Source organism: Pectobacterium sp. PL64 (assembly GCF_022477975.1).
Lineage (GTDB): Bacteria > Pseudomonadota > Gammaproteobacteria > Enterobacterales > Enterobacteriaceae > Pectobacterium > Pectobacterium jejuense.
Genome location: NZ_CP092070.1, coordinates 403700 through 461370, shown reverse-complemented (window position 1 = coordinate 461370; position 57671 = coordinate 403700). Strand labels below are relative to the sequence as shown.

Below are 57671 nucleotides of genomic sequence, written 5' to 3'. Positions count from 1 at the left end.
TGCTCGCCTTCGTCATCGAGAATCAGCCATTCACTGCCCGCAGGCAGCACATCTAACTCTTTATCTTCATCAGGCTCTTCGACAAACGCCGGAATACTAAAACCGGTGTGCTGCAATATCGACAGAATACCGCTACGGGCTTCTTCAATAGAAACCACGACCGCCGCCACATCAGTGAAGTCGGTCTGACTCAACGCGACAATCTCGCGCGTTGTGATTAAACGGGTGGCAACCGCTGCATTCGCCGCAATTTTTAACTGTTTCATGTAACCAAACCCAAACGGTTAAAGGTAAGTGTACGTGCCTGGAAGACACCGTTCAGGGATAACAATCCCGACCAATCACAATGCCAATCAATAACGACAAGCGTATGATCCCTACAGGTAAACTGTAGGCTAAGAATGGAAAAACTGGAGCCAGCACCATCCGATAGACATCAGTAAAAGCAGAGACGGACTCTATTTTTACTCATGCCTAACAGCGAGCGAACGAACGCCTCACCGCATGGTGAAGGAGGATAATCGACGGGGAGAAAAGTAAACCGCGCAGTGGTGATAAGAAGAAACGCGCAGCGACGTCATCAACGAACTGGCGCGAGCGTGCAGCACCATGAGCAATGAATCTGACATATCGGCGATCCTCTTTAGCTAACGCTAACTACGCTTAAAGGGGCGTTCAGGTGAACGAGACGTTAAAAACCGCGCAATAGTGGCATTATTCTTCATCAAATTCAACAATCCAGCCTGCACTCAAGGCGGTAAAAAGTGCAACGAAACATGCCGCACGAATCAGAGAAAGAAACGTTACCACGCTAAGCGTGCTGAAAGGATCGCCAGGAATCGGCTAGCAAATAATACAATTGCCTGAAAATAGCGCAGGCGCTCCGCTTTGTGACAGAAACCCATTGACGCCACGTGGCCAATACGGTTTAATGCGCCCCGTTGCCCGGATAGCTCAGTCGGTAGAGCAGAGGATTGAAAATCCTCGTGTCCTTGGTTCGATTCCGAGTCCGGGCACCACTAATTCTTAACCCTCGCCTTTGGCGGGGGTTTTTCGTTTCTGGCCTGTGGACTCTCCATCGAACTCCGTTCGATTATTCGCCGCAAGCGGCTCACCCTTTCAGGGCCAGCGCGAAAAGCGCGCTGTTCAACGCCTCCGGCGTTTGTCCGAGTCCGGGCACCACTAATTTAAAGAAACCAGCCTAACGGCTGGTTTTTTGCTTTTGGGGAATGGGGTTTTGAACTCTGTTCGGTTCTCTACGAGAGAACTATCCTGCCTCCCCTTCCCCATGATTCGTACTCATACTTTGATAGCGTGACGGCCAGATCTCCTCCGGCTGCTTTCCTAATGCACAAGCAATTAATCTCTCACCTTTCGGCCAGTGTCTCGTTAAAGCATTAGCGAGTGTTGAAGACGCTAATCCAGACGCTCTTGATACCGCCGCCAGCGTTGTTCCTTTCTTTCTTAAGCCAGCAATAATGTCTGCCGGATGCCAATCGTGCTTATCCATTTCTCTCACCTCTCCCTATGATGAATTGGCTCAATTATCCCATTTTGGGATAAAAAGAGAAATGATTGATATTCGATTTTGGGATATCAATCAAGGTCACCAAAATGGCATCGATTTATTCAGATGAATATCAATCAGTTATAAAAATACTGCGAGAGGCCAGAATCGAAAAAGGCATGACCCAAGAAAATTTAGCCAACGCTTTAGGTCGACCTCAGTCTTTTGTAGCCAAAATCGAGAATGGGGAACGTAGGCTGGATGTTGTTGAATTTGTCCACATCGCTCACTTGCTATCTGTAGACGCCTCCACGGTTTTAGAAAAAATAGCGCATAAAATACAAACAGATAGCATTAAGTAATCAACACAAAAAAACCATTTATCCCGTTTTGGGATAAAGCAGTGAGCGACTGATATTTGATCCCAAATTTTATGGGGTTGAATCGATGGCTTCTGTTTACTCTGATGAATATCAAATCGTTATCAAGGCATTACGTGAAGCACGCATTGCCAAAGGGATCACGCAGGGAAATCTGGCGCTAGCACTGGATCGCCCTCAATCGTTTATCGCCAAAGTTGAGAACGGGGAAAGAAGATTAGACATAGTAGAATTTATCCATATCGCCCGTTTACTTTCTCTAGACCCCGCCAGCATTATTGCTAAGATTCCTGCAAAATATAAAGCGCTTGGTTAAAGAGGAGCACGGCCATGGAACACCGGATTATCATCGCCGTGGACAGCCGAGAAAAGAAACGAATCGAAGAACTGTGGGCCAGACGCAGTGAAGGTCGATGCCTCTTTGTCTGGGTTGAAAATAAAGACTGGTCAATAATTCGTAAGGCCGTATCTCATGTAGTCTCCTGATACGGGAATCTGGTAAACCTGCCTTCCAGCAGAAAGACAGGTTTACCACACTGATTATCCAGCCTATTCCTCACAGACCCATACCGCTACAGCAAACTGTCAGATATTCCACTGTTCAGGTACTGAAACCGCATACTCGATGCCAATTTCCCTGAAGTGTGCCTCAGCAGACTTGATTTTGGCATTTTCGGAAGGTCTCCTTTTTTGTTCATCCATAGTGCTCTTGGTTTCGCGAACCATATAGATGCGGTCTTCTCCGTCTTCGGATTTAATGATGGCCCAATCGGGGTTATAAGGGCCAACTGGTGTGTCGATCTGGAATCTTGGCGGTAGCTTCATAAACAGCCTGATATCCTCGCGGTGATCGAGAAACTCGGCGAACTTTCGCTCTGGGCTGTCCGGCCCGCCATCGAACACGACATAATCAAAATCGGTTTTCTCAGGGTGTTCAACACGGTACAGATGTTCTTTGAAGAAATCCTTTTCGGCAAGGCCATCGGCTTGTAACTCGCGGAGTTCATAGATGGAGCCGCCGACCTTTTCATACTGAACGCCTTCAACAATGACGCGCTGTAGTTCACCCTCTACGCAACGACGTACCATCGCCATGAAGTCGTTCGGATTGGCAATGAACTCATCCAATCTGCCGCTACCGATGAGAATGTCCACCAGCGTCTTGCGCGTAAGAGACGTACCTTGCTGCAACTCACCGATAATGTCCGGCAGGTCATAGCTGCCTTTGAGATCGACAGTTCGTGCCCCCAGTTCTAGCCCTTGCGTACCGCCACGCAGCACCCTGACACCCGCACGAGTGACATCAATACGTAACGGCTGGATTTTGGGTTCAGCCTTGATCGCCTTTATGCACGTCTCAACCAGCATAGGATGTTTAACTGTCACCCGATAAGTGGTTTTCTGGCTGATAGCGCTCCAAAGCCTCTCAAAATCCGGCGAGGCGTAGAGCTCTTTGTTGAATTTCCGTTTGGCCCGCGCACTTACAGGCTTCACATATTTCTCAATACCCGCATTAAGAATGCAGTGGATAATATCTGTTTCGTAGGGTCTAAACTCCGTCGGCAAATGTAGTGAGAATCCTTCTGCATCCGGCAGAAACATGGAAGTTGTCTTACCATCCTTGATGAATCCTGCTTTTTCCAGATGCTTGAATATGGCAGAAGACATCCTGAACCCCAGCATGTCATCGGTCATCGCACCATCAGGATCCCGCTTCATCAATTTGGCAAATTCATTGGGTCGCACCTGTCCGATGGCAACGCCCGCATCTTTGTATTCGGCTTGCAGATTCTGAGCGAACGTAGCATAGGATTCGTTAGCAACCACGGTGAGCAGAGCAATGCTACGGTCAGTAACACGCTCATAGCCTTTTACTGTTTTCGCTACCGGCAGGCGCAGACCACGCCCCAGCGTCTGCCGACGTTCCGTTTCCGCGCCCATTTCACGCAACGTACAAATCTGAAACACATTGGGGTTGTCCCAGCCTTCGCGTAATGCGGAATGGCTAAAGATGAAACGTACGGGTTCTGCGTCGTCCAGCAGACGCTGCTTGTCCTGCATAATGAGTTTGTAGGCGTCGTCATCTTTGGCAGTTGTGCCGGACGAATCCACAAAGGTCGTTCCACCACGCGTTTTCAGTTGGGAAAAATACGCTCGCCGTAATTCGCAAGGATCCTGCGGCAGCAATTTTTGGTAGACGTCAGACTTGCGACGCTCTTCTCTAAACACCTCATCGAACCACTTGGTGAACTCACCATTTGCGTCTTCGTTGTTCACCCCGTCACCGAGAAAACTCGCCACTTTGTCTACGAAAAACAGGCTCAGCACCTTGATCCCTTTCGGGCGCAACATGGCCTCTTTGCGCAAATGCTCACGCACGGTTTCCCGAATCATTTCCTTGTAAATCGTGCCCGTTGCGCCTCCCAAGGATTCACCTTCATACAGCAGGCTTCCATTTGGCGTCAGTTCAATACTGGCTGACTCACCGAAAGCGGCGATACTCAACGCATTAATACGCCAGCCAGCGTAAGCCGGATTTCCCGTGACATCGGACAATTCCTGATGCGGCTTGACCTTTTTGCTACGACGTACAATAGAACCATCGGCCTTGCGGCAAGCCAGCTCAAGTTTCGCGGCTTTCGTGTCGTTCACTTCCAGTAGTTTGACGTAAGGCGCAACGTCCGCACCGTGCTGTGCGACTTCAGCTACGACAATCTGTTTCACCAGACCGAGCTCGTGTGCATCAACCGGATCGAGCCGATAAACCAAATTTCGCAACTGCTTGTGCGTGGCCGAATAACGCAGCGTAAATACGGGATCGAGTTCGCCCACTGCGGACTGCGACAGTAACGACTCCATATTTTGTGGTTCATCCATGATCACCACGGGATGCGTACCTTTGAGGTAATCCAATGGACGCAAGCCATTGAGCTTGTCGCGTGGTTTATGAATGATGCGCGTATTCTTATCACCGCGTATCGCGTCAATCGTCATCACCAGTATTTGCACGTTAGTCGCGGTGGCAAAAGCTTGCACTTCCTCAGCTCTGTCGCCACTGTAGACATTGGCATCGAAAGGCAGCGCCGGATAGAGGCTGCGGAAGTGCTCGCGCATCAGGCGAATACTGGTGTTCACGCCTTCGCGGATGGCAACACTGGGAACCAGAACGATAAACTTGGTGAAACCGTACTTATTTGCCAGTTCGAAAACAGTCCGCAGATAAACGTAAGTTTTACCCGTACCGGTCTCCATTTCGATGTCGAAATCCAGTTTGTCATCAACCAGTTTTTCGCTGACCTCCAGCCCGTTGCGATCCTGTACCGTTTGTAAGTTAGCAAGGATAGTGCCTTCATCCAGTACCAGATTATTGCCGATAGCGCCAATCTCCTGGTCGATGCCTAAATCCAGCTCACCTTCCCGGCTGGCAACATTGCCACGCAAGGCAATCGAGATCTTGTCGGCATCCTTTGGCTGACCATCGAACAAATCCACCACGGCATTGATGGCATCAAGCTGATACTGCTGCTGCGAATCAAATTGAAAGCCCGTATTTTGAGAATGATGGTTCATCACGCCGTCCTCAGCTCAATACCTTTACTCCTGGCATATTGAGCAATATTGGTTTTCAGTTCGTCGTCGCCTTGGAAGGCATCCTCCAGAACGATCAGGCGCATAGGCTCAGCATTCACTAGTTCCCGCAATTGTTCCAGTGTGGGTTTGGTTCGCTCGTTTAAGTAGGCCAGCAGACGCGGCTTGTCGGCATCGCCAGCGATGGCATGGATGTCCAGCCCGGCGATAACTTGTGTACTGAGATGTTCGCTCAATGAATAACCAAGCTTTATCAACAGCTCGGTGAGCAGGTCGTCAGGACTTGCATCATCAGTGCTGCTGTCGCGCAGGTCGAGCAAATGTTGGGTTAACTTGTCAGGTTCGATATCACTGGTGACGCGCCATTTGGTGAAATTGGTGTCCGTCAGTTTGTAGGCGCGAAAGCCGGTGTCCACCTGGCTTTCTGCAAAATCAGATTTTATTTTCTCACCTGCTAGTTTGATGCGCTTACGCGAGATATCAGCGATGGTGGCAAAGTCTGCCTTTCGCGCTTCTGAAGCTTCAGGAGTAGGTTCGGGTAGTTGCACCATGATAAAGCGACGCTTGCCGTTGTCTTCAGCATTAAGCTGCATTACGGCGTGGGCGGTGGTGGCACTGCCGGCGAAGAAATCGAGAACGATGCAATCGGGATCATAGCGGCTTGCAGCAAGGAATAGTTTTGCCAATAGCTTTGTTGGCTTCGGAAAACTCATTACATTTTGAAGCCCAAAGATAGCATGCAGCTCATCAAAGGCATCTTCATTCGTCCCCCAACCATCAGAAAATAAATCGTCCGAAATTGAAAAATTTGCTCCAGAGGAAGAATTCCCCCTCATTGGAAGTAGATCTTTCAGCTTTTTCTCTCTAGGTTCACTGACAATACGACGAAAATAAAGATCTTGCGTAACATACAAGCTCTTCTCATCAGCATAGCTATCCAAGAGTTTTTGGGAATAAATCCAATTACTATCAACTTTGACGTCCTCAGCCAAAAAACCGTCTTTGATAACAAGGTCTGATAGTAAAATCATCTCCATATTGCCGGAGCTAATCCGGCTTCCGCTTGGAACAATATGATTTTTTGATTTGAATCTACTCGGTATCCCTTTTTTGATAAGGCGTACACCACGAGAATTCGTAGTTTTAATTACAGGATATGTTTCTACATTTCTTGCAATTTCACCAATAAGTCCATTGAAATTAGAAACGCTCCTAGAATATACAAAAATATACTCCTTTATATTTGTTGAACTTTCAGATAAAAAGGCTCCTTTCTTTTTCTTTTCCCATACAAGTTGGGCAATGAAATTCCTTTCTCCGAATATTTCATTACATAGTTTCTTCAGGTTGTCCTGTTCATGGTCATCAATCGAAATAAAAATCACACCATCATCAGTAAGCAGATTGCGTGCTAACTTCAGGCGTGGATACATCATGTTCAGCCAGTTGGAGTGATAACGCCCCTCGGTCTCGCTATTGGTGGAAACCTTCTTACCTTCCTCGTTCACCTGCCGCGTCCACTCAAGGTAAGTATCCAGCCCCTCTCTGTAGTTGTCAGGGTAAACAAAATCGTTGCCAGTGTTGTAAGGGGGATCTATATAAATCAGCTTGACCTTGTTGTGATAGTGTCGTTGCAGGATCTTCAGTACTTCAAGGTTGTCTCCCTCAATAAACACATTCTGCGTCGCGTCCCAGTCTTTTGAGTTAGCAAAGTCTGGTTTCAGTGTTGCAGTTGTCGGGGCTTGTGCGGCACGCAGAGCTCGTTTTTTCCCCGGCCAAAACAGGCCAAAGCGCTCGTTACTGTCAGCCGCATCATCGGCCAGCAACTCACGGAGTTTTTCAACATCCAGCTTGCCATCAGCAACAACCTCAGGAATCAGTTCGGCAAGCTGACCAGCCAGTTCGGTGCGAAAATTCGGGGTAGCGCTCGGGATCTCAAAGAGGTCGTTGCTGATATCGGAAAGTGATGAACAAGACTCATCCTGTCGGCCCTCAGCCAAAGCATCAATACTGCAACTCAATTCAGCATTTTCTTTCTGTTTAGCGCTATATTCAGTAATACGTTCATTTGCCATACTGATAATCCGGTGTGTTTTAGTGATTGTTGTACATAACATATGGATGTTACGGGTCATTGGGTCGATAGCAATAATTAATTTAGCACCTCAGAAAGATGATGCCTGCTGATTTTGCCTGATGCCGCACCGGATTATCAGTGTGATATGTAAAACACGTCGTCTGGATAGACAGTCTGGTTAGTCGAGATTCCCGACATAAAAAATGACGATATTTAGCTCAACATCGTCATATAAAAGTTACCTACATTGCTAAAGTGGGCTGATAAGAACCCTATCAACCGAATTCACTGAGATAGCACCGGGTGGCGGAAGCCTCTTACCATTTTTCGCCGCTATAGCCTGAAATCTAAGTAATTCCACAGAGGCAATTTTCAGGGCATCATCATGCGTTGAAGCCGTCACAGATAGGTTATCAAGATCGGAGAATTTCAGCGTAACCGTTGTATCATCGACATCAATATCCGCTGGGTAAGGAACAAAGATGGATGCGAGCTTTTTAGCCTGTTTCTTATGTGCATCCAGTTTGCTCACGAGGTGGGTTGCACGAAGGTGGGTATAGCGTTTCAACATATTCATTGATTTATGGCCTGATATCGCCGCCACTTCCATAACATTTAACGTTCCCAGTTCAAAGAATCGGCTGATTGCCTCATGTCTGAGATCGTGAAAATGTAGATCGTCGATAGCAAGAGCCTTCAAAGCCACACGCCATGCGCTTTTAAACCCACTCGACGTGTAGCTAAAAATATAGCCATTCTCATGATGTGGCCGTTCACCCAAGCCACACAGAATTTGCCGTGCTTTTGATGATAATGGAACGTCTCGCGATGTCCCATTTTTCGTCAAAGGCAAATGGGCAACGCCGAGGCGAAGATCGGTATATTCCCATCGCAACGACAAAATTTCGCCTTGCCGCATTCCCGTTTCCAATGCGATCTGAAAAATAGCCAATAATTCAGGATTTTTATCTTTGAAGTATCTGGTTAGCTGTCCTTCTTCCTGAGTGGTTAACCTTCGGGTACGGCCTGACGATACGGTAGGCTTGCGAACATTTTCAACAGGGTTTATAGAGCATGTGCCCCACTCAACTTTTGCCAGATTATAAAGCGCCGATAACAATGCTAATTCCAGTCGCACAGTATTCGCACTTATCGGCTTTTGCGTTCTGGCGTTAAATTCCGATAATCTATTATCTCTATATTCTGCAATGTCTATGGATGAAATTTCATCCATATTTCTGTTAGCCAAACGCGAACGCTTGATAACATTGATTCGATAGAACTCCTGCAATTGTCCTCGTTTATGTCGCGAAACCGTGGAAAAATACTTATCCAGCGCTTTACTTAACAGTATCTTTTTTATACGTTTTTTCACTACTATTGTCTTCCCTATTGGTCAAAGGGAAAGACAATACAACAAATTAGATAGCGCATTTAGGTCTCTGCTCGCATGAACCTTCCAATACAGCGTGGGGTGGCTCAGGGGCTGAGATCATTTTTCCTGTTCCCACGGTGCGAGTGTTTGCATGGTTTTACACAGCGCGGAATTCAGCGAAGGAGCCTGATCCAAACGGGCAAAGAATTCCTGATAAGCATCGGGATCTGCCATGATGATGCGCTGCTCAATCAACACTTCCTCTGCGGCAGCACGGGCAGCATCAAGAACAAAATCAGTGCGATTCTTTCCTCTGGCTTTCGCCGCACGATCGATAAGATCGCGTTCGGCAGGCTTGATACGTAAATTTAATGTCACACGTTTAGCAGAAACATCTTTTACTGCTAGCATGATGCCCCTCCTTTATTCCCTCTGGAGAATAATTATACAGTTTGCGTAAAGCTTATCTCATTACGTTTTTGTCGGCACGATGGGGAGCAACTTTCCTATCGAACGGCGTGAAGAAGCTTTTGGTACCGCAGCCAGCGACGATCGATACAGCTGCCGCATTCACTTCCAATATGATCTCTAACTCAGCTCCCCATCAAACCTCCTCAGAAGCCTGACCGATTTCCCGCAGCGCTCCCGGTGCGTGGCCCACGATGCGTTTAAATGCCCGGCTGAATGCCGCCAGCGATCCGTAACCCAGACGCAGCGCTACCGTTTCAATCGCCTGATGCTCATGCCGGATGTACTGGACGGCCAGACGCATGCGCAACTCGCTAAGGTATTTCGCGGGGGTGGTGCCAGTTGCAGAGAGAAAACGTTCGGCAAAAACGGAACGGGAGGTGCCCGCCTCTTTTGCCAACTCCGCGACGCTCCAGTTGACGCCCGGCTGCTGATGCATCGCGTAAATCGCCCGGCTCAGTCGCGGGTCGCGCAGTACCTGTACCCAGCCCGTCGCTTTACCGCAGCCGGCTTCAACCCATCCACGCACAATGAGCGCCGCGACCACATCAGCCAGTCGCGCCAGAATGCCGGCAAATCCTACCTGACGCGTCATCGACTCACGTTCCATGGCCGCAAGAATCGGATGGATTTCCGGCCAGGTCGACATCAGGCGGCTCACCATCATGACTTCCGGCATCGCTTTGATCAGCGGCTGCATTCCACCCAGCTCAAAATCCATACATCCGCTGAAAATCACCGTGTTTTCGGTATCGGGGCACGGTTCGCAGCCGATCGCACACACCGAATTGCAAATCGCTTCGCTGGGAAATGCCGACACCGGCGTGACATCAGCCTTTTCATCAGAGAGCAACGCATGCGAATTCCCATTGGGGATAAACAGCGCGTCCCCGCTTTTGAGCACAAACGTCGCGCCACTCTCCATGCGCAGCAGCGCCGTACCCTGGCTGACAAAATGAAACTGCGCTCTGCCGGGCTCATAGTGGAACGACACACCAAAGGGGGCATGGGTTTCAATTCGGCGATATGTCACCCCGGAAAGACGCATCCCACGCAGAAGCTCGCTGATCAAATCGGGTGACTGAACGGTCATGACGGCAACTCCGGACGAATAATCAATAAGTGAAGATTATATGTCATAGATCGTCCGTGTGGAACGCTCTATGCTTCGTGACGGTTGTCACATTTTTCTAACGAGAGAGCAACAGATGAATTCATGTATAGCGGCAAGTGAGGCCATCGCGCCCGCAAAACCCGCCTGGCGAGCCGTTTATTCACTGGGACTGGGGGTATTTGGCCTGATTACGGCTGAGTTTCTACCGGCCAGTTTATTAACGCCGATGGCGACAAGTTTAGGCGTCACAGAGGGAATGGCAGGCCAGGCGGTGACCGCAACGGCACTGGTCGCGCTGGTGACCGGCTTGCTCATCACATCGGCAACCAAAAGTATCGACCGCCGTTGGGTGTTGATGTTTTTCTCGGTGCTGCAAATCATCTCCAGCCTGCTGGTGGCGTTTGCCCCCAATCTGCATGTGTTGCTATTCGGACGTTTACTGCTAGGCGTTGCCATTGGTGGATTCTGGGCCATGTCCACCGCCACGGCGATGCGCCTTGTGCCCAAGGATAAAGTGCCCAAAGCGCTAGCGGTGATCTTCTCCAGCGTCTCTATTGCCACCGTTGTTGCCGCGCCGCTTGGCAGCTATCTGGGGAGTTTGATTGGCTGGCGAAACGTCTTTATCCTCTGCATTCTGCCGAGCGTTGTGGCGCTGTTTTGGCAATTGTGGGTGTTGCCATCGATGAAGCCGGAAAGCAGCGGTAGCCTGGGAACACTGCTTCGCGTGCTGCGCCGTCCGGGCATGATCGGCGGACTGCTGGCAACCGTGCTGATCTTCAGCGGACATTTTGCCTTCTTCACCTACCTGCGCCCGTTCCTGGAAACCGTCGGGCAGGCAAGCGTCGAGAATATTTCCCTGATTTTACTCGGCTTTGGCCTCGCCAATTTTGTCGGTACTTCGATTGCCGGTTATCTACTGGCGCGAAACTTGCGCCTGACGCTGGCACTGGTGCCATTTGTGATGGGCGTTCTGGCACTGACCATGGCGGCCTTTGGACATCTGGCGATACTGGATGGTCTGCTGGTGGCGATGTGGGGATTTGCGTTTGGTCTGGTTCCCGTGGGCTGGTCAACCTGGCTTGCGACAACCGTACCGGACGAAGCCGAAAGCGCGGGCGGTTTACTGGTAGCATCGATCCAATTTGCGATCGGGGCTGGAGCTGCGGGTGGCGGGGTGATATTTGACCTCAACGGAGCCAGCGGTGTGTTTGCTGGCAGCGGATTATTGCTGGTATCAGCAATGGTGATTGTTTTTGCGGGCGTGCGAGTTCGCGCACAATAACACGCAATGCCACACCTGAGAGTCGGTGTGGCATCTGCCGCTTACCATCCCTTTTGATCCGTTCTCATCGCCAGATCGACCCGATGGTTCGAAAATCCTCGATAGGAAATCGAGCTTCCCTCACCCAGCTATAAATCTTCCAGCAGATTTTTGGAAAGCTGTCGCAGCATATTCAGATCCTCATCTTTCATACGCATAGAGCAACGCATCTGATTTGGCAGGTCGACGATCCGTTCTTTCAACGCAAGCGCCTTGTCAGTCAGCACCACTTTTTTCATCCGCTCATCACCCGCAACCGCAACCCGGTTTAAAAATTCCTTGGCTTCCAGCTTCTGGACAAGCGGCGTCAACGTGCCGGAATCAAACAGCGTTTTTTCACTCAGTTCCTTGAGCAGGATATTGTCCTGATCGTACAGGGACAGAAGGACGACAAACTGCGGGTAAGTCAGATCGAATTCTTTCAGCAGCGGCCGATACTGACGGATCAGTGCATTGGCGACCGAATACAGAGAGAAGCACAGCAGTTCACCCAGGGTACTGTTTTCTTTCATTTTAAATACTCCGTTACTCACAAGCTTAAAAAAAATTATAAATAACGTTTGACCAAAAGTAACTTGTACGCAAGTATTATCTATACGATTTAATCGTGCAGCTATGAAAGGCAACCCGATTGAACCTATCAACCACACAATTTTAAAAAGGGCCAACATCATGAAAACCGTCTCCACCATCCTGACTTCTGCCGTGTTCGCATCTATGACATCCATCGCTTCTGCGCAGCCGATCAATGCCCCTGCACCGACCGCTGGTGTACAGGCGTTTCTTGATGTCCTGAATTCCGGTAAGGGCAAGCCGATAGAGCAGATGACTCCACAGGAAGCACGTCAGGTTCTGATCGGTGCGCAACAGGGCGTGAAACTGCCAGCCGCACAGGTGTCTGAAAAAACCATCCAGGTGAACGGTCAGGCTATTAAGCTGAAAATTGTGAAGCCGGAAAATGTATCCGGTACGCTGCCGGTGTTCATGTTTTTCCATGGCGGCGGCTGGGTGCTCGGTGATTTCCCAACTCACGAGCGTTTAATCCGCGATCTGGTCAGGGCGTCTGGTGCCGCAGCGGTTTACGTGGATTACACTCCGTCCCCTGAAGCACGCTTCCCTGTAGCCATCAATCAGGCTTATGAAGCGACACAGTGGGTAGCCGAGCACGGTCAGGAAATTGGTGTGGACGGCAATCGTCTGGCGTTGGTCGGCAACAGCGTCGGCGGCAACATGGTCGCGTCTGTTGCCCTACAGGCTAAACAGTTCGGCGGGCCGAAAATTCGTTATAACGTCATGCTGTGGCCTGTAACGGATGCAAACTTCGATAACGCGTCCTACAACCAGTACGAAAAGGGCTATTTCCTGACGAAAAATATGATGAAGTGGTTCTGGGATAACTACACGACCCGTGCGGCAGACCGTAACAATATTCTAGCCTCCCCGCTGCGTGCCAGTACTGAACAGTTGAAGGGCTTCCCGCAGACATTGATTCAGACGGCAGAACTGGATGTACTGCGCGATGAAGGCGAAGCGTTCGGACGTAAGCTGGATGCAGCAGGCGTACCCGTGACCGTGACTCGCTACAACGGCATGATCCATGATTACGGTCTGCTGAATCCGCTGAGCGAGGAGCCGACAGTCATCACCGCGCTGGAGCAGGCGGGCGCAGAGTTGCAAAAACACCTGAAATAACGGCTTGATATAGCAATGGTTCCAAATGATAAAAGCCCTGACTATATTAGCCAGGGCTTTTAAGGTACTACAGATTTAAGATTTAACATTCATTGACTTAATAACATTTACTACTATTGGTACTGCTTCAAATGTACACGTTTATAACAGATAATATTGGGTACTAAAATGAGCTAAACCTCCCTATATTTACTGATTTAAACAGTCTGCCAACCTTATCACCATTCAAAGATATGGCAGGTTAACAAGTACATCCCCCATCGCGATATAGACTCTTTGATGCGTGGCCTTACTCCCGTTGCGATATCTTTCACATCACTAAACCAACACCTAATCGCAACCAATAAAAACAAAATCATGGCCTTACATCATCGCGCTTTCACCCCATTTTTGCGATTGTCGGTACTGACTACGTGGCCTTAGAGCATCATCGAGTGAGAATATGAAGTTTTCTCAACATCGATTTCCCATACAAAAATATTTCGTGACCTGTATCGCAAAATACGTGTTAAAGAACATATTCGATGTCTTCAACATCACAGCAGGCTGAAAATTCACTGCTGTTAGTAACCAATCTACGGATTTTAAAAACAGTGTCAATACTGTTTTTAATAACATGGCTTTAATAACAGTAGTCATTAGAAACGCATGAGGAAAATACAGAAAAATAGAGCACTTGCCATATTTATCTCTTCAGCGCCGCGTTTAATTTAATCTCAACGACCGTATGGCCAGTGGTTATTTTCTTTGTGCCAACGACGGTTAATCCACTTAACGTCAGAATATCTTCCATATCTTTCAACGTTCTGTATCGCGTGCCATCCTGGCAGATGACAGATTGAAAAAGCGCATTCATCAATAATCTTGGTGAAGTTTCCTCATGCGCTAGCAAGGGTTCGATAATTAATAGCGTTGAATTCCCAATTGATTGCACGATGGCTTTTAATATTTTCAGGCAGAATTCGTCGTTCCAGTTATGCAATATATTTTTAAGCAGATAGATATTATAACCAGAAGGAATTGTCTCAAAGAAGCTGCCGGGAGTGAAAACCATTCTTTCTTTCAATTCAGGATAGTGCTGTGCGACACGCTTTTCGCTTCGGGTACAGACACCGGTCATATCGAAAAGACAACCCGTTAAATGATGATACTGCTTTATAAGCTCAGTCAGAATAACGCCGCTACCGCCGCCAATATCAACAACGCTGCCAGCCGCTTTAAAAAGAGACGCATATTCTTTCGCCAGCACATATCCAACCGGGCGAGATAAATCCCGCATGGCAAGATCGTAAATTTCTGCTCGTGATGCGGAGTGCGCCAGATGCTCATATAATGTCAGCCCAAAGACCTGCTTAAAGCCTGATTCCCCCGTACGGCTCGTGTGCAATAGCCCATCAAACCCTTGGTAGTATTCATTGCCGAACAGCATACAGAAATGCTTCATTGAGCTGATGTTATCCGACATCAGCAGCGAAGAACGTGCGTTATTTTTAATAATACTTTCATCTTTCACTTCAAAAAAGCCAAAGACCTCAAGCACCTTGATAATATCAAAAATGTTCTTTTCACTCGCCTGAAATTCCTTTGCCAATTCAGCGATGGCTATCCCCTTCTCCCCTATTTTATCGGCTATCCCTATTTCCGCTGCAACGCATAATGCTTTTGCGGCCAAAGGCATCATCATGATTTCTGAAATACTTCTAATATGCTCAGCGGAATTCATATATTTCCCTTTATTCTCTGATTTCATAGCGAGGATGAGTTTACGATCTAGCACGTCATTGATGACGATGCGGAAATGAGGCTAAAAACATATCATCCGTTTGGCCGAACGGTAATCAGCCATCTACCATCCGGCCAGAAGAAATAAGGGACTAAAACATCATGATTTAAAGACGCTATTATTTTAAAAATAGGATTTGTTATCGATGGTTTAAAATAACGATTACTGGAAAATGCGGCCACCAATATGGCGCGCGGCATCGATACACGCCTCAGGCGTTCCCAACTCCGGCATCAGTAGCATTTCAGACGTCAATACTGAAGCACCGCAGTAGTCAAAAATCCCGTGATCGATCTGTGCATGAAAGGCATCCGCATAGCCACGCTTTTCAAATGTTCTCTGGTTAGCTGCACCCAGCGCCACAAGATGCACCGGTAAATGTCCCAGTTTCTTTATCACATTCCCATCGGCGGTTTCTTCATAGGACCAGCCATTTGAAAACACGCGGTCGATCCATCCTTTCAACAGCCCCGGCATGGACCACCAGTAAATCGGGAACACCAGCACCAGCGCATCTGCGTTATCAATACGGGACTGCTCAGCAATGACGTCAGGCGGTATTGCGCCTGTACACTGGAAAGCCGCCATATCTGACACAGAAAACACTGGGTTGAAGCCTTCCTGGGTAAGATCTGCGATTTCAAACGTATTTTCTGGGTTTGCCCCAGCGATCCCTTCCGCAATCGCGGTAGCGACACTGTGCGTTAGTGAGGTATGAACAGGATGAGAAACGACAAGTAATGCATGCATTCCGGGTACTCCTATTGCTATAGAACGATGTCAGCGATAATCTAATATACTAACAGTAACCTACTATTGGTAAGTTACTTTTGGTACATAAGAATGTCAACAGGATAATATCGCCAATGTCCAAACCACAGGCACGACAGCGTTTATCAAGAGAAGATCGCCATAGACAACTGATCAAAGCCGCCTGGCAGATTATTAGAGAGGAAGGTACGGAAGCGCTGACGCTTGGGCATTTGGCGGAACAGGCTGGTGTAACGAAGCCAGTAGTTTACGATCACTTTACTAACCGTTCGGGGCTGTTAGCTGCACTTTATAAGGAATACGATGCCCGCCAGACGACGATTATGGATGACATTATCCGTAAAACTGAGCCCGTGCTCGATAAGCTGGCTGCGGTGATTGCCACTTCGTATATTGATTGCGTACTGCTTCAGGGCCGTGAAATGCCTAATGTCATGGCGGCGCTCACCGGAACCCCCGAGCTTGAACAAATCAGGCAAGAGTACGATGCCACCTTCACGGAAAAATGCCGCGATCTCTTTGCCCCATTCTGCGCAGGTAAGCCACTTCATGATGCCGCATTACGCGCGATGCTCGGTTCAGCCGAAGGATTATCTTATGCCGCCGTTAAAGGGATTATTACGGAGCAGCAGGCTAAAGATGAACTGTTCCAGGTGATTGTCGCGATGGTGCAAAGGTGCAGCGCACAGCACCTATAAAACATAACCCAACCCACATCAATAATGGCGCTGATATCACCGCCATTCACCCTGATTTAAAATTGACCAAAATCAATAAAAAATCAGTAAATACATTAATTTACCTTTCTATACTCCCCACCTTTTGACCTTCCCGTAGGGGGAAGGTGTAACGTCATAAGTTGTGATTCCAGGCTAATGACTCTAATTGAGGGAAAATGATGATGAAGATAAAGATGATGGCGGCGCTGCTTGCTCTGACACTGAGCGGGCCGGGTTTCGCTGCGGCGACGGACGCCAACGCGTTTCTGGCTAAACAAGGGCTGGCGGGGAAAAGCGTCGAGCAGATCGTCGATACGATCGATCAATCGCCGCAGGCAAGACCGTTGCCCTACAGCGCGTCGATTACCAGCAAAGAACTGAAATTATCCGATGGGCAGCAGCAGTATAGCTATCCGCTGGGCAATAAATTCTATCTCTCATTCGCCCCTTATATTCAGCAAACGCATCCCTGCTTCAACCACAGTTTATCCGGGTGTCAGGGTGAGCTCACCAATACCACGTTTGACGTAAAAATCACGGATAAAGCCGGTAACGTTATCGTGCAAAAAACACTGAGCAGCCACCAAAACGGTTTTGTCGGCGTATGGTTACCACGCAATATTGAAGGAACGATTAATGTTACCTATCAGGGACGCGTGGCAAGCTCACCGTTTGCGACCTATGACGACAGTCAGACCTGCATGACGACACTGCCATTGAAAGAGGCGTAGCAGAAAGCCGTCTCGAACACAGAATAAGAAACCCAGCGGCATCGCTGGGTTTTTTGTTCAGCGGGGAAGCTGGCGTATTACTTATTTCATCGCCCCCACGATTTACTCACACCACGCCCGTATCCACGCGCTTACCGATATCTTTTAGCTGCGAGTATTTTTCTAACAGGCCAGGCGCGTCGTCCAGACTCATGGCAAACATCCACATGTAAGTCATCACCGAATAGATATGCCCCGCATTGGTTCCGCCGTTAAGCGTCATATACACAATCGTCAGTGAAAACAGGACGGCAGCGGCGGCCCCGATAGCCAGATAGCCCAGCGCTTCACGATCCGACAGGCGAATGCGCAGCCCGGCTAGCACGTGATAATGCTTGGTCAATGATGCCGCCGTCGCGCTGCTGACAAAGCCAACCTCTTTTTCCAGACGGTTATTTAATTTGCCAAACAGGGCTTCATTCTTGCGTGTATAGCTTGGCAGGAACAACGCGAAAAACAGCAGAATGACGATACAGGCCACGCCCGCCCAGGATTCAATCACCAGTAACATCACGGCCGCACCGATGATCGACGCCAGCGACGTGATCAGCACCGGAAGGTGGATTTCAAAAAAATCCACGAATTCGCGTGAGAGTGCCACGCGCGCCGCGATGGTTGAGTGGTTATGGTTTTCTTTTCTCTGCGCCAGAATCACCGGTACGGCCAGTGCAGCATAAATACGGGCGAACGTGCGAGTATCCACGCTGCGCCGTGCCGCGCCAATCGCCCACATAATGAACACCATCAGCGCATACAGCACCGCGTGCCAAGGCTGAGCGTTCAGAATAGCGTTAATGGCGAAACCCGCCATCAGGGGATAAAGAAGGTAAGTCACATTCTCCGCCACGACTAACAGCAGAGTGAGAATCAGTTTTTTGCCATGCAGCTTTCCGAGTTTTTTAAGGGTGACAGCGGCACTATGCGAAACCTTGACCGGTTCGCTGATATTATGGGTTTGCATGAGAATCGTATTTAACAGAGTTATACTTGAGCGGTTGCTCAAGAGAAAAAATTGTATTTGAGCACTTGCTCAAAGTCAACGCGGGGACGGTAATGAAAGAGACGACGAAAGCGCTAAAAGACAAAATCCTTGATGGCGCAATCGAGCTGTTTATTGAGAAAGGTATTGAGAAAGTCACCACGCGCGAACTGGCGGAACACGTTGGTATTTCGCGCAGCCATCTTTATCACTACTTTCCTGACTGGCAAACACTGTCGATTGAGGCGCTAACGGCGTTCATGCAGGCGGATTTGGAAGAGGTTGCAGCAGGAATCGCCACATTACCGCCGAAAGAGAAACTGCATGCGCTGGTGAAGAATTACCTGCCGGATACCACCGATGTCATCTGGAATCTGTATGGCTCGCTATGGCAGTTGGCCGTTCACAATACCGCTTACGCAGAACTCGCCCATGTAATGACAGAGAAATGGTTTGCCTTACTGGAAGAGATCATCGCATCAGGCGTCGCGTCCGGTGCTTTCCAAAATACCGATACTCAGCGCGTTTCCCGCCAGCTAGGCGCGCTGTTAAACGGCTACTCTGACCATCTCATTATTAACCCTACGCCTGCTGATTTTCAGCAAGCAACGGAAGATATTGATGACTTCATACAGCGCGTGTTGTGAAGCGCATGAGCAGCACGCCCAGAATTGCGATTAATGTGTACACGCCGTTTCAACACGCATTAATCACGGATATTACAGGCCATTTTTGATTGGACGGTGCTAATCAGATAAGCATACTTCGTCAACATTTCGAACTGGATGACATCATTTTCAGCCAGGATGGGGATCGCTTCATCGGGTGCATTATCATTGATATTCTTATTAATCACGATATTGTTCACCACCAGACGGTTCCCTTCCCACACTGAATCAAAGCTGAACGTGCGCCGAATCGTTAGCGGTACGCCGTCTTCACCGAGGTAAAAGCCGTTGACTAACACCAGCGCCCTGTTTTGTTTATTGAGATAAAAATAGACGTCATATTCCTTTCTGATTTGTTGATCTTCTACGTAGTGCTTTACCTCAGCCTGACAGACCAGCGGATTTCGGTATAAATTACTTTTTAAATAAAAAAGGATTCCCAGCGTAAATGAAATAAAAAGCACTAATACAGTGCAAAAAATCTTCTTTCTGACTTTAATTATTAACATAAGTTACACATCCCTTCCCATCTTTCTTGCAGGAAATAACGATTTCACTTTTCTTATCCAGCATTCCAGATATAACGATTTTTTTCGACAGGAAGAACAACGTGTTGTCGGTACACAGATTTTCATAGTCGGTCGGAAGGGGATAACCTACGCTGTCATATAAATAGAAAAGATCGCATTTCCCACTCATCTTAACGTCAACAAGGTGTCGATACGGGAAGCGATTTGCGCTTACCAGCGCGATCAGAAAAACCCCCACTATCGTTATCCAGATGAGAAGAAACCGGATGTATTGCTGTTTTTTTACTGGCTCAGAGATGGCGCGGTGTTTTATAGAAAATGGCTTTTTTTCTTCGTAAACCTCCTCTTCAACGTTCTTCTCACCTCCCTGATTTAGCGTTTCTTTCTCTTCTTTCCCCCCATTCTCTGTTGGATAGAAAACAATGCTTTTCGCGTTAAAAACAATACCCAGCTTGGGGATGGTTACAATCGAATCCGCAAGGTCGAATTCGCGTAATACCTTCCTTAGCAGAGATAAATAGTTGTTTAAATTATTAAGAGAAGGGCAAAGTGCGTGCTTTTCCAATGCCTCTTTCAACAAAAATTCGCGGCTTAGCGTTACCCCTGGATTCTCAATGAACAAGCAGAGCAATCGAGAAATAGGAAGGCTCAGAGAGATGGCTTCATTTTCACGTTCTATCCATGCTAGTGTTCCTTCTCCCTCATTAAAAATGATTAAATCATTAATCAAATAAACCATACGTACTTTTTCCATCAAGATTAAGAAGCGCTATTCATTTGTTATAATCAGCCTGATAGATACATCACTTATGATAATAAAACCTATGGAATAGTCTTAAATTTACTACGCCATGACAAAAAACACGTTATCTATAAAAAATAAATTATATATGCAATCTCACAGGCTCTATCTCAGGCAAGGATAAAAACTTACCTATTTATTGTCAAAGATTATTTACCCTTCATTTAAGATCTATATAAATAAAAAGACATTTCATTATTTTTATAAAGCAGAAAACATTTCACCCCATATCAACCCAGAAGATAGAAAATAACAAATAAGACATTGAATTAAAATAAATTATCTCGACAATTATATTTATAGCCCATTATGTCTTGTTAGGACATCAAAACCAAAAAACAGAACAAAAACCTAAATAAATATAAACTTTAAAGATTTAAACTAAATAAAACTAATTAAAACAATATATTTGACCACAAAGTCACTCAGCACTACCATCTCCCCTGTTCCAGAGCCACTGATTAGGCAAGCGGGAAATATATTCCCTACGTGAAAATACGATAAACCGCTACCCCGTCAGTAAAGGCATTACAAAAGAGAAGGTATTAGTCGTTATGAATGAACGTATGAGTATTCATGAGAGTAGCGCTAACGTTTAAACATTCGCTTCTAAACACATTCACTTCTAAACACATTCACTTCTAAACAAAGTAACCAACAGAGAGAGCATAATATGAAATTATCAAAAATCACCCTGGCATCCCTTATCTCCGTCATATTGTCTGCCGGCGCATATGCTGCAGATTCACATAATGGATCGGTGACGTTCAAAGGAAAAATTATTGATACGCCTTGCTCAGTATCTCAGGATGATTTGCACCAAACGGTCGAATTTGGCGAAATCAGTAAAACCGTGCTGGAAAACGGTGGCACCTCCGAAATTAAGCCGTTTGATATCACATTAAAAGATTGCAGTCTGGATACCGCGACCAGCGCCAAAATTGTTTTCTCCGGCGGCGTGGCATCTGGCACCAATAATGAACTGCTGGCATTAAACGGCAGCGCAACTGGTGCAGGTATTGCTGTAGAGCGTGTCGGCGAAAAAATTAAATTCGACGGAACCACACCAGCCGTTCCAGCAACACCATTGGCAAATGGAGATAATATCTTCTCCTTCACGTCTTATGTCGCAAAACTGCCAACCCCACAGGAAGGGGAATCACCAGTAATCACGACCGGTTCCTTCGCCAGCACGGCTAATTTTGTTGTGTCCTATCAATAACATTCTGTTGCGCTAACCATCTATTGCGCTAACAACAGGGATAGGCAATCAAATGGGGGAGGCCTCCTCCCCTAATACCTTATTTATTCCACATATCGATTGATATGAATGGATAACCACAATGCGGCATCTATTCAAGTATCTATTCCTATGGCAATGAAGAATATTACATTCAAAGAAAAAATAAAATTCGCGTTATTTCGCTGCGGTATTTTTATTTTTTCTTTGAATACAACATCGCTCAGTGCAACGGAATTTAACGTTAACGTACTGGATGTCGACGATCGTACTGAAATTGATCTTAGCCATTTTTCCGATCCCGAATACGTCACGCCCGGCACCTATCTTTTATCAATTAAAGTCAACGCGCGTGAAATACAACAGCAGATAATTGATTACCTGCCGGAAGGCAATCATCACGCTCGGCCAACAGCCTGCCTCTCGCCCGAACTCGTCGATAAACTAGCGCTGAAAAAAGAGGCGCGTGACAAAGCCGAATTATGGAATAACGGTGCGTGTGTCGATCTGACGCCTATCGCTGGCGTCACCGTCTCTAACCAGATAGGCATGGGAACGCTAAATATTACGATCCCGCAGGCCTGGCTAGCGTACAGCGATCGCAACTGGATTCCGCCTGAACAATGGGACCACGGCATCAACGGTGCGCTGCTGGACTACAACCTCGTCGGGAACGTGCGCCGTGATACCAACGGCAAAGGCACATCACACTATCTCAGCAGCTACGGCACCACCGGATTTAATCAGGGAGCCTGGCGCTATCGTGCTGATTACCGCTATTTTCTGCAAAAATCGCGCAACGCGAATCGCGATCGTTTCTCGTGGGATCAGTTTTACGCCTATCGTCCGCTGCCAACGCTTTCGGCCGATCTCAAGCTGGGGGAAATGTATTTCAGCAGCAACCTGTTCGATAGCTATCGCTTTACCGGCGTGTCATTAGCCAATAACGAGAACATGCTTCCCCCTTCGCTGCGCGGCTATGCGCCCGAAATCCGCGGCGTCGCCAAGTCAAACGCGACGGTGACCGTCACGCAAAATGGCAGGCTGATCTATGAAACCACCGTGCCTGCTGGTCCCTTTGCCATTCAGGATATGAAGAACGGCGTCAGCGGCACGCTGGATGTGCGCGTGACGGAAGAAGACGGTACGGTGACGACATTCCAGACCGAATCGGCCAACCTGCCTTACCTGACGCGGCCGGGGCACGTGCAGTACAAACTCGCTGCCGGTAAACCCTCAAATACCAACCACCGTCTGCAAGGTCCGGCCTTTTCTTCTGCCGAAGCCTCATGGGGATTATCCAACGCGTGGTCGGTGTACGGCGGCGGCATGTTGTCCGATGGCTACCAGTCCTGGTCGGCAGGCATCGGGAAGAACCTCTATCTGCTGGGCGCGCTGTCGGCGGATATCACACAGTCACGCGCGACGCTCCCGGCAACATCCGCGTCTCAGATGGGGCATGCTTTCTCACTCAACTGGTCTAAATACTTCAACTCGATCGATAGCCAGATCAGTTTTGCGGGCTACCGCTTTTCAGAAAAGACCTACATGAGCATGGCGCAATATCTCTATGCGCTGAATCTCGATAGTCGCTATCGCAATGAAAAAGAGCGCTACACCATTACGCTCTCCAAAAATTTCGCGACGCGGGAATCCTCCCCCGTGCTGAGCGGGCTATCGACCTACGTTACCTATACGCGCCAAACCTACTGGAATGAAGCCGAGCAGGATCGCTACGGGGTTTCACTGAACAAATATTTCGATATCGGCGCATTGAAAGGCATTGCCGCGAATCTCTCGGTCTATCGCACCGAATTCAACCGCCGTAACGATGACAGCCTGTATCTGAGCTTTTCTATCCCGCTCGGAGAGAAGGATCGCCTGAGCTACAGCATGGGGCGCTACAACGACGGCAGCAATCAGGCGCTGACCTATTCCAATAACGCCGATCCGCGCCGTACCTGGAATCTGAGCACCCGGCACGACAGCAAAGAGAATACTTACCTGAGCGGCAACTATACCCATCTGGCACCGATGACGGATGCCACCGTGGGCGTCGCCTGGCAGCAGGATCGCTATACCTACCTGAACGGTTCATTGCGCGGCGGGATTACCGCCACCCGCCACGGCGTCGCAGCACACCCGAAAGGCAATCAGGGCGGCACACGCATCATGGTCGATGCAGGCCAAGCGGGCGTGCCGTTCACCGGTAGTCAGGTCGAGACCAATCGCTATGGTCTGGCCGTGATTGCCGGCACCAGCAGCTACTACGACGTGTCGACCCGCATTGATGTTCAGAAATTACCGCAACACATTGAAGCGGTAACGACGGTGGTTCAAGGCACGCTGACCGAAGGCGCCATCGGCTACCGCAAGTTCGACGTAGTGAGCGGGGCAAAAATCCTGGCGCACGTCGCGCTGGCCGATGGCAAAAATCCCCCGTTCGCCGCCCAGATCAAAAACAAGAAAGGCCGCGATATCGCCATGATCGCCAACGGCGGTCAGGCCTACATCACGGGCGTGTCGCCTGACGAAACGCTGTCCGTCATCTGGGAGGGGAGAACACAGTGTGCCATCACCCTGCCCGCCACCTTAAATCACCTTGATGCCCTGCTGCTTCCCTGTAAATAAGCGGCGCGAAGAAAGAGAAAAATCTGGAGAGTACGTTATGAAACACACATTTTATCAGCGAGCAGCAGGATTCATTATCGGCTGCCTGTTTTTGATGCCCACAGCCTACAGCGCACTGAGCCTAGATCGCACCCGCGTTATTTTTAACGATGAGGAGCAATCCGCGACGGTCATGCTGATGAACCAAAATGCGGAGAATCCATTTCTGGCGCAGTCCTGGCTGACGGACGATCGGCACAATAAAGTGACGACGCCGCTGATGGTGCTGCCGCCATTACAGCGCATCGAAGCGAAAGGATATAGCCTGATTCGTCTGGTCAAAACAGAGCAAATCAGCCAATTGCCAACCGACCGCGAATCGCTGTTTTACCTTAACGTCCGGGAAATTCCGCCCAAGACGGACAAACCTAACGTATTACAGATCGCCATTCAGTCTGAAATTAAGGTGTTCTTCCGCCCCCGTGGTGTAAAGCCAGCCAAAGACGAAATATGGCAGGAAAAACTGATCGTCCGTAAAACGGGAAACACCTTTCAGGTAGAAAACCCCACGCCGTACTACATCACGGTCAGCGGCATTCTGAAACAGCCCAAAGCGACGCGCGCCAACCCCACCAGCCTGCTGAAGGGAAACGCCTTTATGGTTTCACCACGCTCAACGCTGTCAGTTGAGGTGAATGACGGCGCGGTCGATCGCTTCTATCTGTACTACGTCAATGACTACGGCGGCCATCTGGAGTTGCCTTTTACCTGCGCGCAAAACCAGTGCCAGCCCATCATCCGTAAATAAACCACAGGGAACCCGCCATGTCTTGGTTAGCTGCTCGTCAACATCGCTGTGTTGCCCTCTATGCGTCGCTCTTTTTCGGCTTAACGGCGTTTAACGCCAACGCGCTGGAATGCCGGCTGGGCACCGTGACCGGCCCGGTAAACGATTATGAGGATATCGGTACGCTAAAAATCCCCGCGACCTTGCCTATCGGCAGCCGTCTGTGGACGTCAAAACCCTATACCCGCAACCTGGCCTGCTGGGCGTATAAATCCGTACGCCCACAGGGTGAGATGTCCTATTTCTATCCCAACCCTGAAGGCAAGGCCATCAGCCAAGGAGTCGGAATTGGCATCATCTATAACGGGCAGGATCTTGGGGTGATTACCAATGGCGGCACGACCGCATCCCGCGTCTCCACAGGGCAGTGGATCTTACCGGGCCCAAGCGGCTCATCACCGCCGTCCAACCCAACCATGTTGAATGTCACGGTACAGCTCTATCTCGAAAAAACGGGAAATATCACCGATACCACGGCGGGAGTCGATTCGCTGCGCGTCTTCCAGATCGACGGTGAAGGGGGCATCAACAACAAACCCGACAGCAACTATGGCCTCAGCCTGTCAGGACTACACGGCATCGACATTATGCAATGCGCCGCGAAGATCAACGTCTCGCCCGACAGCTATGTCGATTTTGGTACGGTCCAAGCGTGGTCGGGTACAGAGGCCAACGCACTGGCGCAAACGGAATTCCACATCAACGTATCGACCGACGGCGGAGAAGACTGCGGAAAAGGGTTCGATCTGGATATCAACTTTGATGCCTCGTCACGGGGAAATTCACTCGTCGGGATAGACGGCATGAACATGGGAAATGGCTCCACGCTGAAGATCGAAGATACGCGCAGCGGCAATAACGTGGTGTTTAACCAGTTCATCGGTCTGGTTGACGGCCTGACGGCATCGAGCGGCCAGGTTGAACGGCGCTATACGGCTCGACTCTACGCGGCCGGCCCCGCGGTAGTCGGCGATACCGAGAAAAATATTATCCTACGGTTTAATTATCATTAATCCGTCTTCCTACGCGAGATCGCAACGATGATAAAGAACAACAATACGGTAGCGAAAACCACGTCGCGCGGCCACCTACTCGCCTTCGCACTTGGCATCATCGCGCTGCATTCAGGTACATCCTTCGCGCAGCAGATGACCGTGCTGGACGATCACGAAGTGACCTTCCACGTTTTAGTCGTCAACGCCGCCTGTAATGTGAGTACGGAGAGCAAGGCGATTGTGGTGGACATGAGTGAAGTCTCTGACCGCTATTTAAAAGCCAATCGCTACGGCGACTGGCATGACTTCACGATCAACCTCACGGACTGCAATCTGGATACCTACCAAAACGTCACGATTCGCTTTTCAGGCAAAGAAGAACCGCTCTTGCCCAAGCGGCTGGCGCTGGATACGCCTTCCGGTGCCAAAGGCATCGCAGTTGGCATTTATCATGCGAACAAACTGGTCGGCATCAATAGCAGCACGGACAGCATTGTGCTGCAAAGCGGAGACAACGCCATTCCCTTTTCAGCCCGCATCGAAAAGATACGCGACGATCTGATTCAGTCCGGCGATTTCATGGCAACGGCGAATTTTACGTTGAGCTATTTATAGCGAGGTTAACCCCTATTCCGCCATCAGTTCACGTAGCATGCGCTCAGGGTTGTTCAGGAAAGCACGCGTGATCTGGTAGTGCTCCGTGTCCTCATACGCGACCTGCTGTATTCCGTCTTCACCGAACTGAAAGATAGTCGCATCGGGATACGCCATCAGAATCGGAGAGTGCGTCGCGATAACAAACTGCGATCCTTCACGGATGAGATCGTGCATGCGGGCGATCGCCGTTAATTGCCTGCTGGGCGACAGCGCGGCTTCCGGTTCGTCGAGCAGATAGATCCCCTCTTTACCAAAACGGTTGAGCAGCAGCGCCATGAAGGATTCGCCGTGGGATTGTTCATGCAGCGAATGGCCGCCATAGGAATCGATCACGGGTGGATCAAAACCGGGTTCGCTATCCAGCCGTTCAATCTCCGTCGCGACATTGAAGAAGCTCTCCGCGCGTAAGAAGAAACCGTTTTTAGGCTTCTTAATGCCTTTCGCCACCCGCAGGAAATGCGACAGTCTGGAGTGCGACGTACGGGTGCCGAAGTTGAAATTGCGGGTACCGCCTTCCGGGTTGAACCCCATCGAAACAGCGATGGCTTCCAACAGCGTGGATTTTCCCGCGCCATTTTCGCCGATAAAAAAAGTGACTTTCGGGTGCAGTTCCAGCTTATCCAGCGAGCGAATCGACGGAATAGAAAACGGATAGGCCTCGAATGAATCCACCTTTTCGTGAACCAGTGCAACTCGGCTGATGTATTGCGTTGAGATCATTCTCTGTCTTCCTGACGGGTAATGATGATGAGTGAAGAGCGTGTTTTTTCCATTACCTTAGCAAACGAATAAAAAGCGTCAATACCCGACGCTCGCCTCCCGTCAGGCTGTGACCGCCGTCGCAGACGTGATATTTCCTCACTTTTTCCTAATCGCGCTGGCCGCCTTCATTTTCGCTGCCACTGTGGAGTAGCCCAACGCATGCTGGGCATCTGCACATGGTTATTCCTTTCACTCATTTTCTATAACACTTTCGTAACCTACCTACGCAGGGTGTAAAAAATGACAACGACAATAACCGAATCATCTAACCACACCAGAGAGGCGCATCTCGCCTCAGCCATTGCCAAATTCTTCAAGCGTATTATCCCGATGCTGGCCATTATGTTGATTATTAATCAGATAGATAGGTCAAATATCGGATTTATAAAAGCAGAACTCCAGACCGATGCCGGTATCAGTGCGGCGGCATTTGGCCTTGGCGCAGGGCTTTTCTTTATCGGCTATGCGCTGTTTGAAGTCCCCAGCAACCTGATGATGAAGAAATTCGGGGCGCGGGTGTGGCTGACACGCATCATGATTACCTGGGGAGCCGTCGTGGTCGCGACCGGCTTTGTCACCAGCCCGATACAATTTTATGTCCTGCGCTTTTTGCTCGGCGTAGCCGAAGCGGGTTTCTTCCCCGGCGTGCTGTATTACTTCCGGCTCTGGGTGCCTAACGCCTGGCGTGGCCGGGCAACGGCGCTGATCCTCAGTGCCAGCGCGGGGGCGTTTCTCTTCTCCGGCCCGATTACGGGAGCCATCCTGATGATGCATGATTTCCTCGGTATTGCAGGCTGGAAATGGGTGATGTTTTTAGAAGGCGCAGGGTCGATTCTGGTCGGGGTTCTGGCGGCTTTTGTGCTGGTATCCAGCCCTGATAAAGCCCGCTGGCTCAGCGCAGAAGAGAAACAGGCGCTCGGGCAACAGCTACAGCAGGAAGAAATAGAGCGCGACGCGCAGCAGGAAAATACCGGAAAACTGCGCTTACTAACGGACCGCAGAACGCTGTTCTACTGTGCCATCTTCTTTACCATGACCATGACGGGTTACACGCTGGTGTTCTGGCTCCCGCAAATTATCCAACGCATTCAGGGATTCAGCAGTTTCGGTATCGGGCTGCTTACCGCCATCCCCTGGCTGTGTGCCATTATCGCCATCAATCTGGTTGGCAAATTCAGCGACAAACATCGCCAGCACTTACCTAAAGCGCTGGGCGTCGCCATGCTGATTGCCGCCTGCGGTACGTTTATGGCGACGATCGGATCGCCGTGGTTCGGCTTCTTCGCCATGATCGTTGCCTGCATTGGATCAAAGGTCAGCGCCACCTTCTTCTGGCCCATGCCGCAGGGCAACCTGCCTGCGTCCATCGTCGCACCGGGGATCGCGCTGATCAACTCGATCGGTAACCTCGGGGGCTTCGTCGCGCCTACCGTCTTTGGCTATCTGGAATTAAAAACCGGCAGCACAACGGGCGGACTCTATTCCCTGACCGCGGTTTCCGTCGTGACCGGTCTGTTCTTATTGCTGCGTCACACACACACCACGCCGCCCAGTTCATTCAAACCTATGGAGCATCGAAATGTCTGACAGCCCTATCATTAAAAAAATGGAGGTCATTCCGGTCGCCGGATATGACAGTATGCTTTTGAATATTGGCGGTGCGCACAACTGCTACTTCACCCGAATTCTGGTGACGCTGACAGACAGCGCGGGCAATACCGGCGTAGGAGAATGTCCCTGCCATTCCAGCACGCTCGCGGTGCTCAACGATTTTATTCCGCAGGTGGAGGGAACAACGCTGCTCAAGCTGAACACCACACTGAGCACGCTGTTTAAAAGCGATCAGCGCAATCTAAGTAGCGGACAAACCGACAACACCGCAATTCACATTCCGCAGATGAACCCGGAGAAATTTTATAACGCGGTAGCTGCGACGGAAGCCGCGCTACTGGATCTGACCGGTCAGTTCTTAAATCTTCAGGTCGCAGAATTGCTGGCCAGCGGTAAGCAGCGCGAGTCGATTCCGATTCTCGGATACCTTTTTTACATCGCCGACCGCACGAAAACCGACATGAATTACCTGCCCGGCGAAACCGGAAAACATGACTGGTTTTATCTGCGCCACCAGGCAGCCATGGACGACGCCGGCGTGCTCCTTCTGGCGGAAGCCGCCAGCGATCTCTATGGCTTTAATGATTTCAAACTCAAGGGCGGCGTGCATCACGGCGAAAAAGAGGTTGAGACGGTAAAAGCGCTGCTGCGCCACTTCCCCGGCTCGCGGGTTACCGTGGATCCCAACGCCAGCTGGTCTCTGGATGAATCGATACGCTTGGGGCGAGAGCTACAGGGGCAAATACCGTATCTGGAAGACCCGTGCGGCGCAGAGAACGGCTATTCCGGCCGGGAAACCCTCGCCGAATTCCGACGCGCCACCAACATTCCCGTGGCAACCAATATGATCGCTAACGACTGGCGTCAGCTTAACCACGCGCTTCAGTTGAACGCTATCGATATTCCGCTGGCCGACCCGCATTTCTGGACCATGCGCCATGCCAATACCGTGGCGCAGCTGTGCCAAGAATGGGGATTGACTACGGGCTGCCATTCCAACAACCATTTCGATATCTCGCTCGCTATGGTCGCTCATCTGGGTGCTGCCGCGCCGGGCGAACGCATCACGCCGTTTGATACCCACTGGATATGGCAGGATGGACAGCAGCTCACCCATGAAGCCCCGCGAATTGAAAAAGGCCATTTGCACTTGCCGGAAGGGCCGGGATTAGGGATTACGCTGAACAGGAAACGGGTGGAGGAGGCGCACCGGCTTTATCAGTCACTACCGGATAAAAACCGTAACGACGCGCTCGGTATGCAGTTTTTAATTCCCAACTGGTCGTTTAACGCCAAACGGCCATCACTGGTTCGTTGAAAAAATCCCCCGCCGATGCTGTCGGCGGGGGATGATGTTTCACTTAAGATTCAGACATCATTAACGATCATTAGAAAGCGTTGATCGTCAGAAAGCGCTGAGCGTCAAAAAGCATAGTTAACGGTCATCGAGACGCTGCGCGGCGTGCCATACACGGCATAAGGCGCAAGGTAGTCGCTATACTCTTTATCGAATAGGTTATTGATATTCGCCTGTACCGCCAGCTGTTTGGTCACCTGATAGCGGCCAAACAGATTAACCAGCGCGTAGCTGCCCTGCTCGGCGCGCAACGTGGTGTTTTGCGGGCCAGAGCCTTCCTGCCAGATACCATTTTGCCAGTTCACGCCGCCGCCAACGGTCAAATCCGGCAGCGTTGGTAACTGGTAGCGGGTGAACAGCTTGAACGACGTGCGCGGCTGTTCTGGGTTAACCGACTGACCATCTTGGTCGTCAACGACATAGCGCGAACCGCCAAACGTCATTTGCAGGTTATCCGTCACTGCGCCGTTCACTTCAAATTCGATCCCTTTGCTGACGACACCATCAACTGAACGATAGGCAAATTCTCCGCCACCGCCAGGAATCGCGATTCCCGTTGATTGCCCTACGTTATCCTGCTCAATGCGGAAAACAGATACCGATGCTGTCAGGCGGCTGTTATACCAGTCCCCTTTCACACCGGTTTCGTAGTTTTTACCCGTCGTTGGAGACAGATATTTTTTATTAATATCTTTCTGCGTTTGCGGTTGGAAGATATCGGTATAGCTGGCGTACGCCGACCAGGTATCGTCGATGTCATACACCAAACCGACATAAGGCGTGACGCGATTATTGCTGGTATCCCCCGTCGAACCGATGATGCTCCAGTCGGTATACCGCGCGCCAGCGATCAGGTGTAGCGGATCGGCCAGAGAGAAACGCGCTGAGGTATAGAGCGATTTTTGGCGCGTAGTTGAGTGCTCATAGTCCGCCCAAACGCCCCCCACAAAAGTCCCATTAACCCAAGATCCCCATGTCGGATCGGCAATGTTGCCATTCCAATTGTAGTAATTACCCATATCTGTCGGGCTGATCGTGGCTTGCGTATTATAGAACTGACTGCGTTGTCGATTGTAGCTGCCACCTATCACCAGCTCATGCTGGCGTCCCAGTAGCTCGAACGGGCCTGAGGCGTAAGTGTCAATCGCATCAACCTTACGAGTGCCCTTATTCCATCCACCGTAAGCACCGACATTACCGCCGAACGGATCGACAAGTATTCCGGTATCTTTATCTGGGAACCCATTGGCATACATCAGCTTGGAATCGAAGTTGGTTTCACCATGCGTCCCGTTCATACGCACCTGCCAACCGTTATCAAAACGCTGAGTCAGATCGGCAAAGACTTTTCTCGACGTTTTATCCGAGTAGCTCCAGTTTGGTGCGGAGTTAGCACTACGGCCGAAATGCGTACGGCTGCCGTCAGTGAACCACGTCGGCAATCCGCCCCACGTTGGGCTATCGGTATTAGCTTCCTGATAATCATAACCGAGGGAGATCGTCGTCGAATCAGTCACGTCAGCATCAATCACGCCGTAGAGGAATTTTTTGCGGTTGTGGTAACGGTCGAGCCAGGTGTCGTTATCCTGATAGCCCGCAATGACACGTCCACGCACATTACCAGACTCCGTCAGCGGCGCAGACAGATCGGCCACCATCCGTTGTTTATCCCACGACCCGTAGCTGCCGGATACCGAGCCTTTGAACTCGCGGCTGTCCGCATGCTTGCGCACCATATTTACCGCGGCAGAAGGATTGCCCGTTCCGGTCATTAGCCCCGTCGCCCCGCGCACCACTTCGATACGATCGTAGATCGCCGTGTCTGAACCTGAATCACCAAAATCCCAGATTTCATTAACCACCGTCGGAATACCGTCGAACAGGTAGTTAGTGATACGGAAACCGCGAGCAAAATACGTCACACGTTCAGAGTCGATAATTTTAGAGGACACACCGGTCGTGTTCGCCATTACCTCGCCAATCGTTTGCAGGCCCTGATCTTCAATACGCTGCTGGCTGATCACGCTCACCGACGGCGGAATATCACGCGGCGTCAGCGTCATCTTCGTTCCGGCGTTAGTCACTTTCACGCTGTAATCCTGCGGGTCGCTGGCTTCGGCGTTAGCATTAGCGTTCGCGCTGACGACGAGCGTATCACCTGAAGCAGGGTTTTCTTCGGCAGCAGCCTGAGCGGGCAGAAAAGAGGCAGAGATCAACAGGGCGAGAAGAGAGACTCCGAATGGTTTTGCTCCGGCCAGCGAAGAATCACAAACGCGCGTTTTTCCGGCGCGAGTAACTCTAAAAGACATGGTATATCCTCGGTTAACTGATGGTGATTTTGGCGAGATGCTGAGGCGTTTTTTGTCAACATTTGCACAGAAAAGTAAATGATAACTATACGCATTATTATTGTCATTTCAATACAATGATTAATTCACTTAAAATACAAATAGATAGAAAAGAATAAATCACCATGCCGTTAACAAGACATTGTTACAAAAAGAACATACGAGGAATTTATAACAGTCCGCTCAGCCCAAGGACGGCCAGCGGCAGCGCGACGCCTGCTACCAGTGTTTGAACCGCAATGATGCCCGCCATCAATGGCGCATCACCACCCAACTGACGAGCCATGATGTAGGACGACGATGCCGTCGGCAGCGCCTGAAACAGCAGTGCGGCAATCGCAGCCGAGCCAGACAGGTTGAAGAGGTGGCAGGCAGCAATCGTCACCAGCGGCATCGCAATGAATTTCGCGCATGATGCCATCACAACAGGCCGCAGCCAGCTACGCGCGGCAGAGAAATCCAGCGCTGCGCCCACGCACAGCAGCCCCAGCGGCAGCGACGCCTGTCCCAATGATTTCATTACCGGTTCAATCCCCGGCGGCAAGCCTAATCCGGTAATCTGCAAAGTAATGCCGATCGCGCAGGCCACCACCAGCGGGTTCAGCGCCAGCAGTCGCACGATATTCTTGAATGACGGCGTCCCGGCGTTGCCGTAGCGGGCAAAGACCAAGACACAGAGAATATTGACCGTCGGCACAATCGCCGCGTTCGCGACGGCCGCGAGCGCTACGCCGTGTGCGCCAAACAGCCCAGCGGCGGCAGACACGCCAACGTAGTTATTAAAACGGACACCGCCCTGAAATATCGAGGTAAACGCCGCATCATCAACGGGAAAGAAGCGGCGTACTGCGACCAACCCGATAGAGACAGCCAGCGTCGAGCACACCAGCGTCAGGATCATCGCTGTTACCGGCACGCCATCCAGACGCGCCGTCGCCAGCCCATGCAGAAATAGTGCAGGAAGTAGAATGTAATAACCCAGCCTTTCAGCCTGTGGCCAAAATGCCGCAGTCAGAAAAGCACGCTGACGTAACCACGAGCCCAGCACGAGCAGTAGCGCGATCGGCAACAGCGCCAGCAGGAGTGAGACGATCATCGGCTGACACACCACGGCGTAGAAGGTAAAAGAAAGAAAGACTGCGGGTTGGACGCCATGGTTCAGTACCTGAATTGAAGAAACTGGCACTACCATAGCGGGACTTCTGATGAGAAAAAAACGAGATTAACTCGACGTTAGCTCAATTATTTCTCATGAATGGCATCGTCACCAGACTGCGTTCGGATCGCTTCCGCCAGTGCCGTAGCGAGGCGCGTTGCCGGACGATCTTCGCGCTCTAGCAGCACAACGCGCCGCTGCTGCTGAGGCTCACCAAAGGGAATACATAGCAGATTATCCAAACGACTCACCTCACGTTCGGACAGCGGAATCACCGCCACGCCAAGCCCGCTGGTGACCATCTGCATAATCGCATCCTGACTGTCCAGCTCCATATCAGTATGTACCCGCAGCCGCTGGCGACGCAGCTCGCGATCGATGGTTCGCCCAGCCCAAGCACGACGATCGAAACGAATGAAAGGGTGATCTTGCAGAAGCTGTCTGGCATCCAGAGACGCCAGCGCCGAGGGAGCAACGATCCAGAATCCTTCCTGATACAGCGGCGTGCTCACTAAGCCAGTTGGGTAAGGTTTTACGGGCTCGGTAGTCACGGCGGCATCCAGTTCACCGGCATCAATGCGAATTGCCAGCTCTGCCGACATCCCCGAATTCACCAGAACACGCAGAAGTGGATGAGCGTGACGCAATGCGGCCAGCGCGGCGGGCAAAACGCCAGCCAGCGCGGTCTGGATCGCGCCAATTCGCAGGCGTCCGGCCAACTCCCCACCCTCGCCTAACTCGGCAGCAATACCGTCATACTGCGCAAGAATGTCACGCGCCTGCTCTACCGCGCGATGTCCGGCTTCCGTGAGTACCGGAATGCGACGTGAGCGATCGAAAAGCGACACCTTGAAGTCTTCTTCCAGACTACGAACATGCAGGCTGACGGCCGATTGCGTCAGGCACACGGCTTCAGCCGCACGGGCAAACGATCCATACTGAGCAATCGCGACTAACGTGCGTAAGGCTTTTAACGACATGCAACCCACTCTCCGGCCTATGCGTGAATAGAAAAACATGAATAGCAAAACGTGAATGGCAAAATGGCGCGCTATCGAGCAACCCGTCAGAACAATGTCATGAGAGGCAGTAACTCTGCACTGAAGCAACCACGCTCTGACGTGGCAATAACAATGTCGCCTTTTTGCATAGGTTGCAACATACGTTGGCGGAGGAGAGGAACGCCAGCGAAACAGGGGGCGTGTCGCTGGCATAAACCGGGCTGAGTAATAAGTTAATTAAGAAGAAAAATAGAGGAGTAACTTACTCATAAAAAACATATTTTTCGACAGAAGATACATTCTTATTATAAATTACCTGGTATTTCCCCTGGTGAGGCAAATACGTGCTTACTTTCTGATTACCATCAATACATATCAGATTATGTTTCTTATCATAGAACAATATAGGGACCTAAGAACGAGTGAAATTCACTCTTGCCTAAATGTTTTTTATATGATAAAGAAATATTCATATTGGAAGTATAATTTAGCGTGCTAATAATGAGGTTTTATTGTAATGAATCTAAATATTACTAACACACCAGATTCAGATGAAGAAGAATTTGTAATAGCAAGCCTTTGGAAACACAATGAACAGTACGAAACTGTTGATATTTCCCCTCTATTCTTAAATTTCAAAGACGATGAAAATAATATTATCGCAGGGTTAATCTCCAGAACCTGGTGGGGTGCATTAGAAGTTCAATATCTTTGGGTGAGTGAGAAATATCGTAAAAGTGGGCTTGGGCGTCAACTTATGCAAGCTGCTGAAAAAGAAGCATTAAAACGTGGTTGTCATCTGACTTACGTAGATACATTCGGATTCCAGGCTAAGGGGTTTTACGAAAAATTGGGCTACAAAGAGTATGGAAACCTACCGGGATATGCGTACAAGCATACTCGTCATTACTTAGCTAAATTGATCCGCTGAATTAATCCCAGCCTATTAAGGAGGGCAGGATGCCATCATCACAAACAAACATGACTGATTATATTCGTAATCTGATTATTATGATGGAATGTTTAAATGAACCATGGGGTATTAAAGATTTATCATCACGCCATGTTTACATGAATAAAGCCGCTTACCTTTATACCAATACGCCAATGCGCTTTGATATTGAAGGACGACTAGATGATGAATTTCCTGCCAGTTGGACGGAGCTTTCTGACGATTTAAAAGAACACGACAGGCTGACAGAAAATAGTGAGAAAAGAGTCACTGTTATTGAAACACACTATTGGTATGGAAAGAAAACGCTGACCCCCTTCGTCAGCGAAAAGATCCCCATCTTTGATGAAAATAAGCTTTGCATCGGTACAATGTGGAACGCCAGGCCTCTAGATACGCGGTCTCCACTCATCTATATAGATCAAAAAAAGCCGACCACATTACAAACTGAATTAACGACAAATATTTTTACCAAGTCAGAGTTGGATATTATCTTCCTGATATTACAACGTTTATCAAATAAAGAAATAGCAAGGAAAATGAATATATCACCAAAAACAATAGAAAACAGAATATATAATATGTATCAAAAGGCAGAGGCACATTCATTACCTCAATTTGAGGAGTTTTGTCGCCATCTTGGGATCGATGGTTATATTCCTAACTCTCTCATCGAGAAAGGCATTCAATTTATATAAGAGAACCTATCTACATGGAAAAAATAGATGACTACCCGGTCAGCCGCGTTCCGCTGAGTGTCCGACTGCCTTTTTTAAATGTGGCATTAGTGCACATCGGCATGTTAACCGCGCTAGACCAGTTTATGTTAGGCGCGGTGCTCGGCCATTCCATGACGCTAAGTCAGGCATTTCTCGCCATCTTTATTGGCAGCGTCATATTTTGGTGTAGTGACCGTAGGGCTGGGCTACGCAGGAATGAAAGAAGGGATGTCGGGCAGCTTGCTCGCACGCTGGTGCGGCTTTGGCCGTATTGGTTCCGTCCTGATTGGGCTGGTGATCGCCGTTAGCCTCATCGGTTGGTTCGGCGTCCAGAATGCCGTATTCGCCAAAGCGCTTAACTTTGCGATGGCGGATAAGCTCGGCTTTGGCTGGTCTGCCGCGCTGTCCGGCATTGCGCTGACGCTGCTGGTTGCCTTTGGTTTCAGGGCGTTACGCTTCACGGCCAAAATTGCCGTGCCGATGTTTGTTATCGTCGTCGGCTATATCTCGATCATGACGCTCTCCGGCCACAATATTGCTGAACTGATTGCTTCCGCGCCTAACGGTGAAGCCATTTCCATTAGCGCTGGTGCAACAATGGTGGTGGGCGGCTGTATCGTCGCCAGTTTAATTACTCCAGACATGACGCGCTATTCCCAAAAAGGAAAGCACGTTTTCTGGATGACGATGCTGTCGATTATCGTCGGGGAATTTATCGTGAATGGCCTCGCCATCATTATTGCCCGTGCGCTCAATACCGCAGACGTTGTAACAATCATGTCTCAGGCGGCTGGCGGCATCGGGCTGATTGCCGTGATATTTTCGACACTGCGTGTAAATGATATCAATCTCTATTCCTCCTCTTTGGGAATCGCCAATGCCATAGAAGGCGTCACGGGGAAGAAATTACGCTATGTCTCCATCACGCTAGTGATTGGACTCATCGGCACACTGCTTTCCGTTGCCGGTATTCTGGACCGTTTTATTGATTTCCTGACGCTACTGGGCGTGCTGTTCCCACCGATTATCGGCGTGATGCTGGTCGATTATTATATTTTGCGCACCCACAAAGTATTGCTCGACACCAGTCGGGCCGAAGGCCAATTACCCGACAGTGCTCAAACGCCGCTGATTGGCTGGCCCGCTATTATTGCCAGCATTGCCGGGGCCTTCGTCGGATTAGCCTTTGAGTGGGGCGTACCAGCATTTAATTCGTTACTGGCCGCCAGCCTGCTTTATTGGATAATAAAGCATTACACCAATAATTATGTTTATTTTAAGAAACTCGAGCATAACCAAAATTTAAAATGAAATAGGTAACAAGATAAATTTAACCTATAATCCACTCGGCCTCTTCTTACAGAGGCCGATATGTTTTTTACTTAAGCAAAATAGGCCACGATGGCCTTGGGATGGGGCCTTATCTATCAACGAGAAATTCTCCCTCGTGAAATAATAAGGCTGATTAGCAATATTCATGCTAGGAAAAGGATTTATGCCAAAAATAAAAACACTTCTCACGCCGCTAAACTGTCTACTCGTTTTAAGTGGCGCATTGATGGTCAATACGGCAAACGCCGCTGAGGCTTGTGTCGCGGGAAACTGGCAGGTGGATAATTCCATCACCGATATGCCTTCCGTGAAATACCAGACTGAGCACTTTGCCTTCCGCTGGAATAATAACGACGTTAACCGTAATGATGCCGTTGCCGCAGGGCAAAAGCTGGAACAAATTTGGGATAAATTTATTAACCAAATTGAGTTCCCCGAGCCTTATTGCAAACAGACCGTGAAATATAAAGCCAATATTCACATCGACCCGACCTTTGGGCTCAGCGGGGGTATTGCGGGCGGTGGCAGTATGGGGATGTGGATCGGCCCTGCGTCACTCAAGGATAACTGGGGGCTAGCGCACGAATTTACCCATGCGCTGCAAGGGCAAACCGGCGGCTTCCAGAGTTCAGGCGATAACTACGTTGGCTGGATTTGGGAATCCCACGCGAACTGGATGACGCACCAGATGGATGAATTCCGCGGTACGTCGGCACACTGTTCGGAAATGCAGGTCAACTACTCGCATATTTACCTGGGTTCAACACGTAACCGTTACTGCAACTGGCAGTTTATGGAATACCTGAAGAATCGCTTTGGCTATGGCGCCATCAACGATATGTGGGCAAAAGCGCCTAAATGGGGCGAAAGTGGCCAGTCTACTGCCGATCCACTGTCCATTCTGCGTACCAACATGGGCTGGAGCCAGTCTGAATTCAACGACGTCTTCGGCGACTGGGCGATGCACAACGTCAACTGGGATTACGTCGATCCAGACGGTTTCGATCGTGGCCGCTTCTATCGTTCAACCTACGGCGGCTATGGCGCGGTACAACCCAACCAGAATAACGCCGACCGTCTGCTGAGAACCACGGCGCTTGAGCCGGTTGTGGGCGCCAGTGCCAGCCTCCGTCGCTTCTCCGTACCGTTCGATCAGGCTCCACAACAGTTGGGCTACAACATCGTTCGGCTGATCCCGGAAAGCGGCGCGACGAAGATCACCGTCAAATTCCGTGGCATGGTGCAGAGTAAATCGGCCATTACCCGCTTCCCAGGGCTGAAAAACGATCCGGCAACCATGCCGCAGCCTAATTCCGATTGGCGTTGGGGGATTGTCGCTGTCGGTTCGGACGGCGTTTCTCGCTACAGTGAATTGCAGCGCGGCGCGTCTGCCACGGTGAAAAACTTCACGATTCGTCAGGACGACCGCGGCATTTACATGGTGGTCATGGGTACACCGTCGCAAATGCAGAAGATCAAGTGGGATCAGGCTTACTACTCCCTTTACCGCTATCCGTGGATGGCTGATTTCACCGGCGTCTGGCCGGAAGGCAGCCAGCCTGGCGCACCGAATCCAACCGCTAACGGTTCTCGTCACGCCAACGGCGGCGGCTGGGTATCCAACGCAGCCAATGTCGCCCCTACCGCGTACGTCGGGCCTTATGCTCGCGTCATCGGCGGGACGGTGAGGGATAACGCCAGAATTGAAGATCGTGCAACGATTCTGAGCGGGACAGTGGAAGGACGCGCCGTTGTCGGCGGCCTGACGGTGATGCAGGGCAATACCATCGTGCGTGATAACGCGCGGCTGCATACGGTCTTCATGGGGCCAGGTGCGTTTGAGCGCGGCATTGTGCTGTCAGGCAATGCGCAGATGCGTGGAGATGCGGAAATTCGCGGCGCTTCCGCGTCGCAGGGCGTGTTCTATGGCTTTATTGATGAAAATGAAGTCAGAAGCAGTGCTGCCGGTGCTTACCTGACCGAAGCCGTGCCAGAAGTGACGGCCGTTCCGGTCTACAGCACAAAGTAATGTCACCACAAAAAAGGGACCGGCTCAGAACCACGTTACGTTGACTCTCAAAATAAGTCGGCCCCATAACAAAACAGGCCGCCAATAAGGCGGCCTGTTTCATGCGATGCATAGCACAGATTCTTAGAACAGTGCGCCGGGCGGCACGTCTTTATAGGTATTCAGGTAAGCCGCCAGCATTTTTTTAAAGAAGTTACGCACTTTTTTCACCTTGGTTTGACTTAATTCGTTATTTTAATGACGCGATGGAATGACTTTTTAGCGATGACTTGTCTTAATGGCAGTGCCCCGCTTTATGGTGATGAATTGTACACCCTTGCTGAGCAAAAGCCCATTTTTTGTGATGTAAGTCACACAATAAAATTCACCAGTCCTCTCCCCCAATCCCCCTCAACCCACGCTGATTTTCTTTTGTTGCGAATCATTACCATCAGTGACCAATATGCCGCTGGCTATGCTATGCTCATGATGAAAGACGAAATTTTAGTCACTGTCCGTTATCAATTGAGCGCTATTCACTGTCGGTTAGCACACTTTTTCACGCGCAGTCACCACGGTTTCGCCATTGGTTATTCGCTGATGAAGGCCCATTCCTACCCCCATGGAAACCTGGAAACTTAACCTCTTCTCTGCCTGGCTGGGATGTTTTTTCACCGGGCTGGCCATGAGCCAGATATTACCCTTCTTGCCGCTGTACATTGAGCAGCTTGGCGTTCACTCGCACGAGTCGCTGAGCCTGTGGTCCGGTTTGATCTTCAGTTCGTCTTTTCTCATCTCAGCCGCTGTTGCGCCGCTGTGGGGAAGCCTCGCCGACCGCAAAGGGCGAAAGCTCATGCTGCTGCGCGCCGCACTCGGTATGGCAATCGTGATGTCGTTGCAAGGGTTGGCAACCAATGTGTGGCAGCTGTTCATCCTGCGCTCGCTCATGGGGTTGACCTCCGGGTACATTCCCAACGCGATGGCACTGATCGCCTCACAGGTTCCGCGTGAAAAAAGCGGTTGGGCGCTGGGCATGCTATCAACCGGGCAGATCGCTGGCGTCATTCTCGGCCCCTTGTTCGGCGGCTTTATGGCCGACTACATCGGGCTACGCATCGTCTTTTTCATCACTGGCGGCATGCTGTTTACCAGCTTCCTGATTACGCTTTTCGCGATTAAAGAGAGCGTGGTTAAGGTCACCAAAGAGAATCGACTCAGCGGGAAAGCCGTCTTCGCGTCGCTGCCGTATCCGGCGCTCATCATCTGCCTGTTCATTACGACAATGATGATCCAGATGGCGAACGGTTCCATCAGTCCCATCCTGACGCTGTTCATCCGCGATTTGGCTCCCGGTACCGACAATATTGCCTTTATCAGCGGCGTGATCGCCGCGATTCCCGGCGTATCCGCCCTGCTATCCGCCCCGCGACTTGGCCGTTTAGGCGACCGGATCGGCGCACATCGCGTCCTGATCGCCGCACTGGCGATCAGCGTGCTGCTGTTTCTGGTCATGGCGATGGTACAAAGCCCTACACAGCTCGGCATCCTGCGCTTTCTGCTGGGCTTTGCAGATGGCGCACTGATGCCAACCGTGCAGGCGCTGTTAGTCAAATACAGCAGCCAGCAGGTAACAGGCCGCATCTTCGGCTATAACCAGTCATTCATGTATCTGGGCAACGTCCTGGGGCCACTGGTGGGTTCCGGTGTGTCCGCCCTGATGGGCTTCCGCTGGGTGTTCGTCATCACCGCCGTTCTGGTGCTGTGCAATACGCTGCAACTCTTTTTCGCTTTCAGGAAACCGCGCGGAAAAGGATAACGATCCGGCCAGCGACTCTGCTGGCCATTCATTTCTCTCGATGAGCCCCCACCCTATACACCTCTCCCTTTCTCAGGGGATTCATCCTCTTGTTATAAATGATGTAAAAACATCAAAAAAACTTATTTTTTGACAAAAAATTACCACCAATGCGTATCAATATGAAAAATTAATCACATAAATGTAAAAAAACTTAAACAAACCCTACCTATATTGGCTGCTTTGTTTCGGCGCCACGCGAATTGCCCTGTTCAGAAATTCAGACATTCGCGCCTGTAGGGAAGTGAGTAATGAGAAACTGGAACGAACCAAAGAAGCAAAAAGCCCACATCGATTTGGTTCCCATGATCGATGTGATGATGTTCCTGCTGGTCTTTTTTGTACTGATCAGCATGAACGTCATTCCTGCGCTAGGCCTGAAAACGCAGCTCCCCGCCGCAGGCAGCGCACAACAACTTAAGCCGCAGAAAAAAGCGATCATCACGCTTGGCGCACAGGATCATCTTGAGCTGGACGGACAGCCGATGGCACTGAGCGATCTCGTTACGACGCTGCAACAGCAGCAGCAAGATCAGCAAACCACCATCATTATCAACAGCGATAAAAGCGTCGAGGTTGAGCGTCTGGTAGCCGTCATGGATACCCTGCGTCAGGGTGGGTTCTCGTCCATTTCTATCGCTACCCGGAAATTGTGACATGTATCTGCTCTATCGCTCACGCCACGCCATCAGTTGGTTGCCGCTGCCGGTCTTTGCTACCTGCCTGTTCTTCGCCAGCCAACAGCCGCCGCTGAAAGTTCAGCAGCAATACGACGAAACGGTCATGGCGCTCACGCTGGCTGAGCCGGAACCGATTCCCCAGCCCGAACCGATCCCTGAGCCAGAGCCAGAACCGGTGCCACAACCGGAACCCGAGCCTGAGCCGATTCCGGTTAATGAGCCCGATCCGATCTTAGAAGCCCCACCAGTTACGCCGCCGAAACCGGAAGTGAAGCCAAAGCCGAAACCAGAGGTTAAGCCCAAGACGGAAGCCAAACCTAAACCGGTGCCCACGCCAGCCAAGCCGACTACGCCACGCCCAGAAGCCCCGGCCAAGCGCCCGGCACCAGCAGCCCCTTCCGCGCCGGCGGTGAATGTCGCTGCGCTGGAAAATAGCTATGCGCAGGCGCTGCGTGCGCAGCTTGAACAAACCAAACGCTACCCGACCGGACGTCAGGCGTCACTCGAACGTCCCGAAGGTCGCGTTGAAGTCTGGCTGGAGGTCGATCGCACAGGACGCGTCATCGATTCTGGAATCAGCAACAAAGCACGCAGCATGCTGCTGAACCGGGCGGCGCAAGCCAGCTTACAGAGCATCAAACAGGTTCGAGCCTTCCCCGCCGACGCCTTTGCAGGACAAAACACAAAACGCTTTTTAGCCACGTTCGATTATCAGGCGCAGTAGTGTTCCGCGCCTGAGTAAGAGAGTGAATCAGCAAAAATAACGTCAACAACATGTTGATTAATAAACCACTGATAATACTGGGATTGTTAAATGAAACCGTTCAAACTTTCTGGGGTATGTTTGTCCGTCGTCGGCGCATTACTGGCAGGCTCCGCGCTGGCGGAAGAAGCGACAAATGTCGGCACGATCAACGTACAGGGACAACCGCTCGGCGCAGGATTAATGGTTCAGGAAGACAACGCTAAATCGCGCTCGACCGTGACAAAAGACGCGCTGGATAAGATGCCCGCAGCAGGCAACGCCATTGATAAACTGAAATACACCGCTGGCCTGAACGTCAGCAGCAACGACGCCAGCGGCTTAAGCGGCGTCAGCTATACCATGCGCGGCATGAGTGCGGATCAGGTCGGCCTGTCATCCGACGGCATTCCCGTCAATGACTCCGGCGACTACGCCGTGTACCCGAACGGGATGGGCGACCCAGAAAACCTGGAACAGATCTTCGTTACCCAAGGTTCGTCAGAAATGGATGGCCCGCACATCGGGGCCAGCGGCGGTAACATCGGGCTGGTTTCCCACCGTCCGGCGAAAGATTTTGGCGGCTTCGTTAAGCAAACATTCGGCAGCAACAACCTCAGCAAGACCTTCGCACGTCTGGAAACCGGTCAACACAACGGCTTCAGCAGTTGGCTCTCCTACTCGTATACCGATTCCGACAAATGGCGCGGCGCAGGCTATTCTCGTGCCGATAAAGTCGAGTGGAACGGCCTGTATGAACATGAAAATGGCCACAGCAGCAGCCTGATTGTGAAATACAATCAGCAAGATACCATCAACTACTCGACGTTGAGCAAACGGCAGTTCGATCAAAACGGGCGTAAGATGGATTACGCCACGACGCCGGTGTACAACAGCCGTGGGCAAATTTCCCAATACTACAAACTCAACCGCAATAACTTTGAAACGCTGAATGTCACGTTCACGCAGAAGTTGCAGTTGCGCGATAACATGGCGCTGACGTTACAGCCCTACTATTTCTCGACGAACGGCGGCAGCTTCGGCAGCGGGAGCGCCAGCGTGTTGTCCGCGACATCAGACCGCGCAGGTAACTACGATCTCAGCAACCTGACCTCTAACACCTACTACCGCCCATCGTGGACGGAAACCTGGCGGCCGGGTATCACCACCAAGCTGAAGTGGGATATTAGCGACGAGCACAGTCTGGATATCGGCTACTGGTTCGAGCGTGCCCGCCAGCGTCAAACGCAGCCGTTCATTCCTATTAAGAGCGACGGCACTCCAGCTAACATCTCTGGCAAACCCGGCGATGCGGATCAGATCACCGATGCGAACGGGAAAGTGGTTCAAGGCCGTAACCAGTTTACCGTCACGCCTGCCCATAAAATCTGGATTCAGGACACCTGGTTCTTCTCCCCTGAATGGACGTTCACCGGCGGTCTGGCCTATCAGCACGTAGAGCGTGACGGGACTAACCTCGGCAGCTTGTATAACGTCGCAGAGAAAAAGAACAAGAAGTACCACGAATTCCTGCCCAGCTTTAACGCGGCCTACCGCATCAATACCGAAAATCAGGTGTTCTATAACATCACGCGCAACATGCGTACCCCGCCCAACTACGTCTTGTACAACGTTGGCGATTCCATCAATACCAAACCTGAGCTGAGCTGGAATCAGGAGCTCGGCTGGCGCTTCCAGAACGAGGACATGCTGCTGAGCGCCTCGCTGTTCCTTATCCAGTTTACCGATCGCCAGATCTCCAGCCGTAACGCCGATGGCGATTACGAAATGATCAACGCCGGGAAAGTGGAAAACAAAGGACTGGAACTGGAGTGGAGCGGCAAGCTGCCACATAACTTCAACTACTTTGCGGCTTACACCTATACCGACACCGAGCAGAAAAACAATCTCGCCACCGGTGGCAGCCAGCTTCCTACTATGGGCAAGCAGGTCGCCAACGCGCCGAAAAATATGCTCAACCTCGGGCTGGGCTATGACGATGGCCTCTACTATGCCGGCGTGAACAGCCGCTACGTCGGGTCGTTCTACGGCGATATGACCAACGACGAGAAGATCGGTGGACGTACCGTTTTCGATCTCAGCGCTGGTGTCTATCTGCCAGTGGATAAGAAGATCGTGAAAAGCGCCACCTTACGCTTTGGCGTCAACAACCTGTTCGACAAAGAGTATCTCGACTCTGCACGTTCAGTGAGCTTCAACTCACAATCGTATAACGGCGTATCGGCAGGCACACCGTTTTATAACGTCGGAGAAGAGCGCACCTTCAGCGCCTCACTGGAAGCCACGTTCTAATCTGTTAATAGTCTACATACAGAGCAAAACGGGAGTAATGGGATAGAAGAGTAAAGCGTCCGCGCCAGGGATGGCGCGGCTCGAGCTTACAAGGATGTACTTGCAGCGTCTTTACGATCTACCCATTACACCCGCCCGACGCATGTCGTCATCAATCACAAACAACGCCCAACAAGGCAACAGAAGGATCAGGCCATGAACGCCGATATGCTGCACGAGATTATTTTCTACGTCATGTACGCCTCACTGGTGATCGCCCTGATGATCATCATCGAACGCAGTCTCTATTTTTCCTATACACGTCGACAGGCCAAACGGCTGGAACGCGCGCTGACGGCAGATATTCGCCACGTTCACGATCTGCCGGACGCGCTGACCCAGCGCCCTAGCCTGCCCATCGCCGTCGTCACGCCCGTTCTGGCGCAGTCACATCAGGCAGAAAACCGCGATGCACTTAACGACCTGATCGACGCACAATATCTGCAAAGTAAGCCGCTGCTGTCACGCGGACTCTGGATTCTGGAAACGGTCGTCACCGCAGCACCGCTACTGGGGCTGCTCGGCACCATCATGGGGATTATCGAAACCTTCAAAGCACTATCTGCTGCTGGCATCTCCGACCCGAGCCAGGTTTCTGCCGGGATGGGTACCGCGCTGTACGCCACCGGACTGGGGATCGCCATCGCGCTGGTTTGCCTGCTGGGGAACAATTTCCTGCAAAGCCGAATGGAACACATCAACGAAATGCTGAAAGTCCTGCTGATTCGCGCCGGAATGCCGCATACTCGCCAACAGAAAGCGGGCCCGGCTGTGACGCACAATTCCATTACAGACAGTGCCGTGACAGACAAAGCGATGGCGGAGAAACGCTATGCTTAATCGTTGTGGTTTCATCAACCCGGGGCAATGCTGGAAGCATTGCATCAAAACGCTGTTGACAGGAGGCGTATTGTTTATTGTGAGTGTGTCAGCCTATGCCGACACCAGCGCTAGCGGCTATCGTATTCCCGGCTATGAATTAGTGTATGACGCCCCGGTGGAAACCACGCTGATCGCCCCCGATCTACGCCCCAGCGATGCGGTGTGGATATCGCTGTTTGATCATGCCCAACACACCATTGAGTTGGGTCAATTCTATGTCGCCAATCAGGCGGGAACACGCTTTGATACCGTCTTACAGCATCTGCGTGCCGCCGGAGAACGCGGCGTACGAATCCGCCTGCTGCTTGAAGAGAAAGGGCTAAAAATTTCCACCCAGGACACGCTGGAACAGCTCAAAACGATTCCGAATCTCGAGCTGCGCGTGATTCCTTTTGAACGCCTGAGCGGCGGTATTGTACATGCCAAATACCTGCTGATTGATGGAAAACAGGCCTACATGGGTAGCCAGAACCTTGACTGGCGGGCGCTGGAGCACATTCACGAAACGGGATTATTGATCGACGATCCCCGCGTAGTGACTCAGATTAGCGCTATTTTTGAACAAGACTGGCAGGCGCAGGCGCGACTGGCCCAAGGCGAAACCGTTCCGCCGCTGCCCACCGCAACGCAACCCGCTGACCGTTCGGGCAACTATCTGGTTGCCAGCCCCAAAGCGTTTAATCCCGCTGGTGTGATAGATTCCGAAGAAGAACTCCCCCGCTTACTGGCCGAAGCCCAGCAGTTGGTCCGCATTCAGGTGATGGATTACGTCCCACTCTCCTACGGACCGGAGAAAACACGCCCGTACTACGCGGTGATCGATAACGCGATTCGCACCGCCGCCGCACGCGGCGTACAAGTCGAGCTGATGGTGTCCGAATGGAGCACCAAAATGCCGAATATTGCCTACCTGAAAAGTCTGGCAATGTTACCCAATATCCAGATAAAAACGGTGTCGATTCCCCAAGCCAGCAGTGGCTTCATCCCGTTTGCTCGCGTGATCCACAGTAAGATCATGACCATCGACGGCAAGAAAGCCTGGATCGGCACCAGCAACTGGAGCGGCGGCTATCTGGATAACTCGCGCAATCTGGAGATGGTAATTCAGAACCCAGCGATGGCGCAGCGGGTAGACATGCTCTATACACAACTGTGGAATAGCGAGTACGCGCATCCTCTGCGCATTGATTATGATTACCCGCGGCCCGATCCGGGTGGCATGAAAGAGAAAGATAAGGAGAAGGAAAACAGCCCTTCATCTACGACAGTCGGTACGGTCAACGCACCGTAGCCACCACCAGAATGACATTTGATGGGGAATAGCATGAAACACACGTTGTTAGCACTGCTGGTTGCCGGATTTCTGCCGTTCAGCGTTCAGGCCGCAGGAGAGAAAGTGACGCGCTATGTCGTCACCTTCCCAGACAGCGAACGCGTTGCGTATCAGGGCAAATTCGCCCAGAACTTCCCCAACGGTCTGCCTGTCGGTATTGGTTCCGGGCTCTATTTTACCGGTAAACAGGGTGACGATCTGATATTCACCACCGTCACCGATCGCGGCCCGAATGCCGATGCGCCGCTGGTCGACGAGAAAGAGGCCAAGATCTTCGCCAGCCCTGACTACGCGCCGCTGATGATGGATATTCGGGTCAGCGCGAAAGCCGCCGAGGCAATCAACGCCCGTCCGCTGCACGATGCTGAGGGCAATATCACCGGCCTGCCGCTGCCCGCAGACGTTATCGGCACCACTAACGAAGTGGCGCTGAACGATGCGCTGCAACCGCTTAGCACCAGCCAGCGCGGGCTGGACACCGAAGGGATTACGCCGGATGGCAAAGGCGGCTTCTGGCTGTGTGACGAATACGGCCCGTTCCTGATCCACGTTGATGCCAGCGGGAAGATCCTGCAAAAATTCGGGCCAACGCCTGCGGGCAGCGAGCATTCAGTCGCCAGCGGTTTACCGAATATCATCAAATGGCGTCAGCCGAATCGGGGTTTTGAAGGCCTGACCCGCCTGCCGGACGGCACGATTGTCATGGCCGTGCAAAGCACGCTGGATATCGACGGCAAAAGCAAAAACAAAGCGCAGTTTACGCGTCTGGTGATGTTTAACCCGGAAACCAAAACCAGCCGTATGGTGGGTTACCCCATCAACATCGACAGCTATAAGAAAGCAAAGGATGCCAAGATCGGCGATATCGTCGCGCTGGATAATCAGCGCATTTTGCTGGTCGAGCAAGGCGCGGATAAAGACAAGCAAATGCAGAACCGCATCTATCTGGTCGATCTCAGCAAGGCGAGCGACCTGACACCGTTCGATGCTGACGGTAAGTCGCCGGAATTTGACGATCTCGCCCAGTTGGAAAAACGCGGCATTACGCTGGCGAGCAAGCAGGAGCTGGTGGATCTGCGCAAGCTCGGCTGGCAGCAGGAGAAAGTGGAAGGTCTGGCGCTGGTTGATAAGCAAACGCTGGCCGTCATTAACGACAATGACTTTGGTCTGCAATCCGTGCTGCAATCCCCGGTGAAAGCGAAAGATAAAGCGGACGACTATCAGGTTACTGCCGATGGCAAACTGACGCGAGATGGCAAGGCGGTCGAGACGACGTTAGCCATCAAACCGTTGGAGAAGCCAGAAGCCGATAACGAACTGTGGGTGATTCAGCTGGCACAACCATTGAAGTCTCATCTTCAATAAGATCTTACTTTTACCAAGGCAGTGTTTAATGCCTGCCCCCAAAAGCAGCGCAAAAGACTAATCAATCCCAAAAAAAGGACAGGAATAACATTTTATGCTCATTGGTTTTTAATAAGAAAAATCAATGAGCTACTCCCAGACTAGCCCACCAGCTAGTGCAAAAACTATCCAGCACGATTTCCCTCGACACATCAATAAAGAAAGCCTTATTTTCGATATTCGGCATGGCAATACCGCCCAAAAAACACGAGCACAGAGCAACGATGAAATCTCGCAGCCCTTTTTCTCGTGGCCTGATCATCGACAGGTTATGGAAAAACCGGTGCAGTGTTGATCATCGGTGAAATGATTGAACACACATAAATAGGGAAGTTAAAACACCATGAAAAAAATAGCACAACAGACGGACAACGATCATGCAAACACATCCACGGGCTCACATACGGACGCAGCAAGACCGGCGTCGTTACCTCGCCGCCGCTTTTTGCAAGCCGGAGCGGGTGCAGCTTTCAGTGGATTGCTAGGCCAATTCAAAGGAAGTTTCCTCACCCGAGCCATCGCCGCAGTCGCAACGGGCGCGATTGCTCCCTCAATTTATGCCGAAGAACGAATCTTCACACATCCCGGCCTATTACATACCGAAGAGGATTTTTCTCGCATCCGAGATAAAATTGCCAGAAAAGAACAACCCTGGACAAATGCCTGGACCCCGTTCATACAGGATGGCTATTCACAGTTGGGAGCGAATCCGCGCGCAACCGATAATCTCGTACGCGGCGGCGAGGGACAAAACTTCCCGGTTTTATATATCGATGTGCAACGCTCCTACCGTCTGGCGGTACGCTGGAAGATTACGCAGGATAAGGCTTATGCCGATGAAGCCCTGAGGTATCTCAACGCCTGGTCTTCTACTCTGAAAACCATCACGGGTAACGCAGACCGCTGGTTAGCAGCCGGTATCTATGGCTATCAATTCGCTAACGTCGCAGAGATTATGCGTACTTACTCCGGCTGGGCGCGCACCGATTTTGAGCATTTCCAAAACATGATGCTGACGATCTTCTACCCGATGTCGCGTAATTTTTTAGACGTTCACAACGGTGCAGAGATTACGAACTACTGGGCGAACTGGGATCAGTGTGCGATTGCCAATATTTTGGCGATCGGCGTGCTGTGCGACCGACCTGATATCTATCAGGAAGCCATTGATTACTACAAGTATGGTCAGGGAAATGGGGCGGGAATGCAGGCCGTTGTACATTTACACCCCGGCTATCTGGGGCAATGGCAAGAAAGTGGCCGCGATCAGGGGCACACCACGTTGGGTATGAGTCTGGGTGTCGCATTCTGCGAAATGGCGTGGAATCAGGGGGATGATATCTACGGTTATGCCAATAACCGCTTCCTCGCCGGTGCCGAATATGTGGCGAAATCCAATCTGTCTGATAGCAATGGCGGTTTCCTTTCCGTTCCGTGGAAAAATTATCGTAATCGCCATGGCCTGATGGAAGGGCTTGGCACCGTCAGCCAGGGAAATAACCGTCCGTGCTGGGAAACAATCTACAACCATTACGCTAAACGCAAAGGAATTGCGACGCCCTACGTTTATAAGTATGTACAGAAAATCACACCAGAGAATGGTGGCGGTGGCGATGGTACGGGCTACGGCACGCTATTGTACACTCGCGATTTGCTCGTCGAGAGTTCAGCACTGAAACCAACTGGCTTAACCGCTTATCGCCGTGGCGACAGTATCGAACTTTCATGGTGGGGCGTCGTCGGAGCCACTAGCTATACGCTTGAGCGTTCAACCTCGGCGAATGGGGCATTCAGCCCAATCGCTTACAACATTACCGACTTATTAACCTATACCGATCAGCATATTATCTCCAGTGCATCCCGCTACACCTATCGTGTTAAAGCACTGGTGAATGGTGGAGAAACACTGGCTTCTGATGTCGTGAGCGTTGCGATAAAAACAGAAGAAATTTTTCATCTGGCGTTTAACGAAGGTTCAGGCACCACGCTGGCTGACAACACAGGAAAATGGGAAGCCAGCACCTTACATGGCGGAGCCAGTTGGGGAACGGGGCCGGATGGTGCTGGCGTTGCGCTGGTGTTAGATGGTGTCGATGGTCATGTCAGCTTGCCCGGAAAAGTGATGGAAAATTTAGGTGATTTCACCGTCGTTACCCGCTTCTGTGCTGACGACAAGCGCACCTGGGCGCGTATTTTCGATATGGGTTCTGGCACCCGACGCTGGATCGCCCTATTGCCTTACAGCAATCTGGGTAAACCCTCATTCAGAACATCCAGTTTGCATGGCTACATGATGGAAGCGTTTGAACCCACCACCGAGACATTCCCCGTTGGTCGTTGGGTCACCGTCGCACTGGCCCAGTCTGGTAATATCGGGATTATGTATATTGACGGGAAAGAGGTCGTGCGGAGTGAAACTCTAACACTAGCGCCTTACCAGCTCGGTGAATTGAGTGCCGCCTACCTTGGCCGTTCACAATATCCGACCGATCCCTACATGAAGGGGCGCTATGATTATTTCAAAATTTACGCAGGTGCCTTGAGCAGCACTGAAATTGCGGCGTTATCCAGTTAAGAAGTGTAAACACTCACCGCATGAATACATCAAATTTCATGCGGTGATAGCAGCCAGTAAACAAGGATCAGGCGTGCTCGAACCAGTCGCTATTCTGTTGCGCAATCGGCGTGATCGAATAGATCATTTCCTGCAAATGCTCACGAATCGCTTTTTCCGCGGCATCAGGATCGCGCGCTTTCAGGGCGCTAAAAATCAGGTAGTGCTGTTGAATCAGGCTGGGCGGTGGTGAAACCTGGCTCAGGCTGAGAAAACGTACGCGGTCCATCGTCGCTTTAATCGATTCGATGGTTTCCCACGCCAGCGGACAGTTGGCAATCTGCGTCAGCAACTGATGGAAACTGTCATCAAGGCTGAGAAACTCGCGCACCTGATCGTTCTGCGCAGCCAGTTCCTGACGGCGTAAGTTATGCTCCAGCGTCAGCAGCTGTTCTTCTGTCACCATTTCTGCCGCCCGGCGCGCAATCGCACATTCCAGAGCCTGGCGGATAAAGCGGGCATCTGCCACGCGCTGCTCGGAGATCTTCATCACAAACGTGCCGCGCTGCGGCAGGATCTGCACCAGTCCGGCCTCTGCCAGCTTGATAAAAGCCTCTCTGACTGGCTGGCGGGAAACGTCAAAACGCACAGAAATTTCTTTTTCAGACAGCAGCTTACCCGGCGGAATATTGCATTCCACAATGTCTTTGCGCAGTACGCGATAAATTTGCTGGTTGACTGGTTCGTTGTTGTTGATCTGAAAAGAGGTGTCCATGCCGTTGTGCTTACCCGAGAAATTTACCGTTTATGATACATGTTAATTAGGGACTATACCCGCCATACTTGTCTGTCATACCTCAAACTGCACGTTTGTTCGCTTACCTCACGCCCCAGCCACTCACATGAGTCAGTGGCTGGGGATAATGAGGAACAGCATATCTTTCACAGGAGACCCGCAGCCGGACGTTCCCAAAGAGCATATCGTTCAGTTGCCGCCTGTATTCGACTGGTTTAGACGCTTATCCTCTATTTCAAAAATACATAATTAAACGACTATCACACTATATTAAACGACTATCAAACTATGGCATAAGTAAATTAGGCAAGAACATTACCGTTTGCGGAAATAAAAAGAGAACCGCGACGAAAATGAGGAATGCCAATAAATACGGTACTGAAGTTTTCATAAAATGTACTGTGTCACATTTTAAAATACCACAGACCGTATACATACAAATACCAACCGGCGGCGTATTCGCTCCCAACAACGTTAAGGTAATAAACATAATGCCGAAATGAATGGGGTCATAGCCTATTTCTGTCACGATGGGCAGTAATATTGGCGTCAACAGCAATACCAGAGGACTGGCATCCAAAACCATCCCAATAATGAGTACCAAGGCAAAAATCAGTAGCATGATACCAGTAGGGCTTTCTGTAAAATCGGTAATGATTTCAGTCATTGCCTGAGGCAATTGATCCAATACGCTGATATGTCCCAGAATAAAGGCAGCCATAACCAAAAGCATGACAATACCCAGATCGCTTAGCGTTTCAGTCAATGTCTCAAGCATCCCTTGCCACGTGAGTTCCTTATAAACCAGACCACCAATAATAATGGCGTAGAGAACGATAAATGCCCCCGCTTCTGAAGTAGTAAACAGCCCTAAACGAATCACTACGATGAGAATGACTGGGAACATCAACGCCCAAAAACCGCGACGAAAACTAACCACAACCTCTTTGAACGTCGGCTTTGACAATGTTTCTGGTGGGATTTTCATACGACGAGCCATGATGTAATTCGTTATCATCAGGGTTATCGTCAGTAAAAAACCGGGGATAATGCCAGCGAGGAATAATTTACCGATAGAGACATTGCCCACAAATCCAAACAAAATTAACAGGATGCTTGGAGGTAATGTAGCCGTGATCAATGACGCAAAAGCGATAACGACAGCCGTGTAAGCCCGTGGGTAGCCCCGCTCAATCATAGAGAAACCGAGCATACGTGACTGCATTGACGCATCAGCGACTGCCGAACCAGCAACGCCCCCCATAAGCATCGCGAGTAATACGTTAATTTGCGCTAATCCTCCGATCATCCAGCCAGTCAGTAAACGCGCAAAATCCAATAAACGCTCTGTAATGCCTGTTCGCGTCAGTAAATTTCCAACCAAGATAAACAAAGGGACAGCAATCATCGGAAATGACTGTGTCGGAGCGGCAAACTTTTGAAAAGCGATACCAAGAGGGAGAAAATCAGACGTGAAGAAATAGGCCAGGCTTGATATGGCAATGACAAATCCTACCGGCATGCCCATCAGCATGAAAACGACGAATAATACACCGGTCAACCATATCATGGTAAATCCCCTCTAATAGATAATGCTCGACGGGTATTAACTTTATCAATCAGTTGCTCAACACAGGTCAATATCATTAGCAAACACCCTGTCGGAACTGCCGCACTTAAAAAAACATGATTTAATTCTGAAATGGGTAATACATGTGCTCGTGTATCCCAGGTAAAAAGATATCCAGAGTAAGTTCCAAAACCAAGAAATAAGATAATCAAAATTCTATTAATATAATCTATTCCAGTTTGGACTTTCTCAGGTAACCGCTTAGATAAAAAATCAATTCCCATATTACGTTGATTGGCTTGAGCATAATGGATAGAGAACATACTTACCCAAGCGAATAAAACCATTGATATCTCTATAGACCATATCAGTGGATACCCCACTGCTCGTCCAATAGCCGCGACCAGAATAAGTATCACCATGATGATAAACATAATCTTTGCAATGGCTATTTCTATTTTAATCAGTGTTTTCATCTGAAATATCTCACACAACGTCCCGCCGAAAAGGCGGGATCGGCACAGAGGTAATCAAGCTAATTTATTTGGTGTCCAACGCTGTTTTAAGGCTGTCACGAGCGGTTTCCAATCCAAGTTTAGCAGGTACATTTGCACAGGCGGTTATAAAGGGAGTGAGATCGATTTCTTCCACTTTTACGCCACTTTTGGACATTTTTTCTAAAACGGCTGCACTTTGCTCTATAATTTTTTGGGATGCGAATGCACCGGCATTATAAGATTCTTCATGAAGAATCTTCTGATATTCGGCAGGAAGTTGGTCAAACCATTTACTCCCAACAATAATCGACGTCATTAAGTGGTAGTGGTTGGTTTTAGTAATATATTTAGCGACCTCATTAAGCTTGGAACCGTATAACGCCGTTAGGTGCGCCTCGGCAGCATCCACTACGCCCGTCTGAATGGCGGAATACACTTCGGACCAAGCCATTGGCGTTGGTGATGCTCCCATGCAGTTGATTGTTTCAATAACGATAGGCGCATCAGGTACCCTTACTCTGACACCTTTTAAATCGGCTGGCTGGGTGAAAGGTTTTTTCGTAATCATCATACGAGAACCTTGATACCAATTGAACGAGAGGCTGACCAAGCCCGATTTGCCCTGTAACTGCGATTCCCATTCTTTAAATATGGGTGTTGTGACAAATTTCGAAGCTTGCTCATAATTTGACAATAAGAAGGGGGCATTCAGTATTGCCAATTCTGGCACAAATTGCGCCAGTCTACCGCCATCAGTGAGAACGCCAACATTACTTCCAACTTGAGCCTGCTGAATTAATTCACCATCGGCTCCCAACTGACCGCTAGGAAATAACCTCACACGCACTTTTTTATCAGTGCGTTTTTCAACGTTTTTCTTAAATTCCTTAAATCCAGCATAAACAGGATCATCCGGAGCTAACGCAGTGCTCAGGTTGAAATCATATGTTTTGGCGGCAACGGAAGATAAGGTAAAAAGCGAAAGTAATGAGGCAAGTGCTATTTTTCTGCATATCCTCGGTGTTAAAGCATAAAAATACTTCCTTTCGAAAGTTAAGGTATATTTTGACATATCTTTCTATTCTCCGAAGGAAAAATCATGAATGTAAAAATACTAGATACGCTAATTCAACACATCGAAATTAAATCCCCCACTTCTCAGTTATCAGAAAAATAGACTATTTACATCATCACTAACGGTTTATTGACCTTACCCATTAGTCAAACATTATTTAATCATTATCTCAGGTCACTCAGCGCCGCCTCTATCGCATTGCAGAATATTACCAATGATCATCTTTTCACTTCTTGTGCCAGCTCCACGACTTCAGCCCATACGCCATCATCAACAGGGATGCCTTTGACAAGATTCTCTTGCCGATTTTTAGCTGAATGTTCTCCGGGATAATAAACCTCTGTTTGACCTTCTGCCTGCGTCGATGTCTTGACATAATCCGCCACGCTGTCAGCCATACGCTCGCTAAATTCACTGCCGCCAAGCTGGGCTGGATCGAAAACAATAAAAATCTGACTGGCTCCGGTGCAACTGCCTTTACCAATTTTATCAATCTCATTTGTCGGATGGCCTGCGGACAGTAACGCCGCCATCGCATCTAACAAAACGGCCAGCCCCGAACCTTTCCAGTATCCGGTTGGAAGGATGCGCATAGATTGTTCAATTGGCCCCGGTTCATCGGTTAAATTTCCCTGCTGATCAAAACCGCCAGGGAAAGGCAGACGTTCGTTTTTAAGCCGCGTAACCTGTAATTTGCCGTATGAGTACTGCGACATCGCCATATCTAATACGATCGGCCCTTTTTCTCTCGGCACCGCCATCACAAAAGGGTTGTTACCTAAGCGGGTATTTTTAGCCCCCCACGCAGGCATACACGATTCCGTATTCGTCCAACACATTGCGGCAAGACCTTGTTCCGCGGCTTTCCAGCCGTACGCGCCTCCACGCATCCAGTGGGTAGTATTGCGTAAAGCAACAATCCCTATGCCATTTTCACGCGCTATCTCCGCTGCTTTTTCAACCGCAAACAAGGCGTTGGTGACACCAATCCCCTGATTACCGTCATAGATCTGAATCACACCTAATGATTTGACCTGAGTGGGCTCAGCCTGAATATCGATCCAACCTTTTTTGACATAGTCAATAAACCGGGATACGCGGTTTAAGCCGTGCGAATAAACCCCATCACAACTGGATTCTGTATGAATCTGTGCGCAAACATCCGCTTTTTTCTCGCTTAATCCCGCGTTCAAAAATGCCTTCTTTACAGTCTCTTTCATGACATCAAAACTAATTCTTTGCATATTTTTCATCTCATTTCTAAGACCAACATTCCACGATGGACATCATCATGACTGAATATCTACCAGCACTTCGCAGCAACTTTTTGGCACCTGTTCAACTTAGCTCATTTATCCGCCATTACCTACTACCATACAAGTACACCAATAGTGATAACTTGAATCACCTCACATTTATTAACATTTGCAACATTTATCGAAAAATCATAAATAGCAGAAGGAGGAACAGGAATGCATCAAGAGGGAAAAGAGGATGTGGCAGGCGAACCATAGGAACATTAACGCTGTGCTTCAGAGCGCTAATGGTGAAAGTCCTTTTTAGTTGATCTTCAACGTAATATGGCAGGTGTCATGGTTACCGCAATCCTGTTGCGGTGAGATAGAGATATTGCAGGACAAGGGGCCATCCGTATTTCCCTTGCCCTGTATGGTCACAAACATAGCCAACGCGATCGGTTTTGAAATTACCAGTCCATTGCCTGTAACGTCCCTTTCACGCCTTTTTCTAGCAACGTCAGATAATGCTGCGTCACCGCATCGACAAAGACAGG

Annotated in this window: 50 protein-coding genes, 1 tRNA gene and 1 pseudogene (2 of these 52 running past the window's edge); 27 read left to right on the top strand and 25 right to left on the bottom strand. The window is 50.1% G+C overall.

What is annotated here, in order from left to right:
- Window positions 1-266, bottom strand: partial view of an ornithine decarboxylase gene (locus HP572_RS02040; protein WP_240584655.1) — the beginning only. 1888 nt of this gene lie to the left of the window's left edge; the window shows 266 of its 2154 coding nt (coding positions 1-266); its start codon is at window positions 264-266; the stop codon falls past the left edge of the window.
- Window positions 267-497: 231 nt separating this feature from the next.
- Window positions 498-629, bottom strand: coding sequence for a hypothetical protein (locus HP572_RS22915; protein WP_256462089.1), 132 nt, complete (start codon window positions 627-629; stop codon window positions 498-500).
- Window positions 630-943: 314 nt separating this feature from the next.
- On the opposite strand from HP572_RS22915, the gene HP572_RS02035 reads away from it, so the two are divergent.
- A tRNA-Phe gene (locus HP572_RS02035) sits at window positions 944-1019 on the top strand.
- Window positions 1020-1267: 248 nt separating this feature from the next.
- On the opposite strand, the gene HP572_RS02030 is transcribed toward HP572_RS02035, so the two are convergent.
- On the bottom strand, window positions 1268-1510 hold the full coding sequence (locus tag HP572_RS02030) for a helix-turn-helix transcriptional regulator (RefSeq protein ID WP_240584654.1): 243 nt from the start codon (window positions 1508-1510) through the stop codon (window positions 1268-1270).
- Window positions 1511-1614: 104 nt separating this feature from the next.
- Here HP572_RS02030 and HP572_RS02025 point away from each other — a divergent pair, with 104 nt between their 5' ends.
- Together HP572_RS02025 and HP572_RS02020 are read left to right on the top strand one after the other, a co-directional pair.
- A complete protein-coding gene (locus HP572_RS02025; RefSeq protein ID WP_240584653.1) occupies window positions 1615-1869 on the top strand; it encodes a helix-turn-helix domain-containing protein in 255 nt (84 codons plus the stop codon).
- Between the two features lie 85 nt (window positions 1870-1954).
- Entirely contained in the window at window positions 1955-2203 is a 249-nt protein-coding gene (locus HP572_RS02020) for a helix-turn-helix domain-containing protein (protein ID WP_010299606.1), read from the top strand.
- Between the two features lie 269 nt (window positions 2204-2472).
- Here the strand turns inward: HP572_RS02020 and HP572_RS02015 are convergent, their stop codons facing one another.
- The 5 genes from HP572_RS02015 to HP572_RS01995 all read right to left on the bottom strand — a co-directional run bounded on the left by HP572_RS02015 (window position 2473) and on the right by HP572_RS01995 (window position 10488).
- The gene (locus HP572_RS02015; protein WP_240584652.1) at window positions 2473-5457 is read right to left on the bottom strand and encodes a DEAD/DEAH box helicase family protein; all 2985 of its coding nucleotides are present in this window, start codon (window positions 5455-5457) and stop codon (window positions 2473-2475) included.
- Window positions 5457-7550: a site-specific DNA-methyltransferase gene (locus HP572_RS02010; protein WP_240584651.1), complete on the bottom strand. Its 2094-nt coding sequence runs from the start codon at window positions 7548-7550 to the stop codon at window positions 5457-5459. The genes HP572_RS02015 and HP572_RS02010 overlap by 1 nt, the downstream gene beginning before the upstream one ends.
- A 252-nt stretch (window positions 7551-7802) precedes the next feature.
- Entirely contained in the window at window positions 7803-8927 is a 1125-nt protein-coding gene (locus HP572_RS02005; RefSeq protein ID WP_240584650.1) for a site-specific integrase, read from the bottom strand.
- 117 nt (window positions 8928-9044) lie between these two features.
- On the bottom strand, window positions 9045-9338 hold the full coding sequence (locus HP572_RS02000) for a DUF1778 domain-containing protein (protein ID WP_240584649.1): 294 nt from the start codon (window positions 9336-9338) through the stop codon (window positions 9045-9047).
- A 193-nt stretch (window positions 9339-9531) separates the two neighbouring features.
- On the bottom strand, window positions 9532-10488 hold the full coding sequence (locus HP572_RS01995; RefSeq protein ID WP_240584648.1) for an AraC family transcriptional regulator: 957 nt from the start codon (window positions 10486-10488) through the stop codon (window positions 9532-9534).
- A 115-nt stretch (window positions 10489-10603) separates the two neighbouring features.
- Here HP572_RS01995 and HP572_RS01990 point away from each other — a divergent pair, with 115 nt between their 5' ends.
- Complete coding sequence (locus HP572_RS01990; RefSeq protein WP_095993820.1) at window positions 10604-11791, top strand: MFS transporter; 1188 nt, start codon at window positions 10604-10606, stop codon at window positions 11789-11791.
- Window positions 11792-11919: 128 nt separating this feature from the next.
- Here HP572_RS01990 and HP572_RS01985 read toward each other — a convergent pair whose 3' ends face one another.
- The gene (locus HP572_RS01985) at window positions 11920-12342 is read right to left on the bottom strand and encodes a MarR family winged helix-turn-helix transcriptional regulator (RefSeq protein WP_010303416.1); all 423 of its coding nucleotides are present in this window, start codon (window positions 12340-12342) and stop codon (window positions 11920-11922) included.
- A gap of 160 nt (window positions 12343-12502) precedes the next feature.
- On the opposite strand from HP572_RS01985, the gene HP572_RS01980 reads away from it, so the two are divergent.
- Window positions 12503-13522 carry an alpha/beta hydrolase gene (locus HP572_RS01980; protein ID WP_240584647.1) on the top strand — a complete coding sequence of 340 codons (1020 nt, stop codon included), beginning with the start codon at window positions 12503-12505 and terminating at the stop codon, window positions 13520-13522.
- A 685-nt stretch (window positions 13523-14207) separates the two neighbouring features.
- Here HP572_RS01980 and HP572_RS01975 read toward each other — a convergent pair.
- A complete protein-coding gene (locus HP572_RS01975) occupies window positions 14208-15245 on the bottom strand; it encodes a methyltransferase (protein WP_240584646.1) in 1038 nt (345 codons plus the stop codon).
- 222 nt (window positions 15246-15467) lie between these two features.
- Window positions 15468-16055 carry an NAD(P)H-dependent oxidoreductase gene (locus HP572_RS01970; protein ID WP_240584645.1) on the bottom strand — a complete coding sequence of 196 codons (588 nt, stop codon included), beginning with the start codon at window positions 16053-16055 and terminating at the stop codon, window positions 15468-15470.
- 116 nt (window positions 16056-16171) lie between these two features.
- Here HP572_RS01970 and HP572_RS01965 point away from each other — a divergent pair, with 116 nt between their 5' ends.
- The gene (locus HP572_RS01965; RefSeq protein ID WP_240584644.1) at window positions 16172-16774 is read left to right on the top strand and encodes a TetR/AcrR family transcriptional regulator; all 603 of its coding nucleotides are present in this window, start codon (window positions 16172-16174) and stop codon (window positions 16772-16774) included.
- Between the two features lie 200 nt (window positions 16775-16974).
- A complete protein-coding gene (cueP, locus tag HP572_RS01960; RefSeq protein WP_240585673.1) occupies window positions 16975-17526 on the top strand; it encodes a copper-binding periplasmic metallochaperone CueP in 552 nt (183 codons plus the stop codon).
- Window positions 17527-17632: 106 nt separating this feature from the next.
- Here cueP and HP572_RS01955 read toward each other — a convergent pair whose 3' ends face one another.
- The gene (locus tag HP572_RS01955) at window positions 17633-18526 is read right to left on the bottom strand and encodes an ABC transporter six-transmembrane domain-containing protein (RefSeq protein ID WP_138256204.1); all 894 of its coding nucleotides are present in this window, start codon (window positions 18524-18526) and stop codon (window positions 17633-17635) included.
- Window positions 18527-18618: 92 nt separating this feature from the next.
- Here HP572_RS01955 and HP572_RS01950 point away from each other — a divergent pair, with 92 nt between their 5' ends.
- Window positions 18619-19191 (top strand): TetR/AcrR family transcriptional regulator, encoded by a 573-nt coding sequence (locus HP572_RS01950; protein WP_205553048.1) that lies wholly within the window; start codon window positions 18619-18621, stop codon window positions 19189-19191.
- Between the two features lie 59 nt (window positions 19192-19250).
- On the opposite strand, the gene HP572_RS01945 is transcribed toward HP572_RS01950, so the two are convergent.
- The gene (locus tag HP572_RS01945) at window positions 19251-19721 is read right to left on the bottom strand and encodes a FidL (protein WP_240584643.1); all 471 of its coding nucleotides are present in this window, start codon (window positions 19719-19721) and stop codon (window positions 19251-19253) included.
- The gene (locus HP572_RS01940; protein ID WP_240584642.1) at window positions 19708-20481 is read right to left on the bottom strand and encodes a winged helix-turn-helix domain-containing protein; all 774 of its coding nucleotides are present in this window, start codon (window positions 20479-20481) and stop codon (window positions 19708-19710) included. The genes HP572_RS01945 and HP572_RS01940 overlap by 14 nt, the downstream gene beginning before the upstream one ends.
- A gap of 736 nt (window positions 20482-21217) precedes the next feature.
- Between HP572_RS01940 and HP572_RS01935 the strand changes: the two genes are divergently transcribed.
- From HP572_RS01935 to HP572_RS01915, 5 genes are all read left to right on the top strand, one after another.
- Window positions 21218-21766, top strand: coding sequence for a fimbrial protein (locus HP572_RS01935; RefSeq protein WP_240584641.1), 549 nt, complete (start codon window positions 21218-21220; stop codon window positions 21764-21766).
- Window positions 21767-21991: 225 nt separating this feature from the next.
- Complete coding sequence (locus tag HP572_RS01930; protein ID WP_240584640.1) at window positions 21992-24415, top strand: fimbria/pilus outer membrane usher protein; 2424 nt, start codon at window positions 21992-21994, stop codon at window positions 24413-24415.
- Window positions 24416-24452: 37 nt separating this feature from the next.
- Window positions 24453-25202, top strand: a complete 750-nt coding sequence (locus tag HP572_RS01925) for a molecular chaperone (protein WP_240584639.1) — start codon at window positions 24453-24455, stop codon at window positions 25200-25202.
- 17 nt (window positions 25203-25219) lie between these two features.
- Window positions 25220-26254, top strand: a complete 1035-nt coding sequence (locus tag HP572_RS01920; RefSeq protein ID WP_240584638.1) for a hypothetical protein — start codon at window positions 25220-25222, stop codon at window positions 26252-26254.
- Between the two features lie 27 nt (window positions 26255-26281).
- On the top strand, window positions 26282-26851 hold the full coding sequence (locus tag HP572_RS01915) for a fimbrial protein (protein ID WP_240584637.1): 570 nt from the start codon (window positions 26282-26284) through the stop codon (window positions 26849-26851).
- Between the two features lie 12 nt (window positions 26852-26863).
- Here the strand turns inward: HP572_RS01915 and HP572_RS01910 are convergent, their stop codons facing one another.
- Complete coding sequence (locus HP572_RS01910; RefSeq protein ID WP_095993808.1) at window positions 26864-27613, bottom strand: AAA family ATPase; 750 nt, start codon at window positions 27611-27613, stop codon at window positions 26864-26866.
- A 282-nt stretch (window positions 27614-27895) separates the two neighbouring features.
- On the opposite strand from HP572_RS01910, the gene HP572_RS01905 reads away from it, so the two are divergent.
- Together HP572_RS01905 and HP572_RS01900 are read left to right on the top strand one after the other, a co-directional pair.
- Window positions 27896-29242: an MFS transporter gene (locus tag HP572_RS01905; RefSeq protein ID WP_240584636.1), complete on the top strand. Its 1347-nt coding sequence runs from the start codon at window positions 27896-27898 to the stop codon at window positions 29240-29242.
- Entirely contained in the window at window positions 29235-30584 is a 1350-nt protein-coding gene (locus tag HP572_RS01900; RefSeq protein WP_240584635.1) for an enolase C-terminal domain-like protein, read from the top strand. Before HP572_RS01905 ends, HP572_RS01900 begins: the two co-directional genes overlap by 8 nt.
- Window positions 30585-30688: 104 nt before the next feature.
- Here HP572_RS01900 and fhuE read toward each other — a convergent pair whose 3' ends face one another.
- From fhuE to HP572_RS01885, 3 genes are all read right to left on the bottom strand, one after another.
- The gene (gene fhuE / locus HP572_RS01895; protein WP_240584634.1) at window positions 30689-32932 is read right to left on the bottom strand and encodes a ferric-rhodotorulic acid/ferric-coprogen receptor FhuE; all 2244 of its coding nucleotides are present in this window, start codon (window positions 32930-32932) and stop codon (window positions 30689-30691) included.
- A 208-nt stretch (window positions 32933-33140) separates the two neighbouring features.
- A complete protein-coding gene (locus tag HP572_RS01890) occupies window positions 33141-34163 on the bottom strand; it encodes an AEC family transporter (RefSeq protein WP_240584633.1) in 1023 nt (340 codons plus the stop codon).
- Window positions 34164-34213: 50 nt separating this feature from the next.
- The gene (locus HP572_RS01885; RefSeq protein WP_240584632.1) at window positions 34214-35107 is read right to left on the bottom strand and encodes a LysR family transcriptional regulator; all 894 of its coding nucleotides are present in this window, start codon (window positions 35105-35107) and stop codon (window positions 34214-34216) included.
- A 538-nt stretch (window positions 35108-35645) separates the two neighbouring features.
- Here HP572_RS01885 and HP572_RS01880 point away from each other — a divergent pair.
- The 4 genes and pseudogenes from HP572_RS01880 (at window position 35646) to HP572_RS01865 (ending at window position 40160) form a co-directional block, all read left to right on the top strand.
- A complete protein-coding gene (locus HP572_RS01880; protein ID WP_240584631.1) occupies window positions 35646-36059 on the top strand; it encodes a GNAT family N-acetyltransferase in 414 nt (137 codons plus the stop codon).
- Window positions 36060-36088: 29 nt separating this feature from the next.
- Window positions 36089-36778 carry a LuxR C-terminal-related transcriptional regulator gene (locus tag HP572_RS01875; RefSeq protein WP_205553074.1) on the top strand — a complete coding sequence of 230 codons (690 nt, stop codon included), beginning with the start codon at window positions 36089-36091 and terminating at the stop codon, window positions 36776-36778.
- Between the two features lie 14 nt (window positions 36779-36792).
- Window positions 36793-38110 (top strand): annotated as a pseudogene (locus HP572_RS01870) (cytosine permease).
- Between the two features lie 184 nt (window positions 38111-38294).
- On the top strand, window positions 38295-40160 hold the full coding sequence (locus HP572_RS01865; protein WP_240584630.1) for an Svx/AvrXca family virulence/avirulence protein: 1866 nt from the start codon (window positions 38295-38297) through the stop codon (window positions 40158-40160).
- Between the two features lie 123 nt (window positions 40161-40283).
- On the opposite strand, the gene azuC is transcribed toward HP572_RS01865, so the two are convergent.
- The gene (azuC, locus tag HP572_RS22970) at window positions 40284-40340 is read right to left on the bottom strand and encodes a stress response protein AzuC (protein ID WP_125176151.1); all 57 of its coding nucleotides are present in this window, start codon (window positions 40338-40340) and stop codon (window positions 40284-40286) included.
- A 421-nt stretch (window positions 40341-40761) separates the two neighbouring features.
- On the opposite strand from azuC, the gene HP572_RS01860 reads away from it, so the two are divergent.
- The 8 genes from HP572_RS01860 to HP572_RS01825 all read left to right on the top strand — a co-directional run bounded on the left by HP572_RS01860 (window position 40762) and on the right by HP572_RS01825 (window position 51962).
- Complete coding sequence (locus HP572_RS01860; RefSeq protein ID WP_240584629.1) at window positions 40762-41955, top strand: multidrug efflux MFS transporter; 1194 nt, start codon at window positions 40762-40764, stop codon at window positions 41953-41955.
- A 290-nt stretch (window positions 41956-42245) separates the two neighbouring features.
- Window positions 42246-42650, top strand: coding sequence for a biopolymer transporter ExbD (locus HP572_RS01855; RefSeq protein ID WP_010301909.1), 405 nt, complete (start codon window positions 42246-42248; stop codon window positions 42648-42650).
- A 1-nt stretch (window position 42651) separates the two neighbouring features.
- Window positions 42652-43398 carry an energy transducer TonB gene (locus HP572_RS01850; RefSeq protein ID WP_240584628.1) on the top strand — a complete coding sequence of 249 codons (747 nt, stop codon included), beginning with the start codon at window positions 42652-42654 and terminating at the stop codon, window positions 43396-43398.
- A 90-nt stretch (window positions 43399-43488) separates the two neighbouring features.
- Window positions 43489-45729 (top strand): TonB-dependent receptor, encoded by a 2241-nt coding sequence (locus tag HP572_RS01845; RefSeq protein WP_240584627.1) that lies wholly within the window; start codon window positions 43489-43491, stop codon window positions 45727-45729.
- Window positions 45730-45924: 195 nt separating this feature from the next.
- A complete protein-coding gene (locus HP572_RS01840; protein WP_240584626.1) occupies window positions 45925-46608 on the top strand; it encodes a MotA/TolQ/ExbB proton channel family protein in 684 nt (227 codons plus the stop codon).
- Window positions 46601-47941: a phospholipase D-like domain-containing protein gene (locus HP572_RS01835; RefSeq protein ID WP_240584625.1), complete on the top strand. Its 1341-nt coding sequence runs from the start codon at window positions 46601-46603 to the stop codon at window positions 47939-47941. Before HP572_RS01840 ends, HP572_RS01835 begins: the two co-directional genes overlap by 8 nt.
- Before the next feature lie 33 nt (window positions 47942-47974).
- Window positions 47975-49348, top strand: a complete 1374-nt coding sequence (locus tag HP572_RS01830; RefSeq protein WP_240584624.1) for an esterase-like activity of phytase family protein — start codon at window positions 47975-47977, stop codon at window positions 49346-49348.
- Between the two features lie 382 nt (window positions 49349-49730).
- Window positions 49731-51962 (top strand): LamG-like jellyroll fold domain-containing protein, encoded by a 2232-nt coding sequence (locus tag HP572_RS01825; protein ID WP_240584623.1) that lies wholly within the window; start codon window positions 49731-49733, stop codon window positions 51960-51962.
- A gap of 67 nt (window positions 51963-52029) precedes the next feature.
- Here HP572_RS01825 and HP572_RS01820 read toward each other — a convergent pair whose 3' ends face one another.
- From HP572_RS01820 to HP572_RS01795, 6 genes are all read right to left on the bottom strand, one after another.
- A complete protein-coding gene (locus tag HP572_RS01820; protein WP_010282703.1) occupies window positions 52030-52716 on the bottom strand; it encodes a GntR family transcriptional regulator in 687 nt (228 codons plus the stop codon).
- Window positions 52717-53023: 307 nt separating this feature from the next.
- Window positions 53024-54307, bottom strand: a complete 1284-nt coding sequence (locus HP572_RS01815) for a TRAP transporter large permease (protein WP_010282701.1) — start codon at window positions 54305-54307, stop codon at window positions 53024-53026.
- On the bottom strand, window positions 54304-54783 hold the full coding sequence (locus HP572_RS01810; RefSeq protein ID WP_240584622.1) for a TRAP transporter small permease: 480 nt from the start codon (window positions 54781-54783) through the stop codon (window positions 54304-54306). Before HP572_RS01810 ends, HP572_RS01815 begins: the two co-directional genes overlap by 4 nt.
- 64 nt (window positions 54784-54847) lie before the next feature.
- Complete coding sequence (locus tag HP572_RS01805; RefSeq protein WP_240584621.1) at window positions 54848-55876, bottom strand: C4-dicarboxylate TRAP transporter substrate-binding protein; 1029 nt, start codon at window positions 55874-55876, stop codon at window positions 54848-54850.
- A gap of 221 nt (window positions 55877-56097) precedes the next feature.
- Window positions 56098-57123: a 3-dehydro-L-gulonate 2-dehydrogenase gene (gene yiaK, locus HP572_RS01800; protein ID WP_205553283.1), complete on the bottom strand. Its 1026-nt coding sequence runs from the start codon at window positions 57121-57123 to the stop codon at window positions 56098-56100.
- Window positions 57124-57584: 461 nt separating this feature from the next.
- Window positions 57585-57671 carry the end of a mannitol dehydrogenase family protein gene (locus HP572_RS01795; RefSeq protein WP_240584620.1) on the bottom strand. The gene runs 1380 nt beyond the window's last position, so the window shows 87 of its 1467 coding nt (coding positions 1381-1467); its start codon lies off the right edge, out of view; its stop codon occupies window positions 57585-57587.

Bases quoted from the DNA above. Each gene is read 5' to 3' on its own strand.
- HP572_RS22915 (WP_256462089.1), bottom strand. From the start codon at position 629: ATGTCAGATTCATTGCTCATGGTGCTGCACGCTCGCGCCAGTTCGTTG.
- HP572_RS02030 (WP_240584654.1), bottom strand. From the start codon at position 1,510: ATGGATAAGCACGATTGGCATCCGGCAGACATTATTGCTGGCTTAAGA.
- HP572_RS02025 (WP_240584653.1), top strand. From the start codon at position 1,615: ATGGCATCGATTTATTCAGATGAATATCAATCAGTTATAAAAATACTG.
- HP572_RS02020 (WP_010299606.1), top strand. From the start codon at position 1,955: ATGGCTTCTGTTTACTCTGATGAATATCAAATCGTTATCAAGGCATTA.
- HP572_RS02015 (WP_240584652.1), bottom strand. From the start codon at position 5,457: ATGAACCATCATTCTCAAAATACGGGCTTTCAATTTGATTCGCAGCAG.
- HP572_RS02010 (WP_240584651.1), bottom strand. From the start codon at position 7,550: ATGGCAAATGAACGTATTACTGAATATAGCGCTAAACAGAAAGAAAAT.
- HP572_RS02000 (WP_240584649.1), bottom strand. From the start codon at position 9,338: ATGCTAGCAGTAAAAGATGTTTCTGCTAAACGTGTGACATTAAATTTA.
- HP572_RS01995 (WP_240584648.1), bottom strand. From the start codon at position 10,488: ATGACCGTTCAGTCACCCGATTTGATCAGCGAGCTTCTGCGTGGGATG.
- HP572_RS01990 (WP_095993820.1), top strand. From the start codon at position 10,604: ATGAATTCATGTATAGCGGCAAGTGAGGCCATCGCGCCCGCAAAACCC.
- HP572_RS01985 (WP_010303416.1), bottom strand. From the start codon at position 12,342: ATGAAAGAAAACAGTACCCTGGGTGAACTGCTGTGCTTCTCTCTGTAT.
- HP572_RS01980 (WP_240584647.1), top strand. From the start codon at position 12,503: ATGAAAACCGTCTCCACCATCCTGACTTCTGCCGTGTTCGCATCTATG.
- HP572_RS01975 (WP_240584646.1), bottom strand. From the start codon at position 15,245: ATGAATTCCGCTGAGCATATTAGAAGTATTTCAGAAATCATGATGATG.
- HP572_RS01970 (WP_240584645.1), bottom strand. From the start codon at position 16,055: ATGCATGCATTACTTGTCGTTTCTCATCCTGTTCATACCTCACTAACG.
- HP572_RS01965 (WP_240584644.1), top strand. From the start codon at position 16,172: ATGTCCAAACCACAGGCACGACAGCGTTTATCAAGAGAAGATCGCCAT.
- cueP (WP_240585673.1), top strand. From the start codon at position 16,975: ATGATGAAGATAAAGATGATGGCGGCGCTGCTTGCTCTGACACTGAGC.
- HP572_RS01955 (WP_138256204.1), bottom strand. From the start codon at position 18,526: ATGCAAACCCATAATATCAGCGAACCGGTCAAGGTTTCGCATAGTGCC.
- HP572_RS01950 (WP_205553048.1), top strand. From the start codon at position 18,619: ATGAAAGAGACGACGAAAGCGCTAAAAGACAAAATCCTTGATGGCGCA.
- HP572_RS01945 (WP_240584643.1), bottom strand. From the start codon at position 19,721: ATGTTAATAATTAAAGTCAGAAAGAAGATTTTTTGCACTGTATTAGTG.
- HP572_RS01940 (WP_240584642.1), bottom strand. From the start codon at position 20,481: ATGGTTTATTTGATTAATGATTTAATCATTTTTAATGAGGGAGAAGGA.
- HP572_RS01935 (WP_240584641.1), top strand. From the start codon at position 21,218: ATGAAATTATCAAAAATCACCCTGGCATCCCTTATCTCCGTCATATTG.
- HP572_RS01925 (WP_240584639.1), top strand. From the start codon at position 24,453: ATGAAACACACATTTTATCAGCGAGCAGCAGGATTCATTATCGGCTGC.
- HP572_RS01920 (WP_240584638.1), top strand. From the start codon at position 25,220: ATGTCTTGGTTAGCTGCTCGTCAACATCGCTGTGTTGCCCTCTATGCG.
- HP572_RS01915 (WP_240584637.1), top strand. From the start codon at position 26,282: ATGATAAAGAACAACAATACGGTAGCGAAAACCACGTCGCGCGGCCAC.
- HP572_RS01910 (WP_095993808.1), bottom strand. From the start codon at position 27,613: ATGATCTCAACGCAATACATCAGCCGAGTTGCACTGGTTCACGAAAAG.
- HP572_RS01905 (WP_240584636.1), top strand. From the start codon at position 27,896: ATGACAACGACAATAACCGAATCATCTAACCACACCAGAGAGGCGCAT.
- HP572_RS01900 (WP_240584635.1), top strand. From the start codon at position 29,235: ATGTCTGACAGCCCTATCATTAAAAAAATGGAGGTCATTCCGGTCGCC.
- fhuE (WP_240584634.1), bottom strand. From the start codon at position 32,932: ATGTCTTTTAGAGTTACTCGCGCCGGAAAAACGCGCGTTTGTGATTCT.
- HP572_RS01890 (WP_240584633.1), bottom strand. From the start codon at position 34,163: ATGGTAGTGCCAGTTTCTTCAATTCAGGTACTGAACCATGGCGTCCAA.
- HP572_RS01885 (WP_240584632.1), bottom strand. From the start codon at position 35,107: ATGTCGTTAAAAGCCTTACGCACGTTAGTCGCGATTGCTCAGTATGGA.
- HP572_RS01880 (WP_240584631.1), top strand. From the start codon at position 35,646: ATGAATCTAAATATTACTAACACACCAGATTCAGATGAAGAAGAATTT.
- HP572_RS01875 (WP_205553074.1), top strand. From the start codon at position 36,089: ATGCCATCATCACAAACAAACATGACTGATTATATTCGTAATCTGATT.
- HP572_RS01865 (WP_240584630.1), top strand. From the start codon at position 38,295: ATGCCAAAAATAAAAACACTTCTCACGCCGCTAAACTGTCTACTCGTT.
- HP572_RS01860 (WP_240584629.1), top strand. From the start codon at position 40,762: ATGGAAACCTGGAAACTTAACCTCTTCTCTGCCTGGCTGGGATGTTTT.
- HP572_RS01855 (WP_010301909.1), top strand. From the start codon at position 42,246: ATGAGAAACTGGAACGAACCAAAGAAGCAAAAAGCCCACATCGATTTG.
- HP572_RS01850 (WP_240584628.1), top strand. From the start codon at position 42,652: ATGTATCTGCTCTATCGCTCACGCCACGCCATCAGTTGGTTGCCGCTG.
- HP572_RS01845 (WP_240584627.1), top strand. From the start codon at position 43,489: ATGAAACCGTTCAAACTTTCTGGGGTATGTTTGTCCGTCGTCGGCGCA.
- HP572_RS01840 (WP_240584626.1), top strand. From the start codon at position 45,925: ATGAACGCCGATATGCTGCACGAGATTATTTTCTACGTCATGTACGCC.
- HP572_RS01835 (WP_240584625.1), top strand. From the start codon at position 46,601: ATGCTTAATCGTTGTGGTTTCATCAACCCGGGGCAATGCTGGAAGCAT.
- HP572_RS01830 (WP_240584624.1), top strand. From the start codon at position 47,975: ATGAAACACACGTTGTTAGCACTGCTGGTTGCCGGATTTCTGCCGTTC.
- HP572_RS01825 (WP_240584623.1), top strand. From the start codon at position 49,731: ATGAAAAAAATAGCACAACAGACGGACAACGATCATGCAAACACATCC.
- HP572_RS01820 (WP_010282703.1), bottom strand. From the start codon at position 52,716: ATGGACACCTCTTTTCAGATCAACAACAACGAACCAGTCAACCAGCAA.
- HP572_RS01815 (WP_010282701.1), bottom strand. From the start codon at position 54,307: ATGATATGGTTGACCGGTGTATTATTCGTCGTTTTCATGCTGATGGGC.
- HP572_RS01810 (WP_240584622.1), bottom strand. From the start codon at position 54,783: ATGAAAACACTGATTAAAATAGAAATAGCCATTGCAAAGATTATGTTT.
- HP572_RS01805 (WP_240584621.1), bottom strand. From the start codon at position 55,876: ATGTCAAAATATACCTTAACTTTCGAAAGGAAGTATTTTTATGCTTTA.
- yiaK (WP_205553283.1), bottom strand. From the start codon at position 57,123: ATGCAAAGAATTAGTTTTGATGTCATGAAAGAGACTGTAAAGAAGGCA.